Source organism: Marinomonas primoryensis (genome assembly GCF_013372285.1).
In the GTDB taxonomy this organism is placed as follows: domain Bacteria; phylum Pseudomonadota; class Gammaproteobacteria; order Pseudomonadales; family Marinomonadaceae; genus Marinomonas; species Marinomonas primoryensis.
This window is the reverse complement of sequence record NZ_CP054301.1, coordinates 1,515,760-1,573,430: the sequence shown is the minus strand read 5'-3', so window position 1 is coordinate 1,573,430 and position 57,671 is coordinate 1,515,760. Positions and strand designations below refer to the sequence as shown.

Below are 57,671 nucleotides of genomic sequence, written 5' to 3'. Positions count from 1 at the left end.
CCTTCAGCAATACCAAGCAAAATCAGAGCGACGTCATCGAAGTCGCCATGCCGGTTGGACTGTATTCCGAATTTGATGTTATGGCGCCTTGTGGCTTGTGTTCTGAATCTGGCATTGTTGGATTTTTAGACAGCCCAGACACTTACCTTTCTCCTGATCGCATGCGCGCTAGCCTATTATGGTTTACCAAAGGCTACGTGGAATACCAGTTCCCGAACAATGCACGCATTGTAGGAAAAACAGTAAAAGAGCTTGAATTGGTGATGGAACTGTCGTCTGAAGTACCCGGAACGTCTGAAAATTGGCCGTCTGATATTCATATTTCAATCAATGGACAAACCGCCGCTATTTGGACTGCTCCCGGTGATTATGGCGACCATCGGGGTAAATACACACCAGATTGGTGGAAGCTGGCAGGCAGTCAATACGGCCATTTGAAAAGTTTCCGCGTCACGGTAGACGGCACCTTTGTTGATGGCATACGTGTTTCTGATGTCTCTTTAAAGGATCTGGCTCTGGAAGACCACAGATCCATTCGCGTACGCATTTCTGTGCCGGATAATGCTAAACACCCAGGTGGCATTAATATTTTTGGGAAACAATTTGGCAATTACGATCAGGACATTATTTTACGCCTGCAAGCCTAGCCCAAAAGACACGATTCGATTTTTGGATAATCTAAAAAATTGTTTGTATTCAATGCCGTAGTTTTTTGAAACCGACTCAAGACTCTTCCTCTATTCTTTTACTTCTGTTAAATCATTCTTTTTTCGTGTTTTTGAGCAAAAAATAATCGATTCATTGATTGACCTTTGACCGTTTATCCTCTTAATATCCAATAATCAGATAAGAAACATAAAATCAGATATAAACTTCTTAAAAATATAAATACAAAAATGAAAAAGGAGAACACAATGCGCGCCACTGTTACCGCACATAAAGATTATGTGATCGCAAAGATAGATCCTCGCCTTTACGGCTCTTTTATCGAACACTTAGGACGAGCTGTTTACAGTGGTATTTACGAACCAGACCATGCAACAGCAGACGAACACGGCTTTCGCCAAGATGTTATCGAGTTAATTAAAGACATCGATGTTCCCGTCACTCGCTACCCTGGCGGTAATTTTGTTTCTGCTTACAACTGGGAAGATGGCATTGGACCAAAAGAAGACCGCCCAACTCGTCTCGACCTTGCTTGGCACACATCAGAAAGCAACGAAGTTGGCATTCACGAATTCGCTGAATGGGCAGAACAAGCTGGCACAGAAATGATGTTAGCGGTAAACCTTGGCTCACGAGGCCTAGACGAAGCACGCGCTTTTCTTGAATACGTGAATCATCCTGGTGGCTCTTATTGGTCTGACCTTCGCAAGCAAAACGGCCGAGAAGAACCTTGGGACGTAAAGCTCTGGTGCCTTGGCAATGAAATGGACGGCCCTTGGCAAATCGGACAAAAAACCGCCGCCGAATACGGTCGAGTGGCGTTTGAAACTGCCAAAGCCATGCGCGCCTTTGATAAGAATATTGAGCTGGTCGTTTGTGGTTCTTCTTCCCCTAAAATGCCAACTTACCCAGAATGGGAAGGCACGGTTCTCGATTACACCTACGACACAATCGACTACATTTCACTGCACATGTATTTTGACAACCATGAGAAAAACACCGCCAACTATCTTGCGAAAGCCTGCTTACTTGATAACTACATCGATACCGTTGCCGCTGTCATAAAAACCACCAAAGCCAAAAAGCGCTCGAATCACGATGTGTACATTTCCTTCGATGAATGGAATGTCTGGTACCACTCTAACGAACAAGATAAAGACCTTCTCGGCGGCAATGACGGTTGGCCACATGCTCCAGCGTTATTAGAAGACATTTACGATTTCGCCGATACACTGCAAGTTGGTTGTATTCTGAATACCTTTATTCGTCACTGTGACGTGGTCAAAATTGGTTGCTTGGCACAACTGGTCAACGTTATTGCGCCCATCATGACGGTCAAAGGCGGCCCAGCTTGGCGTCAGTCAACTTACTATCCGTATTTGTACGCATCCCAATATGGACGCGGCACAGCACTGAACCTTGCAGTGCAATGCCAAGGCTACGATACCGAGTTCGCCAGCGATGTGTCTTATTTGGATATTTCTGCTGTGGAGTCGGATAAAGATGGCGCGCTCACCTTCTTCATTGTTAACCGTCACCCAGACGAAAATATTGAATTGGATCTTTCTCTACAAGGATTCTCAGATCCGTCTCTAAAAGAGCAGCCACACCAGACAATCATTATGGATAAAGTCATGGCGGGTCACGCCCTAGACACGAAAAATGGCCCAAATGCAGAACAAGTTGCACCGAAAGACGGCCAAGGCGCAGCCATCAAACAGCAAATACTAACGGCAAGCATTGCTCCAATGAGCTATCGCATGATTCGACTTGGGGCGTAATTCCCCACAATCTTCCGTTTAACCTTTGCTGAGAGAGGAAACCATGTCTGCATCTATCTCGATAAAAAATATAACAAAGCGATATGACGACGTTACCGTATTAGACGACATCAACTTGCACATTGAAGACGGTGAGTTTGTTGTATTCCTTGGCCCGTCTGGCTGTGGGAAATCCACCTTATTACGGATGATTGCGGGGCTAGAATCCATTACAGAAGGTTCCATAGACATTGGCGACAAACGCATTGATACCTTACCTCCGGGTCAACGTGGCGTCGCCATGGTGTTTCAATCCTACGCGCTCTATCCTCATATGACGACTCGCCAAAACATGGCGTTTGGCCTCGAAAATGTGAACGTCGCGCAAGACGAAATTGATCGTCGAGTGAATGACGCCGCGACAATACTCGAAATAGATCACTTGCTAGATCGTAAACCGGGACGATTATCCGGCGGCCAACGCCAACGCGTCGCCATCGGACGCGCCATTGTCAAAGAACCAAAAGCCTTTCTCTTCGATGAACCTTTGTCGAATTTAGACGCGGCGTTACGCGGTAGAACACGATTAGAGCTCGCGCAACTCCACCAGCGCTTAGGTTCTACCATGATCTTTGTCACCCACGATCAAGTAGAAGCCATGACGCTCGCGGATCGCATTGTCATCATGCACGAGCAAAAAATAGAACAAATCGGCACACCCATGGAAATTTACCAACATCCAGTGAGTCGCTTTGTCGCGGAGTTTGTTGGCTCGCCACCCATGTCGATGCTGCCGATTAATCATATTGAAGGCACACCCGAAGGTGTGACAGTCGAAGTCAGTGGCGCTGGTAAGGTGGCCACTGCAATTGTATTGCCAGAAAACTTTAAAACCACGGGCGCGGTAATCGGCATTCGCGCCGAAGATACTTCGGTCGTGTCTCCGGAAGACGACGGCCTTGATCTGACAATAAAGGTGGTCGAACGTTTAGGCGATCGCACGCTACTTTATGGCTGCTTAATCGATGGCACAGACCTAATCGTCGAAGATTCTGGACGATCCACCGTGAAAGCCGGCCATATTGTAAGAGTCGCTCTTTCGTCCCATGCAGCACACATTTTTGACGGTGATGGCCTTGCTCATCACAGTCAACAGGAGGTATAGCATGGCGGAAAGTTATCGTCGCTCCCGTTGGTCAAATGGTTTGTTTGTCGTGCCTTATCTCAGTGTTTTTTTAACCTTGTTGGTATTTCCGCTTGGTTGGGGTATTTGGCTGTCCCTTAATAAAGTTGATTTGTTTGGTGGTGAACGCTTCATCGGGTTAAAAAATTACGCGCGCGTTTTGAGCGACCCAATTTTTGGTCAAGCCGTAAAAAACACGCTTATCTTCGTTGGTGTATCCGTTCCGACCTTGGTCATTCTGGGGCTGTTTTTGGCATTAGCCTTAAACAAAACTACCAAAGGGTCGGCTTTCTTACGCGGTGTGTTTTTTGCCTCGTCCATTTTGTCTGTCACCATTGTTACGCTCATTTGGCGAATCGTCTTCATTCCCAATGACGGTTTGATGTCGTTGATTTTTGAGTTTTTCGGCTGGCAACCGATTGGCTTTCTGTCCACGAAAGGCTGGTCGCTCTTCTCCGTTGGTGTCGCTACCGTGTGGTGGTGTATTGGCTTGCCCATGATGCTTTTCTTGGCCGCTTTACAACAAATTCCGAAAGACCTTTATGAAGCCGCTGCCCTCGACAACGCCTCTCGCTGGCGCGTACTTACTCGCATTACGCTGCCATCCATTAAATCCACCATTATGTTGGTCGCGATTATTCAAGTGGTGATGCAGTTCCAGTTGTTTGGTCAGGCACAACTCATGACCAACGGCGGCCCAGCAGGGTCATCACGACCGATTGTTATGTACATTTATGAAATTGGTTTCTTGCGTTGGGACATCGGGATGGGCGCCGCGGCGTCGCAAATTCTGTTCTTAATCATTCTGTGTGCCGCCATGCTTCAGTATTGGGTCAGCACGCGTAAAGAGGAGACAGACACATGAAAACAATGAATTACTCTCCCGACCATTTAACCTCGAACCGTCGTCTTTTTTGGGTTGCTGCCCTACTCGGCTTGATCATGATGGCGCCTGTGGCTTGGATTATTGGTCTTTCGCTAAAAGACAACGCAGAATTGCTAAAAGGCACCGAAGCCGTATTCTCCATGCCTTACACCTTGATGAACTACGCCAATATTCTAAAGTCTTCCAGTGTTTTTGGTTGGTTTATGAATTCCATGATCGTGGCGGTCGGTCAAACGTTCGGCGTCTTATTGCTTTCTTCGCTGGCAGGTTACGCTTTCGCGAGACTGGAATTCCCCTTCCGCAAAACGCTGTTCATCATTGTGCTATTTGGCTTAGCGGTACCAGAACAAGCGGTGATCATCGCTCGTCATCAAATGTTCAACTGGTTTGACTTGCATAACACGCACATTGGTTTGATCTTGCCTAACTTGTCTTCGGCGTTCGGTGTTTTTCTGATGACGCAGTTCTTTCGAGCCATTCCAAAAGAAATTGACGAAGCGGCCATGCTCGACAACGCCTCAACCTTTCGAATTTTCTGGAAAGTCCTGCTACCACTTACGTTGCCAGCACAAGCAACGCTCGGCATTTTTACTTTCTTACAAGCTTGGAATGATTACTGGTGGCCGCTTATCTCTGCTACAAAATCCGACATGTACACACTCACCATCGGCATAGCCTCGTCGCAAACAAACTTTGCGCAATCGGAAGGCTTAGGATTTTTAGGCGCACAAGCCATCTTTGCCTCCTTACCAGTGGTGCTCGTGTACATATTCTTCCAACGTCACATAGTCACCGCGGTATCAGGAGGCGCCGTGAAATAACGTTCGCTGTAACGGCTAAGAAATAGAATTGAGATAAAACGTAATATAAGAAAAATTGAAGTAATAAATAGGAAAACAACAATAACAATGACCTAGGAGAAAAAGACAATGAATAAGCTTCTTATCGGAACCACCACTGTCAGCATGCTGATGCTTTCATCATGGGCAACGGCCAACACCACCATTGAACTACAACGTTTTTTTGGTGCCTGTGAAGCGGAATATGGAAAAGCGACGGACGTCTCCGCGGCAGTTGGTGAATGTGGCATTATCACCACATTAGTCAATAAATTCGACGCCGATAATCCAGACATTGACGTCAAAGTCACCACGGTAGAATGGCCGGGATACGATCAGTTAAATGCCCAGTTAGCGTCTCGATCTGCGCCCGACGTCGTTTCCATGCATTATTCGGCCATGTCAGATTACCAATCCCGTGGACTTTTAGTGCCTCTAGACGCATTACTAAAAGACCAAAAAATCAAAGCAACCGACTTCACTGATGCCGCCATTTCCAGTGTCACAAAAGAAGGTAAGATCTACGCCTTACCGTTTGATAACTGGACCATGCTATTTCATGTTAATAATAATTTGATGGAAAAAGCGGGCTTAATGAAAGCCGACGGCAAGCCCATTTTACCCACCAGCCGTGATGAGCTTTTCACTCAAGGCAAACAGTTCTATGACGCAACGGGCAAGCCTTATCTCGTTCAAATATTGGCCAACGAAACCGCCACGTATGCGCGTATTTTTTATACGCTAATGATGCAACAAGACAGTCCGTTCTTTGCCGATCCAAGCCACATTGATTTAAGCGGTAAAGACGCCAAAACCGCACTGAGTTTCATGAAAGACATCATGGACAAAGGGCTCAGCACCACGGACATGGATTACCCTGCCGCCGTGTCTGGCTTTGCAAACGGCGATGGTGGTATCGCGGTAAATGGCACTTGGTTAATTGGTTCCTACTACGATCAATCAACAAAAGCCGATAACGCGCTATCTAACGGTTACAGCGTGTTCCCTGTGCCACAATTTTTCAAACAAAAAGACGCCACCTACGCCGATGGACATGGCTGGGTAGTGCCTCGTGGTAATCGCAGCGATGAAAAAATGGCCGCCATCGGTAAGTTGTTTAAATTCTTATACGATAACGATTTCGAATGGTCGCGAACCGGTCACTTGCCTACCGTGAAAAAAGTGATTGCAAGCAATGAATTCAAATCGCTGCCTCATCGTAGTGATATCGCTAAAATCGCCAAAACAGGACAAGCCCTTCCCGCCGGCGTATTACGCCAATTTGCCATTCAAGATATTCTTGGGGAAGAATTAGGTTCTGCCGTAAATGGCGATAAATCAATAGACGATGCCTTAGAAACAGCGCAGTATCGTATTAACGACTTATTAGAAAATATCTAATTAATCTACCTATAATTTATCTATCATAACGGGAGCTTCGGCTCCTGTTTCTTACAATAAGAGAGCGTTTTTATCATGAACTTAGCGCCAGATCTCAGTCAAGTTAAGCGCATCACACTGACCAATGCACAACTCAAGGTGACTATTTTAACCTTAGGCGCTAGCATTCAATCGGTTTACCTTAATGGTTACGAGCACTCATTGGTACTTGGTTCGTCGAAATTAGCAGACTACCTAGGCTCGGCAAAATACTTTGGTGCGGTTGTTGGAAGAGTGGCGAATCGTATCGACAAAGGTCACGCTGTGATCGATGGAAAAATCTATCAGTTACCGCCAACCTTACCAGAAGAACACCATTTACACGGTGGCCCAGCTGGAACCGGCAGCAGAAACTGGTCGATCATCGAACAAACAGACGACATGGTTCAACTGCAAACAAAGCTTGCTGATGGTGAAATGGGGTATCCGGGTAACATGGTCGTCGATGTATTTTATCGATTGCTTGATAGCACGTTAGAGATGGAAATAAAGGCCACCACCGACAAACTGACGATTTGTAATTTTGCGGGACACAGTTACCTAAACCTCGATGGAACAGGCTCTATTTTAGATCACCAACTTTGCATCAAGGCTGACCACTACTTACCCGTCGATGCGGGATTGATCCCTACTGGCGAAGTGACGCCGACTGCTGGGGGCGTGTTTGATTTTAATCAGCTACGCACGATAGGCCGAGATGACTACCCAGCACTCGACACTAACTTTTGCCTTGCTCTTGGTCATCGCACTGTGCAAACCGTTGCAACACTCAAAGCGCCGATCACGGGCCTCACATTGAATTACCAAACGACCGAGCCAGGATTGCAAGTATACGATGGACGCCACATACATCTGGACGCTGACTCTAATATTAATACAGGCGAACTGAACGCATACGCAGGACTTGCTCTAGAGGCACAACATTGGCCAGATGCCATCAATCAATCGCACTTTCCGCCGATTTTACTCGCGCCAGAAGATACCTATCAGCAAGTCACTCGTTACGTGTTTGCTTGATCCAGAAAATTTGCTTGATCAAAAAAATAGGAAAGAGCATAAAAAAAGGGCGGGGTTCTATGTTTAATAATAGAAACTCGCCCCTTTATACTCTTTGAGTGGGTATTATTTATTCAGTACGAAAGCGCACGACCATCGAACGTAGCTCTTTACTCAGTTGATCTTGCTTCTGGCAAAGCGTCGCAACGTCTCCTGATATTCCCGAAACACGATACGCAGATTCACTGATGGTGTTGATGTTTTCATTAATGCCTTCCGTTACTGCACGTTGCTCTTCGGCAGACGTGGCCGTTTGCAACGTCATATCACGCATTTGCTTCACAACTTGTTCGATTTGTTCGAAGGAGTCCAACGCTTGATCGGACAAACTGATGGCACTTTCAGATTCTGCCAAACTCGTCACCATAGAATCCGAAGCTTGCTTGGTTCTATTGGCAAGCAGCCCTAATATGCGATTAATCTGCTCGGTCGACTCTTGCGTACGTCCCGCCAATGTCCGTACTTCATCGGCCACTACCGCAAACCCTCGACCTTGCTCTCCAGCACGAGCGGCTTCTATCGCTGCGTTCAATGCCAACAAATTAGTCTGTTCTGCAATACCCTGAATCGTCGATAGAATCTGATTAATATCGGCAGTTTCTTTTTGCAGCTCAATAATAATCTGATTAGATTCTTTTAATCGTGTCCCTAAACGGTTCACCCCTTCTGAGCTTTTCATAAGAAGGCTTTTCCCCGCAATGGTTGTCTCTAAGCCTTTCTCAGAAAATTCCGCAGAATGACTGCAGCTTTCCGCGGCTTCGTTAGAAGCAATCACCATTTGCTGTCCTGCCTCGGCAATCAACTCAATAGACTGCAATTGCTGAGTGGTTGACAGTGCCACTTCATTTGCTTTCACGGCAGTTTCAGCAGCAATTTTATCGATTTGTATACCTGACTCTTTGATACCAAGAATTAACTTGCGAGTAGACTCAATAAATTGATTAAACCAATTAGACAGTGTGCCTGTTTCATCATTAGTGTGAATGTCAATTTTGGACGTGAGGTCTCCCTCTCCTTCAGCCAATGTGCGCAAGTGATTGGAAACCGACTGAATTGGAGTGATTAGGCTTTTCGCCATCAAATAAGCAACAATACCAAACACAATAAGCAGCAACACACACACAATGGCGGTCGTCTTAATCAATTCATTTGTGCTGGAATAAATTTCAGACGCGGGCATTAAACCAATAAATTTCCACTTAAGATTTGGAGAGGTATACACATTAGCGTAGTAATCAACACCATCAAGTTGAAAGTTCGTAACACCTTCAGACGTACTCGCAATTTTTTGATAGGCGTCAATGTCAGCTATGTTTTTAAAATTATTATCAGGATGAAGCGCATCGACTAAAATAGTCCCCGTCTTCTCGATGACCATTAGACTGCCCAGCTCACCCAACTTCGTTTTGTTTGCCATTTCTGTTAACGTTTTGATCGATACATCAACCGCAACGACACCGCCAATATCATTGCCTTTTTTATACGTTCGAACGGCAGAAACATAAACTGCGTCATCGGGTTCCCAGTAATAGGCATCACGTATAACGACCTTGCCTGAGTTTTCCACCGCTTTAGAGTACCAACCTTTCTGCTTAGGATTCCATTCTGCGTATTCATACGTTCCAGGCCATTCTAAATAACCGTCGCTTTCATCGCCCATATAAACGTAAACAAAATTCGGATTGTTCTTACCTATTGCTTCAAACATATTAAAAGTAGCGGCTTCACGACCACCATTCTGTTCGGCTATTTTACTCGGCGCTTTTCCTTGTTTTTCATGATAGGTTGTTAATGGTTTGGCGTCTGACGCAGTGACTGGTTCACTCTCAGAAATAAAAGCAACAACATATTTGATATCACTCATAAATTGATCAAATGTTTCCTCAACAGCACCTAAGGTTTGTCCGCTGTTTTTAGAAAAACTTTTTAGTGCCTGATCTGAAGCAAGAAAAGCGGTAATTGAACTGACCACTAAGACGGGTAATACGGTGGCGATTGAAAATGCAATCAACAGCTTCGTTTTTATTTTCATAAAATTTATCCAATTATTGAAAACATTCACTGACTTATTATCAGCAATATCAAGTAGCCATTAAAACATACTTACTGATATGACAGTTCATCGTCAGTATTTTTTAATGTTATTTAAACGATTTCTATTTGATATTTGTATTCCCTGCCTACTACTTTGTTTTCCATACATACACATACATAAAATACGGCATTACAAACGTATAAACCATAACCACACTACAAAATGTAACGAATATAAATGGACTAATAAGTCCAATAATTTTGGTCATGATATTTTCAGAAAGGAATTTTTATTCATGAGAATAGATATAAGTAATAAAATCCGATAGGAACTTATTACTTATATCTGACTAAGAATTAGCATTTACTACGAGGTCATATTAAAAAACACTAGGTCATGTTTCAAAAGAGGAAGGACTTAGCACAGTGTACTTTATTAGTAATGCACGTCCTAACTAAAAACCGCCATAACACTAGACACTTCAGGTAAGACAGTCGTGTTGTCTTTTTGCATTTCGGTGCAAAGATCTTTTACGAAGGGAGTTTGCTCTGGATAAGCTCGTAACCAAGACAATACTGTCGCCTGCACTTCGAGCAAGCTTTGATCTTGAGTGACAGGGGCGCCAAGAGCGATAAGCTTTTCTTTAAAATCGACCTCGTCGATCAAGTCTACAATCATCATATTACATACCTATAAACAGACAATCTGTTCAATCAATAACCAGCAGGACAAACAGCTTATACCTAAACGACCGCTTAGCGTACCACTTTCTCTTCTAATAAAAGGTCAAAGATGGCATGCGCTTTTTCAGAGGACGTTTCGTTTTTCATTACTTTACCACCACCGCCAACTGGCTTCGCTGTCGCTGCCTTCATTCGATCCGCCGCGGTTTTTGCTTTGACCACTTTTAAACGCTTAGGCCGAGGCTTAGCCACGCTAAGCTGCCATTGGCTCGCTACTGCATCTACGACACTGTCTACATCGACTATTTTTAACTCTGCTCTTAGTCCTGGACCAAACGCAGTTTGCCGAGCTTCTTGGGCAGCATTGTCCACACTGGCAATAAAGGGCAGTTTAACGGTTAGCGCTCGACGTTGACCTCGAGGCAAAGCCAATAACACTTCGGCTTCCCCTTCATTGATACTAAGAATGTCGGCAACACGAGGCACTAAAGGCCAGCCTAATTGCTCAGCTAATAAATACGGCAACATACCAGATGACTCGCCGTTTTCTGCACGAACTCCGGTTAAAACAAGGCTCGCCTCATTTTCTTGTAAAAATGCAACCAACACAGGTAAAGCATCACAATCACTCTTTTGTGCTAATACCGTCAGAGATGGCAAGCCCATCCCCGCGTATTGTCGTAACACTGGCTCTTCAGCATTTCCCGCATGCACCACGGTTAATGCTTTGTTTGCGAGTTTTAAGCCTAACTCAACGGCTCGACCATCTTGATCCGCACGACGAGATCGACCTGACTGAGGATGGCGGCCTACCGACACCAAAGACACTACGTTGGTATTAAGCGGCATCGCTCTTCTCCTCTTGTCTTTTAGATAACGCATATTGTTGCGCAAGTTTCGCCAGCTCTTCCAATATCGCCTCACTGTCGGCTATCACCGCCAAATCAGCGCGCTTTACCATGTCACAACCAGCATCGGTGTTGATCGCAACCACCTTGTCACATTGCCCAATACCCTGCATGTGCTGAATGGCACCAGAAATACCCACTGCCAAATACACTCGAGCGGTCACCCAAGTGCCGGACGCGCCTACTTGGCGAGATCGTGGCATAAAACCATCGTCCACGGCCACACGGCTGGCGCCTTCTGTTGCACCTAAAGCCTCTGCTGTGGCATGGAACTGATCCCAATTATGAATACCGTTACCTGCCGAGAGAATAAATTCCGCTTCCGCTAACGGCACCGCGTTTGAATCCACGGCGATCTGTCCTTTATCCAACAATCGACAATCTATTTGAGCCATTGATTCCAATGACAAAGACAAAGGCAATGCCTGATGGCGTGTTTCATCAACCGCCTCAGCGCACTCTTCCATCAACGTTAAGATGCGTGGCGTGTCACGCAGAATATCCTGACTACCAGACGCACAACGACTAACAGTTTGCGTCCCTTTAACTTGCCATGCCTGTGCAGCAAGACGTTCACCCAAGCGCGCCGCCAAACGACAAGCGAGATCCGTGCCGCCATGAATACTGTCAGGAAACAGCCAATGTTTCGGCTGATATTGAGCTTCTACCTGCTCTAACGCAGCCAATCTGTTTTCTGGCGAGAAACCTTCAAACGCTTCGCCTGCCAGATGAATAATGCGATCCACACCCGCCAAATCGAATTGTGTTTCTTTGCTTTCACCAAAACACACCAGCACGACAGCACAGCTCTGTTTCTCTGGCAAGGGTTCCGCTACAAGCTGATGAGCCAGCCCTAAAATATCTTTATCATGACTGGTCAAACGACCACCTACCATGTCTGCCACGACCATAATGTAGAAATCTGGATTTTCAACAATATGCAAAGGCAACTGAACGCTTTGCACCTCTGAAGTACGTTTTTTACCGGTTGTCGCACCAGAAACAGCATTTATTCTGTCTATACGTTTAATGCCATTCGGCCCAATAAATCCGACCAAATGAGGATTCTTACGAAGCAAACCTGACGGGCCACGAACCTCGGCATTTCCGGCTAACAGCGTATCTTTATGTAAAGGATGCAGGCGATTACGAGCAATCCATTCCGCTCTTGGGTCTCGTCGCAACTCATTCCCTGAAGAAAAATCACTCATTAGTGCATCTCCTCTTTGAGCTGTCCGGCTAAAATTTCAGCAATGTCTTTTACTACTGGTCGAGGTTCCACAACACCCTCAAGCATCGCAGTACATTGCTGACATCCCACTGCAACCAACTCTGCTCCTGTGCTCGTCACATCTTCCATACGCATGTCAGCAATACGACGTTCACCTGGAATATCGGTAACCGGTGCGCCACCGCCACCGCCACAACAACGTGAACGATAACCCGATCTTTCCATTTCCGCGATATCAATACCCAAGCTAGCAAGCAGTTCTCGTGGTGCTTCGTATTCGCCATTATAACGACCAAGATAACAAGGGTCGTGATACGTCACCTTGCCGCCGCTAAATGGATTTAAATTGAAGCGACCTTCTTTAACTAAGCGATTCAAAAACGTCGTATGGTGTAAAACCTCTACGTCTTTTAAAGCATCCGATCCAAAATCACCGTATTCATTTTTCAAACAATGGAATGCATGAGGGTCTGTGGTCACTATTTTGTTAAAGCGATATTTCGACAGCGTGGCGAGATTGCGCTTCGCCAAATTCTGGAAAGTCGCATCATCGCCTAAGCGTCTGGCAACATCGCCACTGTCCAGCTCTTCATCTCCCAAAATAGCCACGTCCACATTGGCCGCCTTGAGCAATTTTACGAAAGCACGAAGAATCCGCTGACTGCGCATATCAAACGCACCATCGGACACCCAAAACAACACATCAGTTTGTTTTACGTCTTTCATTACATTCAAATTTTGATCCGCTGCCCAGTGTGTTCGGCTCGCTGGAGAATAACCATTTGGATTATCCGTCGCGATAATATTCTCTAGTACTTGTGCACCCTTATTTGGTGTATTGCCTTTTTCCAGCGTTAAAAAACGACGCATATCGACAATCGCATCCACGTGCTCAATCATCATCGGGCATTCTTCAACACAAGCACGACAGGTCGTGCAAGACCAAAGCGTATCGGGATGAATCAAGCCTTCAGTAATAATTTGGTTCGCGCCACCGGTGGCGTTACCAACGTCTACGCCTGGGTAAGGACTGCCTGCGTATTTTTCATCCGTACCACCCGCAAAACCGACGACCATGTCTTGAATGAGTTTTTTGGGATTTAACGGCTGACCTGCTGCAAATGCAGGGCACACGGCTTCGCATCGACCACACTGAACGCACGCATCAAAGCCTAATAATTGGTTCCATTTAAAGTCCGATGGTGTCGCCACGCCATGAACCTCGCCACCCAGTACCGCTGACTTTAACCCCGTAGAACGACCACCACCAAAACGCTCTGGACGACGATGAAAAGCAAGATGTAAAGCGCCAGCAAAAGCGTGTTTCATCGGTCCACCCCACGTCATGCCAAACAACATTTCGCCAAGGCTCATTAAAATCAAAACGGACAACACTAAAGTAAGCAACCAACCACCAAAACCTTCTGGTAACACACCAGCAGCCGGCAAAGTCAGTACAAAAAAGGTAATCGAAAAAGTCAGCAAGCTTTTTGGTAAACGCATCCACGGGCCTTTTGACAGGCGCGAAGGCGGATTTAATCGACGCTTAGCCACAAATAATGCACCGCAAAACATCACTATTAACGCCGCCAATAATGCCCAAGCCAAGACTTTACTGTCGACGCCAAACAGGTGAATCAATACTACCAACGCCATAGCGAGCACAAAACCACCGCCCGTTGCTACGTGGGTACGAGACATGTATTTGTCACGCTCCACCACATGATGAAGATCGTGCAAATAACGCTTTGGCATGGCGAGCAAACCCGCCAACAAGTCTACTTTTTCAGCTTGGCCTGCGCGCCATAGATTGACGCGACGAACCGCACCAATCCCAGCAAGCACCAGCAGAACACCAATCAGTGTTGGAGGTAACCAATCAAGAATCATCTTAAACCCTCAGCCGAATTAGAGGTCTTTGCACAATCGCAAAGCATCATACATCGCCGCATGAACATTACGCTGCGACACACAATCCCCCAACCGCCACAGAATCATGCCGCTTTCGTCCTCTAATAGGACGGGTTGAGGCTTGATATCAAACAAGGCGTCATTATCTATTTGGCCTTTGTTTCGTGAGCTTGGTTTCAAGGCGTAATACAAGTCTTCGTTTGGACGCGTGCCATTTTCAACCACGACCTGATCCACGACACGCTCTTCTTTTTGCGCGGTGTATTCGTTCTCAAGCACGGCGACTAAACTGTTGCCTTCACGATAGACTTTATCGAGCAACATGTCCGACGTCATGATGACTTCCTTTTCGTACAAAGAACGGTAATACGTTGGGAAAGTCGTTCCACCAATGCCGACACCGGGTTTAATATCGTCGGTCACTAACTCTACTAACGAGCCTTTGGACGCCAAATAATCCGCTGCCGACATACCAGAGAACTCACAAATGGTGTCGTACACCAAAACGTTCTTTCCTGGTTCAACCTTACCGCTGAGAATATCCCAAGTGGATACCACCAAACCTTCTGCCGCACCCCATTCTGGATTTTGTTCCAAGAACGGACGACCACCGGTGGCCAACACGCACACATCAGGGTTGAGTTCTTTAATCATAGCTTCGTCAGCCGCCGTACCTAAACGCACATCCACACCTAAACGCTCTACTTCCATCACTAACCAACGTGTAATACCGGCGATTTGGTCGCGCTGCGGCGCCTTTGAAGCAAAAACCAATTGCCCACCGAGTTCATCGGCTTTATCAATCAGTGTCACTTTATGACCGCGCTCGGCCGCCACTCTAGCCGCTTCCAGCCCACCAGGACCACCGCCAACCACAACGACATTGCGTACCTGTCCAGTGGTTTTTTCAATGATGTGTGGCAAGCCCATGTATTCCCGCGACGTTGCCGCATTCTGAATACACAACACATCCAAACCTTGATACTGACGATCGATACAATAGTTAGCACCAACACATTGACGAATTTGATCCACCTGATCCATTTTGATCTTGGCGATAAAATGCGGGTCAGCAATATGCGCACGTGTCATACCGACAAAATCAACATAACCCGCTTCAATAATACGTTTCGCTTGATTCGGGTCTTTGATATTTTGTGCGTGAATGACCGGCACTTTAACAACTTCTTTAATGCCTGCCGCTAAATACAAGAAAGGCTCAGGCGGGTAACTCATATTCGGAATGACGTTTGCTAAAGTATTGTGCGTATCACAGCCAGAACCCACGACACCGAAATAATCCACCATGTCCGTCGCATCATAATATTGAGCGATCTTCTTCATCTCTTCGTGACCCAAGCCATCAGGATGAAACTCATCACCTGTGATGCGCATGCCCACAGCAAAATCTGGACCGACTTCGGCACGAACGGCTTTCAGCACTTCCATACCAAACTTCATACGGCCTTCAAACGTGCCACCCCATTCGTCGGTACGTTTGTTAACACGTGGTGACCAAAACTGATCGATCAAGTGTTGGTGAACGGCGGACAATTCCACGCCATCTAAACCGCCCTCTTTCGCTCGACGAGCCGCCTGAGCGAAATCGCCAATGATGCGCCACATTTCTTCGACTTCGATCGTTTTACAGGTCGCACGGTGAACCGGCTCACGAATGCCCGAAGGCGACATCAAGTTAGGCCAATTTTCACCATCCCAACGAGAACGACGTCCCATGTGGGTAATTTGAATCATGATCTTGCCGCCGTGTTTATGCACGGCGTCGGCAAGATTTTGAAAATGCGGAATAATACGATCCGTCGATAGGTTTACCGAACTCCACCAACTTTGTGGGCTGTCGATAGACACTACGCTGGAACCACCACAAATACACAAACCACAACCGCCTTTGGCTTTTTCTTCGTAATACTTCACATAACGGTCGGTCGTCATACCACCATCGGTCGCATACACTTCTGCGTGCGCCGTACTGACGATACGATTTCGTATGGTTAACTTATTAATGTTGAGTGGTTCGAACAACGCATCATACTGGGACATAACATCCTGCCTTATTGAAAACGACTTTTAACTTCTCGAATATAATTTCAGCCATCACCTGCCCGTGATGGCCTTGTGTTTTAGGTTGGTATAAAAATTACAGAGGTGCTACTTCAAAATAACCAACATCACAGCCTTCTTCGGCGGCGCTTTGAGTTTGTTCTGCTTTAGTACGAATGGACAAACCTTGGCTTTCTGCAATTTGATCTAACGCACCAGCAAACCAACCGGTAAACATATAATCGATCTTGCGATTCACCTTGCAGCCATGTTCTTTAAAGTAATGATAAACAAAGGCTGAGTTTTCTAAGCGTACTTTTGCGGTACCTTTTTCAACATCCAACGACTCGGTAATAAAAAACCCCCAGCCGCGTTGAGAAAGGCGCTTCAAATAGTGATGCCAAACTTCGTCACCCGTAAAATCGTGCAACTCAGCTTCTTTTTCACACCAGTGGTACGCTGATTTATAGCCCGCTTTATAAAGAATAGCGGCGTAACGCTCGGCGCCAATCTCTTCTTCAATACCCATGTGGTTATTAACAAAAAAGTGGCGTGGCACATACAGCATTGGCAAAGCATCGGTATTCCAAACACCGGTTTCGTCATCTACACTGATCGGCATTTCTGGTGCATGAGTTCCCATTTTACTTCCTCAAAAATCATTCTGAATTGTTTACATTTCAAAAATTAAATCTTTCTAAAAATCAATTAAAAGCGTCGCAAGCGATCACGCTGAACCGTCGCTTTACTACTCGCCCCAGACTTCACGTAACAGATTAACCCAATTCTCGCCCATGATTTTGCAGACTTGACGTTCACTAAAGCCATGTTTTAACAAGGCTTCGGTCAAATTTGGGAAATCGCCAACGGTTCGCATACCGAGCGGGTTGATGATCTCGCCAAAGCGAGTCAAACGGCGTGCGTAGCCTTTATCGTGAGTTAAGTACTCGAAGAAGTCATAGCCATGACCTTGAGTAAAGTCAGTGCCAATACCAATCGCGTCTTCACCAACGATGTTGTAGATGTATTGAATGGCTTCTACATAATCGTCAATGGTCGCGTTAATACCGGCTTTTAAGAAAGGAGCAAACATGGTGACACCGACAAAACCGCCGTTGTCAGCAATAAACTTAAGTTCTTCGTCACTGCGGTTACGTGGGTGTTCTTTCAAACCAGAAGGCAAACAATGGGAATAAGCAACAGGCTTTTTCGATTCGATAATAACTTCTTTCGCGGTATTCGGACCAACATGAGACAAATCACACAACATACCAACACGGTTCATTTCAGCGACAATCTCTCGACCATAGCCAGACAAACCGCCATCACGCTCATAACAACCAGTACCGACTAAGTTTTGCGTGTTGTAGCACATCTGCACAATGCCAACGCCAAGATCTTTAAATATTTGCACATAACCGATTTGATCTTCGAACGCATGAGCGTTTTGAAAGCCCATCATCACGCCGGTTTTGCCTTCCGCTTTCGCGCGGTAGATATCTTTGGTGGTGTAAACCTTGAGAAGCAAGTCGCTATTGGCGTCGATCAACTGGTTCATCTCAACCACGTTTCGTACCGTGCCTTCGAAATTCTCCCAAAACGACACCGTACAATTCGCGGCGGTTAACTTGCCCTTCGACATGTCTTCAAATAACTCGCGATTCCACTTCGCACAAATTAGACCGTCAATCACAATCGCTTTGTCGTGTATCTCTGCTGCGTTCATTGCTCTTCCTTACCCATCGAGTCTGGGCTTTTTAAATGAGTAATCATCAATGAACTCAGTGTAATTTTTCGGGAAGAAAGGAAGCAGGCTGTAAACGACTAGAGGAACACTAAAAGCGACTTTTATAAATGCTGAAACAAAGGCGTGGTTTAGACCTTTCCCCTTATTGCAAGGGGAAGGCGGAGGATGGGGTTATTTCTTTACTAATAAGTCTTCTAACTTCAATCCTGTGGCTTTATGAATGTTGCGCCACAGATAATAAAATACGCCCAACATCATGATCATCGATGGAATAGCGATCATTGGGTAACTGTACAGCGTCATCTGACCCAGCTCTTCATTAAAGGCTTCCGTTCCAGCAGGACTGGTGACGATCCATTTGGCGAGTATGTAATTCATCGTGGCCGAAAAGGCAAATGAGCCTGCTATAAAATACGTCGCCTTCATCAAGGTCTTTTCAAACGCGGCAGTACTGTGGTTCTCTTCTAGCTTTTGCTTAATAGTATCGACATCCATTATTGCCGCGTTAAATAACAACGCTCGGATCAACGGATACGGTGTAAAGGTAGACACCAACACAGCAATGCCTATTATCGCAGGAATCGACGCTTCCTTGATTGCCAACCATTTATTGTCCAGCTCGAACAAACCAATGCTGCCCGTCAATAAAACGCTTACCAACCCCAACAAAGCAATGAAGTTAAACTTCTTGTATTTGATTAACTCAAAAAGCCCCCAACCAAGGGGAAACGCTAACGCCGCGATCAAACCGCCGCTAACGCCTAACTTATCCTCACCACTTAACTTCATTAAAATTAAAGACGGTAAAACGACACTAACGATCAGATCCACCATCGGACGTGGTTTGTGTGTAGAAGGGTTATTCATAATGTTATGGGTTCCAATTAAAGTTCAAATACTAATAGCGACTATCATAAAGGAAAAAGTGCACTGAGTGACATAGACAATGCTTTTAGTGAGAAGTGCCAAGGTGTTTTGTGGGTTTTACCCAAGCTCTGTCAATCTCGAGAGCCAGCTTTACTTGACCACTATCCCCTCCCCTTTGTCTTCCAAGGGGAGGGTTAGCGAGGGGTTATTTTTTGGATTCTATAGAAGTAAAATCATCTGCAAAGTTCGAAAAGTTGTATTTTAATAACCAGTTAAGGTTTAGCAACCTCTGGGAAGCCCAGTGATACCTATATTTCAAGTCAATTGAGCTCTCATGGCCATGCAAATATGGCCTTTAAAGCTAAGAACCTCCACGCCTTTTTTTGAGTTTGATTGCTACTTATTGCTGAAAAAAAATTAAGTGCAATCAATCAATCAATCAACTTATTATTTTCATCAAAAAAGGGAAACGGCCCAACCACGTCATCTTTCGATATGATGTAACTTATATGACCTGTAACACTATCCGGTTTGAGTTTGAATAGTTGAATAGCTGGTGGCTCTAGAGAAAAGCTTGATGGCGCATTAGGGTTTAAATCTAAAGTCACAGCATGGCTATGAGACGGTCCGACCCAAACAGGCAAGCCATGCCATGTTGCGCAAATAGAACGATGTAAATGTCCTGCAACAAGGCCTGTGACCTGCGTATGATGTTTGACAACTTGCCATAACACCTCATCGTTTAGAAGTTTTTGTACATCCATATGATCTATCCCCACTTCCATAGGCGGGTGATGAAGAAAAATAAGCGTCGGTAACTCAGTATGAGCCAAAAGCTGCTCTGACAACCAAAGTAAAGACTCAGGCGCTAACTGTCCATAAGGTTTTCCAAGTACTGATGTATCCAAACCAAGAAGGTGATAGCCCTCGGAAATTTGTGAAAAATGACAAAATTCTGAGTGATCAAAACTCGCTAACCCATCAAAAGCAACACGAAGATGGTCTCTATGGTCATGGTTACCTGGCACAACTTTGATTCGAGCCTTCAGCTTTTTCAGCTCTGGGACTAACACGTCGTATTCCTCAGGTGTACCAAAATCCCCTAAATCGCCCGTAATAATAACCCAATCTGGTTGAGGTGATAGGCGATTAATATGAGCAACCGCATTTTTTAGACACTGCAAGGTATCGACTTTTTGATACGCGATTTTACCCTGTTTCTTTATATGTAAATCTGTTAGCTGTGCAATTAACATATAGCACTCTCACGTTGTTGAGTTGGTAATAACACAAGACGAGTAGATGGAATAATCAGCCCCACCCGATCACCTTTGGCGTAGCGTTTTCGTTCAAAACAGTCCACATGAATTAAATTATTCTGCCCTTCTACTTCAACTAACACTCGGGTTCTGTCTCCCAAAAAAACACTTTGAGATACGGCACCTTTTACACTGGCATCTTCAAACGTCATTAAACGAATATCTTCTGGGCGTGACATGCAACGAAGTCGCTCTCCTTCTGAATACGGTTCATAAAGCGCTGCAGACAAAGGGAGAAAATGCGTCCCAAACGACAAATTCCGACCTTGTAATTGACCATCAAAATGGTTCATCTGACCAATAAAATTCGCCACAAATTCACTTTTTGGAGACAAGTAAATATCTTCGGCCGTACCAATTTGAACAATTTCACCATGATCTAATAAGGCGATACGATCACCCATTGCCATTGCCTCTTCCTGGTCGTGAGTCACGTACACAGCGGTAATACCTAAACGCTTTAACAAAGCGTTTATGTCCGTACGCAAGCGTTTTTTCAACAAAGCATCTAAGGCAGATAAAGGCTCATCAAGCAACAAGACCTCAGGCTCGGTAATAATTGCGCGAGCCAATGCTACACGCTGGCGCTGACCACCAGATAATTGGTCAATACTGCGATGGGCATAAGCTTGCAAATCGAACATATCGAGCATCTCTTGGACTTTTTTGTCTTTGTTCACTTTGCTTTCACCACGCACTCGCAAGCCATAAGCAATGTTGTCGCTGACATTCATATTGGGAAACAGTGCGTAGGATTGAAAGACCATACCGACTCTACGCTGCTCAATAGCAATTTGTGTCACATCACGTTCGCCAAAGTGAATTTCACCACCTTGGTCGCAAAATTCTAAGCCCGCAATCAAACGTAAAGTGGTCGTTTTACCGCAGCCAGATGGTCCAAGTAGCACCAAAATCTCACCTTTCTCGATATGTAAATCAAGAGGCTTAAGTGCCAATGTGCCATCCGAAAAAGTCTTCTGTACCTGCTTTAAGGTAATTTCCACACTCGTCGATACATTTTTCATGTTAGTGCCTATCTTATTCATTTATAGATGCCCTTAGTCCGAACTAAGCCGGACGCTTAGGTTTGCGATTAAGCCATTGTGCAGCGATCAGTAAAGGCAAAATCATGCCCAGGAAAATCAATGTATATGCTGAGCTCACTTCCAAACGCATTGAGGCATAAGAGTCCGCTAAACCAACCGGTAAAGTTTTAGTAATCGGAGTATGTAGCATCCACGTCAAATTAAATTCTCCCGCAGATAGCGTCAGCGTCATTAAGATGCCGCTAACAATGCCCGTTTTACAATTTGGCACAATCACATGAAAAAAACGTTGCCAAAAACTTGCCCCTAAACTGGCAGCACCTTCTTCCAACAACCGAAAGTTGATGCTTTGCAACACAGCCAGCACCGACTTAACCATAAAAGGTAAGGTAAAAATCACATGACCCACCAAGATAAATAACCAGCTCATACGAAAATCACTAAAACCGCCATATACCGAAATCAGACCAAGAGCAATCGCCATGCCCGGAATGGCAATCGGTAAGGTCAAACATTCATCCAAAAACGCGGAGAACTTACTTCGGGTTCGCGCAAGATAATAAGCACAAGGCACGCCCACACAGAGGTTAATTAAAGTAGTTACCAAGGCTATTTTCATAGTCAACCAAATCGTATCTGAGTAGAGGCCCCAAACCTGAATAATCCAGCGAAAAGTAAAACCGCTCTTAATACCCACAAAATAGTTGTTGGTAAACCCAGCCGTAATAGACATAAAAACAGGCACAATCAAAAACGCACAAACTAGTAGGGTAAAAGCAAGTTGCAGATAAAAATACATCCCCCTTTTCATATTAACCTCCCATTCCCAACGACGAACCACCTTGGCGACGAGCGATGGTCAAACAAAGCCAGGTGATAAATCCAAGAATCAAACTCAATGCAGCCGCCATGGCAAAATTCGCATTGAGCGTAAATTCGGTATAGATCGTCATTGGTAACACATTAAGATTCGTCGCTAAGGTAAAAGCCGTACCGAAGGCCCCCATGGAGGTGGCAAAACAAATAGAGCCAGAAGAAATTAAGCCCGGAGTTAGCGCCGGCAACGTCACATCTCGCAGCAATTGCCAACGATTTGCCCCTAAAGAACGGCCTGCTTCAATCAGGTTATAATCTAACTTTTCCGCCGCCCCCATGACAGTCAGCACCACGCGAGGAATAGAGAAATATAAATAGCCAATAAAGAGGCCAGAAATGGAATAAGCCAGGGTCCAGCGCTCGCCAACAAGAGCGAGCCCCAGTTCGGCAAATAAACCTTGTCGCCCTGCCAACATGATCACAAAAAAACCAATCACTACGCCCGGAAACACCAAAGGGAAACTCAACATAGCAACCAATAACGATTTGCCTTTAAACTCATAACGCGTCAAAAATAAACCCACAATCGTGGCGATAACTAAACTGGCGACAGTCACAACAAAAGATAATAAAAACGTCGATAAAAGACTTTTTAGGTACATGGGTTTCGTTAAAATATACCAATAACTGATGCCATTCTGTTCCGACAATGACAGCCACAACAACTTAACCATTGGCAGTAAAAAAAAGGCTACACAGATAATCACAACAGGGATGATTAATAGATAATATTGCTTGCTTTGCTTCATATTCTCTTCGCCACAAAATCTTTTTGATAAGACTTTTTATTCGTTAGGTCCCTCATAAGACAAAGAACAAAATCTCGCTCTTTGCCTTATGATCCCTCGTTAATTAACGAACTTCATTCAAATAACGCTGAGCAAAACCACTTTGTGCTTCAGCCATCTTGGCAAAGTCGACCGTTTTTGCTCGCTGGTAATCTGACGCTGGCAAGAATTTCGCTTCAATCTCAGGCGTCATAGCAGAGGAGATGACAGGTCGAAGATAGGCTTCTGCCCATACGGCTTGACCTTTATCCGACAGGACAAAATCTAATACCTTGTGGCCATTTTTAGGATTTGGTGAATTCTTCACCGCGCTCATCACGTAAGGCACAACAACAGAACCTTCTTTAGGAATCACAAAAGCAACGTTAACATCATCTTTGTATTTGGCGCGGTAAGCATTGAAATCGTAATCGAGAAGAATGGGGATTTCACCCGAGATGACACGAGCGTAAGCCGTTTGCTTAGGCACGATTGGGCGATTCTCAGCCAGTTTTTTAAAGTAATTAATGGCTGGCGTGAAATCATTCATATCGCCACCAAACGATTGGTTAATCGCTACCGCACCAGCGTAACCAACAAATGCGCTAGTCGGATCAAGATAGGCTACCATTCCCTTGTATTCCGGTTTTAAAAGGTCATCCCATGATTGCGGTACTGGGCGGCCATCAAGCGCATCTTTATTGACAAAAAAACCAATGGTGCCAGAGTGAATCGCAAACCATTTACCATCAGGGTCTTTCAGACCTACTGGGATTTTATCCCAGTTTTTCGGTTTATAAGCGTCTACCACACCTATCTCAGCGGCCTTAATACCGAAAGAAACACCGTAATACGCAACATCGGCTACAGGGCTATTTTTTTCAGCCACCAGCTGAGACAAGGTTTGACCTGAATTTTTATTATCCATCGGAATAGAAATACCTAAGTCTTTTTTAATTAACTCAAGCTGCCCACCCCAATTCGCCCACTCTGGCGGACAGTTATAACAAATCGCATCCGCTGCGTAAGACGCTCCTGCGCTGAGCCCTAGCGATAGAACGGCCAGCTTAGTTACCTTTTTAAAGACACTCATTAAACTCTCTCCTGCTATTTATAAAGAACACGTCGCATTGTTGGCGGCTGACACTCAGCCATGGTTCCCACAAAGTGGGGTTGATAATCTAACTGCTTAGTTAAAGGCAGCGTTGTTTTGTGCTTGCTGTTGAATAATAAATCCACCGCATACAACCCCATGGTGTGATGAGGAACTTGAATCGTAGCAAGAGGTGGGTAAAGAATTTGTCCGAGCGCCATGCCATCAAAGCCGACGACTGATACCATTTCTGGAATAGCGATGCCTTGCGCTTTAAGGTGATTCACCAGCTTCAAGGCCAGCAAGTCATTACTGCAAAACCATGCTGTTGGCGCTAAAAGCGAATCAAAGAAAGAGCCTTGAGTTTGGTCAAATGGTGTGAGCGCATACTGATCAACTTCAACCAACTGCATAGGAGGCAAGAGTGTTTCTTGTTTGAGACGGTCGGTAAAACCTAAGTAACGCTGCTTAGCTCTATCGGAAGACTGAAAACGTCCTGCAACCATGCCAGTTTTTTGATGGCCTAAAGCCAGTAATTGATCAGCGACATCCCACCCCGCTTGATAGTTGTCCACATACACACACGGCTCATCTGGGGATTGGTTATGAACAAGACAAAAAGGAAAACGGAATTCACGCAGTAAGGATAAGGCCTCATTGTTTTCTACAGAGGCAGTGGTGAGAATAACGCCCACGACACGTTGTCGAATCAGATCAATAATCGCTTGCCTCTCTCGGCTGAGCTCGTATTGGGTGTCTACCACAATCACAGAGTAGCCAAAGTGACGAGCTCGCTGTTGAATACCGGCAACAATTTCTGAAAAAACGGGGTTAAGCAGACTCGGAATCATCACGCCAATAGTAGGGTTATGATTCCAGTCCACTTGTTTAGAAGCTTTATTGACATCGTAACCTGTCAAGTCAATGACTTTTTCAATACGAGTTCGTGTTTCGCTACTCAATGGCCCTGTATTATTCAAGCATCTTGAGACTGTCGCAGGAGAAACGCCTGCTAACGCCGCTACATCTTTAATATTCATGACCGCTAACCTTCCGATACCACCCTCAGATGCAGCGAAGTATAGAAAAATCACGTGACGAATTTATGACAGTTAAAAGCAATTAGCAGCAAGATAGAAGAAAATGATGGTCATTTATCGAATAAATGTTGAATTTTAACCTCTGAAACGTAATTGTTTCATACGAAAATCAAACAATAAAAAAAAGCAAAAAAAATACTGAAATGTCTATAACGGTGAGGCCATACCAGAAACTCATGAATATTTAGACTGAAGACCCATATCTGTGTGGACGCAAAAAAAGGAAATGGGAGCCCTTAGTAAAAAACAGTTATATGAATAAAATACGTAAAGCCAACCTTCGCACAAATATAGAGTACTCATTTAGAGTCGATCAGATGAACTGAATCACAAAGTATTCAGCGACTAAAAAATAATAGAACAACGCCAAATCAACGTGTATCACCATGAGATGCATCTCAGGGCCTCTTTCTTTGGCTTTATTCTTCGTTGAGCTGGCCGCTTCAATAATAGTCGCGTCCACAATAGTGCCTACTTTGAGGTAAATGCCTGTGTCAGACAGCCATTTTTTCACTTCTTTAAAAAGCTGGCGCGAGAGTTTGTGTTTTTCTAATAAGTGCCTGAAGTTCATGATGGTGGTGTGATCAACTATCTAAATAAGTAATAGGACTATCTAACGATAAGTCAGCACACAAGCACATAGAAGTGATCTCATACAAAGCATCCTCCATCGCTGGATCACTCATGTTGTACCAATGTTGCATGCAGTGAATATGGAACATGGTAGGCAGCGGATAAGGACGTCTGCCATTTCCCGATTTAGGATAAAACGGCTCAATAACCGCTTCTAGTTGATCCCAAGGCATCAACTCATTCATACAAGAAAGGAATAGTTTTTTACGGATTTTACGGCGTTTGTTGTTGAATTCGCTGTCGGCAAAGGTGAGTTGATGTGACATTTTTGAGGCTCAAAGACTTAAAACGCGATTGCCTCATGAGAGGGACTTATTCGCATGTTGCCTAGATAACAGCTCTGATGCCAAGACAGGTTTAATTGGTAATAATGTAACGGGCAATACCGTAAATATACAACACAGAAAAAATAATATTAATGTATTTAAGCTGACGTTCAGTGTGCAGCCAAGCGCAGTAAATCCATATTAAACAAAAGGGTAGACTGATAAACATAGTGTAAGGATACCAATCTTGTACTGTCGCAATCGTACTCATTATCCCTAATACTAGCGCAAACCACTTCAAGTTTTGTTCTTGGCTCGCCAGTCTTTGTATCGACAACTTAATTCTCACACTCACTCCTGATTTATACCTATCGAAAAAAAATCCTCTCTATTAAATATAAATGCAATTAATCAAAATTCGATTTCATATAAAATGACATTATCACCCAATGAAAAATCGAGCAATATATTCAACTATGATTAACGCCTAGGGTTGAGGTTGAGAAAGCCAAAGCATCATGTACATGAACTCCGCTTCTAAGTTTGACTCGTTTACTTATAACGCTGAAAGAATCCTGTGATGTCGTCGATGATCGGTGCTTTGCTTTTAAAGAACCAAATGAAACCAGACAACATGCCGACATGGTCGACTCCCGCATAGACATTACTTTCTACTACGCCTTGCTCAGTTTCAATTTTAGCAATCAATTTATCCATGTTACTTTTCCCCACGATGGTGTCGTCTACTCCCCAAAGCAACAGCATGGGCGGCTCTTTGCCATCAATAAAGGTCGTAACTTGCATGTTTGGGTAATTTTCAGGTGGGCCAAACATGTCGATGTAATCTTCCTCATAAGGGACAAAATCGTATGGACCAGATAAACCAGCAAACGCCTTTATGATTGAGGGAGTTTCACCTTCTGCTTGTAAGTAATGTTTGTCGGCGGTGACTAAGGCGCCAATGTGTGCGCCAGCAGAATGTCCTGAAACAAAGAGCCTATCTGGATTACCCTTGTATTCGGCAATGTGTCGGTACGTCCAAGCAACCGCTTTGGCGCCATCTTCAACAAAGGTCGGAAACTTAACGTGTGGATACTTACGGTAATCGGCAATCACGGTGATATAGCCCTGTTTAGCAAAGATTTCCCCCACAAATGGATACATGTCTTTTGAGCCATCTTTCCAACTACCGCCGTAGAAGAAAACCACCACAGGAAGCGATTCAGTCGAAGAATGCGCAGGCACATACACATCCAATTTTTGCCAAGGCTCAGAGCCATAAACAATGTCTTTGATTGTTTTCGTATCGCTGAACGCATTGGGTAAATTTGCGATCTCCAATCCAGCTTTAGTACAGGCGACAAGTAACAAGGAACTCAATGCAACAAACACTTTTTTCATTATCAATATTGGCCTCTGAATAGCTATAAAATAAGTTTATAAGAAGGTATACGCCATTAATCCATAAATGGACCAGATGATCTTATTGTCGCCGTTTCGTACCATTTCTCTTGCACTCTACGATTTATCCTATTTTCCTACAAAGACAAACAAACCAATTCATCACCGTATTTGACGTAATTATGACCCTTTTTAAATGGTGTTCAGACACTTTGTATTAATGTGTTTATGTTATTATGCTGTCATATGAAGTGCTGAGAATCATTGTATTGAGCCTCTTTCCTATAATAAAAATAAGGCTCCTTGCTGATTGAATCGGTCAATTCAATCGTCATTGAACGACTGTCATACGTTATTTTTCAAGGTGATTTCTAAATGAAGTTAATACAATTTTCTTATAAAGCCACACTCGCTGCGGCACTGGTTATTCTTATTGGCTGTAGCTCATCACCGACGGGACGTAAGCAGTTTGCGGTGTTGCCTGACAGCCAGATGGATCAAATGGGGGTTCAGTCTTTCACAGAAATGAAGAAGGAAACGCCTGCGTCATCGAATGCTAAGTTACGTGAGCAGGTGCAATGTGTCGCAGATACGATTATTGCGGTGTTGCCGGATAAATACCGTAATCAAGATTGGGAAATCGTTTTGTTTGACGACGAACAGGTCAATGCGTTTGCCTTGCCGGGTTATAAAGTGGGTGTTTATACGGGCCTATTAAAAGTGGCTGAAAATCAATCCCAGTTGGCGGCAGTGGTTGGTCATGAGTTAGCGCATGTGATTGCGCGACACGGTAATGAGCGTGTATCTACTCAGTTGGCAACCAGCCAAGCTTTGGCGCTAGGTTATCAGCTGAGTGGTGAGGAATCGCCGGAGAAAATAGTGATTTTCCAAGCATTGGGCATTGGAGCGCAAATAGGCATTATTTTGCCTTTCAGCCGTTCTCATGAATCAGAAGCGGACTTACTTGGCTTAGAGTACATGGCGAAAGCGGGCTTTGATCCACGAGAAAGTGTTCAGCTATGGCGTAATATGAGCGAGGGTGGTAACAGTAAAACGCCTGAACTCCTGTCAACACATCCTTCTCATTCCACTCGGATTGAAGACTTACAGTCCAATATGCAACCGAATTTTGCTGTTTATAATGCTTTAGTCGCACAGAACAAACAGTCTCAGTGTTATTGATTTTTAAATTGAATTAATATTATAGAAATACAGAGAAACAAGTAAAAATAGAATGACCATTTAAAATTGTTTCTCTGTATGTTTAAAATGGAATAGCCTTATTTTTCAAAAAATTTTTCCTGTCGTACTACGATTTTTTACAACCGTCCACTATACGTAAAACCCAGAATATTTAAGATTCCTTAAAGCTGTCTCAGTAACATTTAAACACATTTATATGAAAATATTTATGATACTATCCCGCGAATTTCATAAGGTCCGTTGATAAACCCTCGGCTTTTAGCTCTTATTAAAGACAAATAAACCAATATATTGCATGTTTCGTTACTTATAACGTTTTTTTAACGAACACTGCCAGGCTCGATATTTCTAATTCATATAAAGATGAGAAAAGGATGACACTTATCAATCAGAAAAAAGCGATGCCGTTGTGGTTAGGGGTAATATTGATATGTACTTTGAATTTTGCTCATGCAGGCACGCCTCTTACTGACTACTTCAAAGATACTTGGTCTACTCAGGAAGGTTTGCCACACAACAGTATCAATGCCATCGCGCAGACCTCCGACGGTTATTTATGGTTTGCTACTTGGGAAGGTGTTGCACGCTACAATGGTCGTGATTTTCGATTTTTCGAGCGTTCGACAAAAACGGGGATTCTTGACTCTGGTACGAGAACACTCATATCAGACGATAACAACGGCTTATGGATTGCCGGCGCTAGAGGTGGAATTACTTATCACCAAGATAATCAATGGCAGCCTCAACTTACAGCTCAAGGCATGGTAAATCATTTACTCAAAGACAGTTCTGGTGATACATGGGTTGCCGTTGAGGGGTTAGGCGTTTTTTATCGACCTAAGCCAAGTGCTGTTGGAGGTTCTACTGAGGACATTTGGGTATTACAAAATCTGAGTGCCTATCGATTACTTGAAGACACTAAAGGTCGAGTTTGGGCGGCAACGGACAAAGGTTTATTTCAGCTTAATGGGCAAAATAAACAGGAAGTATTAGCACCATATGGCCTGTCAAAATTACATGTTTATTCCATTCTAGAAATGCACGATAAAAGCTTATTGGTGGCAACCGATCGAGGCGCTTACACAATAAAAGATAACCAAGCCACGTTGCTACACCCAAATCTAGCGGGTGAAGCCATTACTACCCTAATGCAAGATAGCGAAAGTAATCTATGGCTAGGTACTATTAGCAAAGGTATTTTGAGATTCAGTAAAGGCCATATCGAAACCTTAAATACTCAGTCAGGCTTGCCTAATAATAGAGTATTGTCGATATTGCAAGATTTAGAAGGCAGCATCTGGATTGGTACTAATGGTGGCTTAATGCGACTGCGTAAGGCACCTTTTACGACCTGGACAAAAAAACGCAATCTAGTGGGCAATTATATTCGCAGTGTTATCGACGTGGATTCCGAGTCGGTATTGGTTGGTTCAAGCGAAGGGCTTAGCCTCATCACTAATAACGTCGCCCTTGATGCACGCCTCAATTCTGGTCGTCCTGTTTCAGTTCTTAGTTTTGCCAAACGCCGTGAAGGCGGCATTTGGGTTGGCACTTATCTTAACGGCCTAATGCTGTGGAAAGATAAGCGATTATTGCATCATCTTGATCATGACAATGGATTGCCCAGCGATGAAGTAAGAGCCATCTTAGAAGACAGTCATAATAACTTATGGATTGGCACGACAGATGGACTAGTACGACAGGATGCCTCTGGACAGCAACGGATTTTTACTCGTGATGATGGTCTGCCCGGCAATTATATTATGGCGTTAACAGAAGATGATCGAGGCCAGATTTGGGTTGGAACCGGCGTTGGCGTTGCCAAATTAACGTCGAATGGCTTTGAAATTGTCCCTATTAATAGCCAAGAAGGGGCAGAGTATGCTTTTGGCTTCTGGGTCGAACCTGGCTATGTCTGGATCGCCACAGACCGAGGCTTAGTACGATATAACCAAAAAAGCGAAGAATTAAGCTTAGTAGGTCGCCGCTCTGGACTGCCTATTGATAAGTTTTTTCAAGTCATTTACGACGGAACAAATGGCCTTTGGCTAACCAGTAATCGTGGCATATGGCGAGTCGATTACCATGCGGCTCATGCTGTCGCAGATGGACGTCAAAGTGAGATCGCGTTTGAGCATTTTTCAGAAAGTGATGGTTTAGCAAGCGCTCAAGCAAATGGTGGCTCCAACCCTGCCGCAGTGGCGATGGACAATGGCAAATTATGGTTTGCAACTGCCAAAGGCGTTGCCATGATTGATAGCTCAACTATCTCGCAAAAAAACACCGCTCTTTTGCCTCTTACCATTGAATCAATATCAGCCGATGGACGTGATGTATCTGCGAATCAAAAAAGTGTCTTACCGGCGGGTACTAATCGGGTAGTGTTCACTTATGCTGGGCTAGGATATGTTATGTCGTCGCGTATTGAATATCGAACCTGTCTTGTCGGTTTTGAAGATACTTGGGCTTCTAGAGGCAAAAACACCATCGCTGAATACACCAATTTAGCACCGGGTGAATATCAGTTTCTCGTCAGTGCTCGCTATCCATACAGTGATTGGAATACTGCCGATCGGGTTTATAAATTCACTATTTTACCCCATTTCTGGCAACGCTTAGAGGTGCAGATTGGCGTGGCATTATTGATTCTGGTCATTTTAGCTGGCAGCCTACGCTGGCGATTCCAACAACTGCAAAAAAATGAATTAAGGCTGAAAGCCTTAGTTGAAAAGCAAACGTATGATTTACGACAACAATCTGAAGATTTCCAACGTCAAGCAAATGAAGATGAATTAACAGGTCTACCAAACCGGCGCGCTTTTGATCTATGGCTAAGCGAGGGCTTTGTACAAGCCAAGCAACAACAAACCTCACTCATTTTGGTCATTATGGACATCGATCATTTTAAGAAAATCAATGATCATTATTCCCATCTTATTGGGGACCAAGCGATAAAATCTTTAGCCGCACAATTGCAACTCATCGCCAGCAATCAGGTACATGTGGCTCGTTGGGGTGGTGAAGAATTTACGTTAGTGATTGAAGGCGTTGATGATATTGATATTGCCGCTTATTGTGACAACATTCGCCAGTCCATTGAAACATTCGACTACAGTGATATCGCTACCGACTTAAAGATGACGGTCAGTATGGGCGTGGCGTTTGTTAACAATGTAGAAAGCTATCAAGACTTACTTCGACTCGCCGACCAAGCGCTATATCGAGCCAAAGAACGAGGTCGTAATCGAATAGAAATTTGGTAGCAATAACCACAAACTAATACAAAGCATAAAGCCGAAATGTCATTTTAAAATGATGTTTCGGCTTTTTATTTTTTTTTATCAAAGTGTCCCGTTATATTGGACCAGCACAGGTGCCACCGGCAAAGTTCAAAGAAATGTATTTTTTAGAAACTACTACTGTCTAAGACAATCTAGGTCTAAGACAGTCTAGCTCACCTTACCCCACTTCCAATAACCTCTTCAAATAACCACTGACGAAACGCTTGTAACTTTGATAAACCTGAACATTCTCGACGATACACGACATAATAGGCAAGTGTAGAAACAAATTTGATCTCTGGAAACAGGCGCACCAGCCGCCCAGCCGCTAAGTCGTCGTGTGCCATCACACTGCGCGCAAGAGCAATTCCGCTTCCGTCGATGGCGGCTTGAAGTACTGCAGCTGAGTTGTTGATTTGCATACCATTGCGTTTCTCTATATCTGTCACTCCCGCTTTTTTTAGCCACGCTGTCCATGATGGAAAGCCAGTCTGATAATCCATCGAACGATCATGAATCAGCATTTCGCGTGTCAGGTCTTCGGGTTTACGCAGCCGTAAATCGTCGCGCAATAATCTAGGTGAGCAAACGGGATAAACCTCTTCTTCCATTAGCTTTTCAGACATTAATCCAGGCCAGTTACCCAGTCCATAACGCACGCCAATGTCCACTTTTTGCACCGCAAAATCGACGGCTTTTAGGTTAGTATCAAGTCGCACACTAGTGTCTGGCCAAGCACTTTGAAACGTATCAATACGAGGCAATAACCACTTCGCAGCGAATGCAGGACTAACTGCCACGGTGATTATGCCGCTATTCGCCCCTTCTTTTAATCGCTCTAGCCCCAGTGTCAACCTGTCGAAGCCTGCACGAATATCCGGCAGAGCCAACTCAGCGGCTTCCGTCGGGATAAGCCGCATTTTACCGCTGGTGCCACGATGAAACAGTGGTGTTCCCAGCCATTCTTCTAGGGTGCGAACCAGTTGGCCAACCGCTGCAGGCGTAACATTAAGTTTCTCTGCCGCAGCAGAAAAGCTTTGATAGCGTGCGCTGGCTTCAAAGGCACGTAACGCATTTAAATAGATAGGTGCTTTCATACCGATAAACTTTTTCTTTCAAGACGATGAACATTATCTCGTTTGTTAGTCTCTGTAAATCAGCAAATAATAGAAAAATATCGAAAATAGCTGAATTAATGTTCGAAATAACGCCATGTAATTTGTTGTGTTGATTTTAATCAATAGTTTTTCTTTTATCTTTTCTTCGATACCAAGCGGTTGAGACGACATAAGTATTGGGTAATTCCTAGTTTTTGACCCGACCTTACTCAATTTAACGGCAAGCTATTTACACTTGCTGAATAACAAACAGAGAGAACTAACTATGAGCAATCAATTTAAAGGTAAAAAATTATTAGTTGTTGGCGGCACCAGTGGCATGGGATTGGCGACGGCTAAAATCATCCTTGCCGAAGGTGGCAGCGCGGTTATCGTTGGTAATCGTATTGAAAAAGCCGAAGAAGCTCGTAAAGAGTTATCTGCTTTTGGTCAAGTTACCGTATTGACTGCAAACCTTACTAGCGAAGCGGGTTTAGCATCTTTGTTGAATGCTATTGATGAGCAACATACTGACATCGACCTGTTGGTCAATGCGGCGGGGGTATTTTTTCCTAAGCCGTTCCTAGAACATCAAGATGCAGATTACGATCAATACATGTCGTTGAACAAAGCACTCTTTTTTATCACCCAGAAAGTGGCGGCCAATCTGGTTGCAAGAGGTCGTGCTGGCGCGATAGTCAACGTAGGCTCAATGTGGGGTAAACAAGCCATTGCAGCCACACCGTCTTCGGCTTATTCCATGGCAAAAGCAGGCTTGCATGCATTGACTCAACATTTGGGTATGGAATTGGCCGCTAGCAATATCCGTGTAAATGCGGTATCCCCAGCGGTAGTTGCAACACCAATTTACGAAGGTTTTATCCCTAAAGAAGACGTTCATGACGCACTACAAAGTTTTAATGCTTTCCATCCAATTGGTCGTGTTGGTACGCCACAAGATGTGGCCGAAGTGATTAGCTTCCTATTGTCAGATAAAGCAAATTGGGTAACTGGCGCAACGTGGGATGTAGACGGCGGAGTCATGGCGGGACGCAACTAATCCTCCCCTCTTATATTTTTTAACCATAAAAAGGCCATCAGCTTACTGATGGCCTCATCAAGCTAATTTTGTACAAGTTTAGCTAATTTTGTACACGTTTATCTAAGTCAGTAGTCAATCTTATATATATTGAAACAATGATTATGATGCAAGATTGGAATAGCCAGCGTGATTCACTTTTAGCTCAAGTGCGCGATTATGCCAAGCAAACACCTGACGTATTGCGAAAGCTAATGACTATTGACTATTGAAGACGCCACTATAAAAATCAACCAGCTAGAGCCAAAATAAAACCTCTTTTTAAGGTTGCTGGGTACATTTTCCGACAGGAAAACACCCCGTATTCATTGCAGATAAGCAAGGTTCTACCTAGTATTAAAAGACGGGCCAGTTAGGTATCACAATAATGGAGAGCACATCATCAATACAGCACGCATTGCCATCGTGGGTGGAGGTTTAAGCGGACTCTACGCCGCGTACTTACTAGAAAAAAAGGGCATTGATTATGTACTGCTGGAAGCGCGACATAGGATTGGAGGTCGTATTCAGTCTGTCGCGTCTAATGGCAGCAAGCCGTTATTGGGAATGAAAACCTCGGTCGATCGTTTTGATCTCGGTCCATCTTGGTTTTGGCCTGATTTTCAACAACAGCTGAGTCAATTAGTTGAAGAGCTCGAACTTGAGCGTTTTGCTCAATTTGAAGACGGCGACATGATGGTTGAGCGATCAGCGAATGAAGCACCGATACGTACTCGAAGCTACGTTAACTCGCCCACTTCAATGCGGTTACTCGGTGGTATGAGCGCATTGACCGACGCCCTTTATCAGCGCTTGGATCCCAAACGGGTTTTAACGGGTCATAAGGTTCGTCAACTACGAAAAACAGAGCAGGCTATTGAACTGAATATTGAATTGAATTCTGAACTGGATTTTGAAGCTAATAATCAAGACGATAGCAAAGAAACGACATGGAGTGCATCGCATGTGCTATTAGCCATGCCGCCACGTTTAGTTGAATACAACCTAGAATTTATTCCTGCGTTACCACAAGATTTGGTAAAAAAATGGCGCGCAACAGCAACGTGGATGGCGCCTCATGCTAAATATTTTGCCGTATATGATACGCCATTTTGGCGTAAACAAGGCCTTTCAGGATCAGCCAACAGCGCCCGTGGCCCACTCACTGAAATCCATGATGCTTCTGCCCCCGGCGGTCATGCTGCATTATTTGGTTTCTTTGGGGTTCCGCCCCATGTGCGTCAAAGTGTGACAGTGGACGAATTGAAACGGCATTGTCGTGCGCAATTAGTTCGATTGTTTGGCGTTCAGGCAGAAACGCCAGTGGCCGATTTTTTTAAGGACTGGTCACAAGACCCATTCACCGCAACCACTATTGATGCAAAAAGTGACGGTCAACACGCAACGACACCGCCCTCTAAAGCCACGACAGGGCTTTGGCAAGATCACCTCGTTGGCATTACCAGTGAATGGTCTCGCCAGTTTCCGGGCTATGTAGCTGGCGCCATTGAAGCTGCAAGCCTAGGCGTACAGGCACTAACAGAAGAGATAACAAAATGACTGACCGCAACGATAGCAACTAAGTAAGCCACTGAACACAGTGATAAGTTTATAAGTAGGCTCCATATCAGAACTCCTTTTGTATACTGGAGTTAATTTAGCCGATTATGGCTAAAAATATAAAATTAGCCATTTAAGGCTAAACAAAAACCTGCCTAGTTCTAATCAATCTAATTAATCACGTCTTTTACAAGTAACGCCCTTCCAAATATTTTCTAAAATGCACGGCGCCCTAGGCTTCGCCAGTCACTCAACCATTGTAAAATCGGGCTTAGATCGACACTTTAAATGGCCAATTTCGTCGATGCTCGTAGCTGGTTCTTGTGAACGGATCTTCACCGTATAAAAATGCACGGCGCACGCATCGAGTAACACAATGATGATAAGAGGTATCGTCTAAGCAAACTTGCTGACTTCTGGGCATTGAACTAATCCTCTTCCTTAAGAAAACAAAGATTAACTATAGAAAAGTTACGCAAAACAAAGAGCTGGAAGCCCTATTCTTATTGGCTTTTACGCATGCCTGTCTTAGATGCTGTTAAATGAACGGTGTCACCTATCATTAAAACCCCGTAAAATTCCGTTTTTAGTACGTGTGTGCTGTTAAGTGCAATGATATCAATAAAAGAGACTATAGAATGACCGAACAAATTCAAGTAATCGCAACGCACAATGGCAACTTTCACGCAGACGACGTGTTTGCAGTAGCGGCACTTAAAAGCATTTTTCCATCTGTAGAATTAATACGCACACGTGACTTAGACGTGATAGCCAAAGCCGACATAGTGTTAGACGTAGGCGGAATATACGACGCTGAAAAAGACCGTTTTGATCATCACCAAAAAGGCGGCGCAGGCGCACGAGAAAATGGTATCCCGTTTTCATCATTTGGGTTAATTTGGCAAAAGTACGGCCTAGAAATATGCGCGGGTAATAAAGAAGTCGCCAACGCATTGGACAAAAATTTAGTCTCCGCCATAGACGCAATAGATTGCGGACACGTAGAAGGCGTACAGACAGGCATCAGCCTGAGTCAAACCATCTCAATGTTTAACCCTACATGGCAAGAAGAAGGCGATTTTGACGCCTGTTTTGATGAAGCTGTTGCCTTTGCATCACGCATATTAGCTCGATTCATTGCTGCGGCAAGTGGTGGCGTAAACGCAAAAACCATCGTCGCCAACGCCATAGAAAAAGCCGCAGACCCAAGAGTCATCGTGTTAGAACAATACACACCATGGAAAACCACTGTACTTAGGTTATCGCAAGACGCTTTGTTTATGGTGTACCCATCCCAAACAGGACAATGGCGCATACAAACCGTGCCAGTCGAACTAGGCTCATTTGAAGATCGTAAAAAACTACCCGCGCCATGGGCAGGATTGTCAGATAAAGAACTACAAGACGTAACCGGTTTAGAAGATGCCATGTTCTGTCATAACGGCTTGTTTATCGCAGGCTGTGCATCGTTTGAAAATACAATGAAAATGGCAAAAATGGCGTTGGATTATTAGAGATTTGAAATAGAAAAAGACCGATGTGGCTTTCATATCGGTCTTTTTTTGTCTTGTCATAGCGACATTGAGCACGCTACCTGTCGCATGGTTTATCTGCACATCGGGAAAATGAAGCGAAGCTTTTGACTGGTAATTGGAAGATTAGATTTAAGTAATCACTTTGGATTTAATTTTACTCTGCCCCAATTATCCAAAAAAGCAGATGCTGATTGTCAGTATCTGCTTTTTTTGTTTTGCGAACTCGTCGAGTAGAAACAGAACAGCAATGATAATAAAGGCTGTCTTTACTTAATCAGCAACCCGCTTTCGCGTTAGCGCTATCCCCAACATTATTAATAACATGGCCGCTAGGCTTTGCCATTCAATGGCTTCGCCCAAAAGAAGCACGCCAGTAAAGTACGCCACGATAGGAATCATGTAATTAATGTACGAAAGAAACGTAGGGCCTGCCGTGGCGATAACGGCAAACAAGAGAATGGTGCCAAACGCAGTTGGACCGACACCTAACCACAACATGGATAATGTGGCTTTTAAAGAATAGCTTTGTTGCCACGGTAAATCTTGCCACAGCCACAATGGCACGATAACGATGCTGGAAATAATCATCACGCCTGCCGCTGTTACAACCGGGTTATAGGAAGGCAATCGCCTCACCAAAATGGCATTTATCGCATAACTAAACGTGGCGAGTAAAATTAACAGACCACTCAGTAAGTTACTATGAGCGCCTACTAACGACGGCCAAAGCACAATCACCACGCCAGTAATACCTAGCACAAAACCGAAGACTTTAAAGCGATTAAGGCTTTCTCCTAACACAAAATAATGCGCCAAAATCATTGTCGCCAGCGGCATAAATGCCATCAGCAATCCCGTAATGCCCGAGCTAATATCCTTCTGACCTGTGGAGATCAGAAAAAATGGCAACAAGTTACCCATAATACCCAGCAGCAAAAATACCGCCCAAGCCAACGGGTCTACAGGCAAACGCCAACCCTTGGCATACATAAAGAGCGTTAGAATAATCGCTGCAATCAAGACTCTAAGAGAGACTATCGCTACAGGGCTAAAGCTTTCCAGTGAGACAGCGGTAAACATAAATGACGTCCCCCACAGCAGAATGAGCAACAGCAGAGAAAGCCAGTTTTTAAAAGTAGGTGTGTAGTTTTGAGCCATGTGTTTGATCCAGTTAGCATTATTACCGCATACATAAAGAGAGAGAGAGTTTAACCGACAAGCTCCCACTTGTTTGATGTTTTTTGAGTACTGAAAATAAACCGTGAACGAAGATAGACAAAAGAACACTCAACCCGAGCTATTTCAGCCGCTTTAGATAATCTTTAGGTAATGCCCTACTCAGCCATAACGGCTTGTTTATCGCAGGTTGTGCATCGTTTGAAAATACAATGAAAATGGCAAAAATGGCGTTGGATTATTAGAGATTTGAAATAGAAAAAGACCGATGTGATTTTCATATCGGTCTTTTTTTTCTTGTCATAGCGACATTGAGCACGCTACCTGTCGCACGGTTTATCTGCGCATCGGGAAAATGAAGCGAAGCTTTTGACTTCTGAGTGGTTGGCCTTGTTATACTTTATTTGTTTAGTGATGATGTTTCGTTCCATTATTATCGGGCGTGCTGTAACCACGTAGTTGATCGTACATATAAATCTGGTGTTTAGTGAGCAATGCTTTTTGATCAAGGTGGGCATTCAAATGCACATGCCGTATGTTGGCCTGAAGTGCACCGATATCGGATAAGAGTATTTTAAGGGAATTAGCATTTATTGCTCCACTGGAGAACTGCCTGTCAAGTTCCCGCTCTTTTTCAACAAATTGATTACCCAACATAGTCGCTTTTGATTTCATAGAGTCAAAAATTTCTTGAGTACGCTTTGTTTGTTCTTCGGTAAGATTAAGTTCTTTGGCTACCTTGAGAACATGACTTGGACCAGGAAACTGATTAAGCTCGGCTGCTTTGGCGAATTCTAAACCTTTACCATTTAGGTAGCCCTCAATTTCTTGTTGGGACAACGCCTTAATTTTACGTGACTCCTGACCTACATATGGCGACTCTGTATTGGCAAATACAGAAAAAGATAATGCACTCACAATTACTCCAACAATAAGATTCTTCATTTTATCTCCTTTAAGGTATAACGCCGCGCACAAGCGCCGGAACGGAGGTCCAGCCCGCTTGCGGGCGAGCCTGATGCGCCTTGCTAGTTGTTCTTTCAAACATTACTCTGCTTCCCATGGAGAACAGATATCTATTAAACAACCATTTGGATCTTTAGCTAGAAACCTACGCTGACCGTAAAATTCATTACGAGGCGTCTCTACAATAGTAACCTTCATTTTTAGTGCCCTTTCGTAGACCATATCAACATCGTCAACTACAAAAGTTACATACATACCCGTTGGTGCATTTTGATACTCCTTAGGTACTAAATCGTGATTCCGCTGGATAATTCCATACTCAATTTCTGAATCATCTGGAGAACAAAGCTGAACATACCAGTCACTATCATACTTAACTTTAAAATCGAGAAGCTCTACATAAAAGTCTTTGCTTTTTTGGAGGTCATTCGAGCATATATTTGTAAGTATTCTCATCGCTTCCTCTTTTCTACAGCTAACGCCCTGTTAAGGGGCAAATTGTAGTTGGCTAAAATGTGAAGCGGAGCGGAACCAGCCAACTGTTATTTGTCCGACTTGAAAACCCTTGTTATGTGTTTAGTACGCAACCTTGTTCTTTTAGCACGCGTTTAGTTGATGCTGGATTATTTTTTAATGCTGCAATAGGCCTTATTGGTCTGCTAACAAAATTACCACCACAATTAGGACATTGATTATTCAAAACTCCCTTAACACAACTTGTACAAAAGGTACATTCAAATGTACAGATAAGTGCCTCTGTAGATTCTGGCGGTAAATCCTTATCACAACATTCGCAATTTGGTCTCAACTCTAACATTTAAAACTCCAGTTTAGAGAAACAAAATAATTGAAATAATTGGGGTCAGAGTAAAATTAAGTCATGAAATAAAAAGAAAAGGATTATCGAGAGTTAACCATCCACTAGTCACTTTTTTTCATTCTATCGTGAAGTCAATGTAGCGTGAGTTGATTTGGATTTCCAGAATCTATTTAAGCTATAGCGGTGTCGCCCTGAAGGACGACCTACCAAAGAAATGATTAAGTATAGAAAAGCGAACGCCAAGAGCGAGGTCAAACGATAGTGTCGAGCGGTGGCGTTTGGTTTGCTACATTTACTAATGCGCTAGAAAGACAAAGTGCTAGAACCCCATCCTAGCCTTCCCCTTAATAAGGGGAAGGTACAGTTCGTGGTTTTCCTTGAGTCAATCTTTTACAAATACCGCCCTTCTAGATGCTTTCTAAAATGTACGGCATTTAGTGTTTCGCCTGTCGCGCGTTTTATTAGTTCATCGGTGGTGTGAAGCGAAGCTTGTGACCAGATGTTGTCGCTGAGCCATTGGAATATTGGAGACAGGTCACCGCTTTGAATGGCGGCGTCGATGTCGACGGTTTGTATCATGGTGGCTTTGTATTGGGCGGCGTACATAGCACCTAGAGTATAGGAAGGAAAGTAACCGAACGAGCCACCAGTCCAATGGATATCTTGCATGCAGCCATTTTTGTAATTGTCTTTGGTTAAAATCCCAAGTGAGGCTTTCATTTTTTCATCCCAAATCGCAGGGACATCGGTGTGTTCAATCACGCCATTAATCAAGTCACGTTCGATTTCGTAGCGCACAATAACGTGCGCTGGGTACGTGAGTTCGTCTGCATCGACTCGAATAAAGCCTTTTTTCACCTGTGTGTAGATTTTGTAGAGGTTTTCTTCGGCAAACACAGGATCTTTGTGCGCGTTAAAGGCGTCGGCAGAAAGGCGCGACAAGTGGGAAATAAAGGGTTTACAGCGGCCTATCTGCATTTCAAAAAAGAGCGATTGTGATTCATGAACTCCCATGGAACGCGCCTCACCGACTGGTAAACCGGCAAAGGCACTTGGTAAGCCTTGTTCGTAACGAGCGTGACCTGTTTCGTGAACAATACCCATTAAGGCTTGTACGAAATTTTTTTCATCGTAACGGGTCGTAATACGCACATCAGACGGAACGCCACCGCAGAACGGGTGAACACTTTGGTCTAATCGACCGCGATCAAAGTCGAATTTCAACAACTTCATAACTTCTAGACCGAGCGCTTTTTGCGAGGCGGTAGAAAAAGTGCCTGATGGCAATACGATGGATTCAGACTTCTGCTTTTCCAGTACTTTTTCAATCAGTTCTGGCAACCAAGTTTTCACGTCGGTAAATAACGTATCGAGCGACGCGGTTGTGGTGCCCGGTTCGAACTTGTCGAGCATGGCGTCGTAGCGAGTGAGACCTAGCGCTTCGCCGCGGATTTTCGCTTCTTCACGAGACAAAGTGACGACTTCTTTCCAGTTCTTCTCAAACCCTACCCAATCGTTTTCTTGACGTTGTGTACGCCAAGCGTGTTCACACTTTGAGCTCGCAATGGATTGTGCCTGAACCAAGTCTTCCGGTACGACCGTCGCTTGTTGCCACTTACGTTTCATCTCTCGCAGGCTCGCCTTCTGTTCCGTGCTTAGAGGCTCTTTTTCCGCGTTGCCGAACCATTCTTCAAGTTGTGGCTGAGTGGATAATCGATGGATATGAACCGACAATTCAGCCATGGCTTTTGAGCGCGCATTGCTGCCACCTGACGGCATGTTCGCCGCGGCATCACAACCGAGCATAGACTCGGCATGATTAAAATGATGAATCGTTTGGTAGTGTGACGTTAATTGGTCGTAGTTGGACATAATCTGGCTCTCTTTACGTTGTTCACGTATTGTCTATATTTTAGCCATCTTATTACATCGCTTTGCTTTAAAATAGATAAATAATGGGTCTTATTTTCTACAATAATATAGGGGGAAAAATGCACTTTTTTATTCGAAAATAAAAAAACCGAGACATAACATCTCGGTTTTTTTCACGTTCAATACGAGTTATTTACAGCCGCAGCCGTTTTGACCATCAGTATGTTCATGCCAACTTTTCAGTTTACTGGTGCCGCCAATTCCTGAGTTGAAGCTGTTGGTTGGGTCGGTTTTTTGGTAGAACTCGCGCAATGCGGGCTTCGCCAAATATTCATGACCCACGTTGTGCTCGGCCGGGTATTCCGCACCACGTACGTCGTAGCTGGCGAGAATTTGCTTTTTCACCGCTTTGCCATCAACGCCTTTTTTCATGATGTAGTTTTGGTGCATGACATGGCAAAAGAAGTGTCCGTAGTACATTTTCACGGCAATTTTATCGTCGATCTCTTGTGGCAATACTTCGAACCAGTCCAGTTCATTTCGCGGAAACGCCACGTCAATCGTCATGATGGAACCAAGGTCTTTGCCATTCATAATGTGATAACGCGTCAACGCGCCGCCCGTCACAAAGCGATGCAGAATCGCTTGGTCCGCTTCGCGGTCGGTACAAGCAAAGTAATCGCCTTCGTTGTCTTTAAAGAAGGTGTCTAAATACGCTTGTGCTTCGGCCACGCCGTCATTGCTGGTTTCGACGATCCAATGATGGTCGTATTTTGCACGAAAATCTTCCATGCGTTTTGGTAAGTGGTTCGGGAACATCTGACTCATGTATTGCATGATGCGATCCGAAAATTTGTTCGGCATGAAGCTAAATTTTTCCGCCCAACGATCCACAGTACGCTTGATGGAAAACATTTTAGGAATGTATTTGGTGCCCAGTTTGTCGATCACCAAGTAGCTGTCTTTGCCGTATTTTTTGCTGATGTCGTAGCTACTTTTATGCAGGTATTCGCCAGACACAGGCAAATTGGTAAAAGTTGACAACATGTCACGACGCATCTGTTCCATTACGGCGGGATCGTTCGTGCCGATGTAGAACACCTGATGTTTTTCAGGGATGGGAAAGGTGTCGATGCGAACCGCAAAAACCGCCAATTTACCGGCACAACCAGACGATTCATACAAACGACGCGGGTCATTGTTAAAGCGGGATGGAGTTTCTGCGTCGACGTCACGAATACGCTCATGGTATTCATTGTCGGAACCGCGTTTATCGGGAAATTGTACGTCGGTTTCTTGGTAAGTTTGGTTCTGTAAATTGGCGAGAATCTCTTCTGGGTCGCTGCCCAAATCGATGCCTAGGTTGTTCACCAGCTGCAATTCGCCATTTTCAGTGACTTGTGCGAACAAGGACATTTCTGTGTAAGCAGGACCACGTTGAACCAGTGCGCCACCAGAATTATTACACACACCACCGACGATAGACGCGCCAATACAAGAAGAGCCAATCACTGAATGTGGCTCGCGACCGTAAGGTTTTAGTCGTTCTTCCAAACCAAATAACGTGCTGCCTGCCAAACCAACAATCTGTTTGCCTTGATCAATCAGCTGAATATCGCTGATTCGCATGGTACTGACAATCACAATCGGGCGGTCATAGTCCGCGCCATTTGGCGTGGAACCACCAGTCAAGCCGGTATTGGCGGCTTGCATAATGACAATAACATCTGCTTCAACACAGGCTTGAAGCACTTTCCAGATTTCAACCAAACTACTAGGACGAACCACGGCGTAAGCCTCACCGCCGCCTAATCGAATACCATTGCTGTAGGGTTTCTTCTTATCGGCGTCCGTTAAGGTGTACTGGCTTCCTACTATGGCCTTTAATTTTTCGGCCAGATCTAAGCTAAAACGGGTTGCTGTCATAAAAAATACTTCGCGACGTGTTGAGTGAAAGCAGTGAGTATACTCGACTTACCCGTCGGTAAAAAACACTCATAATCACACACACTAAAATATTACGTGGTCGCTCTCACGATAGGCGATTTTATCATCTTTAAATATCTAACAAATTCCATATTCTATAAAAAGCAAAAAACCGCTCCCCCGAACGGCTTTTTACTTTTACTCTTTATGTATTTTCAGCTTGTTCTTTTACTTAAAAAAAGACGTTACCCACCAAACACAACCGTGCGTTTGCCATTTAAAAAGACGCGTTTTTCAACGTGATATTTCACAGCATTAAACAAGGTGACACGTTCGATGTCTTGTCCTTTTGCCACAAGATCTTCTGGGAAATGCGCATGGTTTACCGTTTGAATGCCTTGAGTGATGATCGGCCCCTCGTCCAAGTCATTGTTAACATAGTGGGCTGTTGCGCCGACCATTTTGACGCCTTTTTCCCACGCTTGATGATAAGGGCGAGCGCCTTTAAATCCTGGCAATAAAGAATGATGGATATTAATGGCTCGGCCGTCTAGGTATTCACACATGCTTGGTGACAGTACTTGCATGTAACGCGCTAAGACAACCAATTCAGTATCGTATTGCTCGATCAGCTCTCGTACCTTCGCTTCTTGTTCTAGCTTGGTCTCTGCGGTGATAGGCAAGTGGTAATACGGAATGCCGTGCCATTTCGCAAGTTCTTCTAGATCAGGGTGATTTGAAATAATAACCGTCACATCAATATTCAGCTGACCGGTACGGAAACGATAGAGTAAATCGTTCAAGCAATGGTCGTATTTCGACACCATGATAGCCACTTTTGGCTTATGATTTGGCGCCGTCAATTCCCACGTCATATCAAACTCTGCCGCGCGGGAAGAAAACTTTTCAGTGAACGTAGCGTCACTAAAGCCATCATTTGGAGGGAAAAACTCAATACGAATGAAAAACAAACCCGATTCTCTGTCATCAAAAGAGTGAATTTCGTCTATGTAGTTTTCCGCTTCTGCCATGTATCGAGTCACAACATCAACGGTACCAATAAGGCTCGGGCAGCTGGCAGTAAAAATCCAAGGTAAGGTTTTCGATTTCATACGCTATCTCTTAATGTCTGTCACGAAAAAGGCTGACCACACAAAGTGGCCAACCAAAACCGTGAACTAAAAGGAATGGATTTGAAACAATGATTCTTTAATGATTAGGTCGCTTTAACGACTAAGCCGTATTCACGACTGGCGTCTTGAATCCATAACCAAAGATAATCGGCGAAACTACGACGAACCACTAACTCAAAATGGTTGTCACCGAGCCGACAAATAATTGCGCCACTCTTAGCAAAAATAGTCGATACTACTTTTCCTACGGGGAATTCACGGATATGCAAATCCACAGGAATCGACTTTTTCAGCATATCAACAACATGATCGCCAGAAACATCAAATACCGTCGAACCACCACTGATATTTACTAAAGAAAAATGACCACTTAGTGTTTCAAAAAAGCGAGTTTCGATATCAAAAGCTTGTTCACCGGGAACAATGATTAACCATTCGTCCGGACCAACCCAACGCACAGAAATGTCACCGTTGACGACTGACGTCAACGGCTTCATTGGTAGAACGACACCCAGCAAAGCGGTAATCTCGCTTTGCTGTTCTGATGAGGGCGTGCAACGCAGGGTTAGCAACCCTAAGAGCTTATGCTCACAAAAATGCACGCCGCCTACTTGTGGACCTTGCGTAGCAATGCTGTCTAAATCCGCATGGTGTAAAGGACTTTCACCGACAATATTTGGCTCTGATGGTAAAGGCCGCTGATGCGTAACCAGTTTTGGTAATTGCTCAGGTGTTTCTAACGTAATATCAGACATGTTGACGCTCCCCTTTTGGATCTAAGAACACAGGGCTACAAATTTCAGCTTCTATCACTCGGCCATCGACCAATGGATAAAAGACTTTCTCACCCATTTTTTCCAACCCACCTTTGACAAAACCCATCGCAACCGAGCGATTCAAGTTTGCACTCCAGTAGCTGGACGTAACATGCCCAACCATCGGCATTGGAATTGGCGCCTTCGGATCCAGTACACCTTGTGAACCTTCTGGTAAAACAACATTTGGATCAATCGTTTTTAATCCCACCAGCTGTTTACGTTCAGCACGCACACAATCCTCACGTTGCATACCGCGTTTACCAATGAAGCTAAAAGGCTTCTGCATAGACACGGCCCAAGACATGCCTAAATCGAACGGATGCACAGAACCATCGGTATCTTGTCCCGCAATAATGAAGCCTTTCTCGGCCCGCAATATATGCATGGTCTCTGTGCCGTACGGCGTTAGATTGAATTCTGCGCCCATTTCGAACAAGGCTTTCCAAACATGCAAACCGTAGTTAGCTTGTACGTTGATCTCGAATGACAACTCTCCAGTGAAGGAAATGCGGAAGACACGAGCAGGAACACCTGCGACCGTCATTGGTTTCCAATCCATGAACGTCATGTTTTCTTTCGATACATCGTAGTCGGTCAATTTCTCCAACAACTTGCGGCTGTTCGGGCCGGAAATCGTCATCGTAGACCAATGATCTGTAACCGAGGTGAAATACACTTCCATCTCTGGCCATTCGGTTTGATGATAAATTTCCAACCACTCTAAAACATGCGCCGCACCGCCTGTCGTTGTCGTCATTAAGAAATGATTCTCCGCCAAGCAAGACGTCACACCGTCATCGAATACCATGCCATCTTCGCCGCACATCAAGCCGTAGCGACATTTTCCGACCGCTAGTTTTGCCCATGCGTTGCTGTAAACACGACCTAAAAATTCACGCGCGTCTTTGCCCTGAATATCAATTTTACCCAAGGTTGAAGCATCCAAAATACCGACGGATTCGCGTGTCGCTACACATTCGCGGTTCAAGGCGTCTTGCATAGTTTCGTTGCCTTGTGGGTAATACCAAGGGCGTTTCCATAAACCGACGTCTTCAAACTTTGCGCCATGCGCTACATGCCAAGAATGCATGGCGGTATAACGTTCTGGATCAAATAATGCACCACAATCACGTCCCGCAATCGCGCCGAACGTCACTGGCGTGTAGTTAGGACGGAAGATCGTCGTACCTGTTTGTGGAATGGTTTTATTAAGCGTTTTTGCCGCAATTGCCATACCATTGATATTGCCAAGTTTACCTTGGTCCGTTCCAAAACCCATCGCCGTGTAGCGTTTCACATGTTCAATCGACTCAAAACCTTCTCGACACGCCAGCTCAATACCTGCGGCGGTAACGTCATTTTGGTAATCGACAAACTGTTTAGGCGCTTTTGATGTTGGCTTAGTGTGCGGGATATGGAACAAGGCCATTGATACGCCTTCTTCAATCACATCCGCTTCTGGCAAGTCGACTTTCGATGTCGCTAATCCCAAATGAGACAACGCATCGAGGCCGGCCTTTAATCCTTCAGACAATGCTTTTGAGGTCGTGAATGTGCCATTAATCGCACCCGCTGTGAGTTGTTTCTGTACTGTTGCACCCGGCGTAAAACCAAGAATTTCGTCATTCCAAACAGGACGAGCACCAGTGTGACATGACAAATGAATAACCGGACTCCAGCCGCCAGAAGTGGCAACCGTATCGGCTTTCATTTTTACAATGGCACCGACAACAGCGTCACCAGCCTCATTCAATGGCGCAATCGATACACCGGTAACACGCTTGGTGCCATGCGCTTCAATAACACCAGAACTCACCATAATGTTGATACCACGTGCTCGAGCGGCTTCAACAAAGGTACCTTGTGGGTTCTTACGAGAATCCACTATTGCGACGACATTACGACCCGCATCGTACCAATCTAACGCAGTACGATAGGCATTGTCGTTTGAGGTCATCAGTACCAAGTCATTCCCTGGAACGACGCCGTAGCGATTAATATAGGTCGATACGGCATTTGCCACCATACAACCTGGAACATCATTGTTGCCATACACTAAGGGACGCTCATGAGCGCCTGTTGCCAAGATTACCCATTTTGCCCGTACACGATGCAAGCGCTGAGCAACTTGACCATTTGGTGCGCGGTCTGCGAATTGATCGGTACAATGTTGCTGGATGGTTAAAAAGTTGTGGTCGTGATAACCATTGACTTGCGAGTTTGGCAACATCATTACATCGTCAAACGTCGAAAGCTCTTTAACCACATCTGCAACCCATTCCGCAGCGGGTTTTCCGTCTAGCGTTTCAGTGCTGCTTAATAAGCTGCCACCAAATTCATTTTGTTCATCCGCTATGATCACTCTTGCGCCAGCACGTGCAGCCACCAATGCGGCTGCTAATCCGGCAGGACCCGCACCCGCTATCATGACGTCGCAATGCTGATTCACCTTGTCATAAATGTCTGGGTCGGTTTCTTTTGGCGCACGACCAAGACCAGCTGCTTTACGAATATAAGATTCGTAAGTACCCCACAAGGACTGCGGGAACATGAAGGTTTTGTAGTAGAAACCCGGTGGCATCATTTTCCCACCGATTTTACCCACGTATTCCATTAAATCAGTTTCGACGCTTGGCCAGCCGTTTGTTGTACCCGCGACTAGACCGTCGTATAAGGACTGCTGTGTGGCACGTACATTGGGAATTTGCGTCGCTTCGGTCGCACCGATTTGCATAATGGCATTAGGCTCTTCCGCACCCGCAGCAACAATGCCGCGAGGTCGGCTGTATTTAAAGCTTCGACCAACGATGTCGACACTATTGGCCAATAAGGCAGACGCTAACGTGTCGCCTTCGTAACCCTTATACTGTTTTCCGTTATACGTGAAGGTTAGCGCTTTGGAGCGATCAATTCGGCCGCCATTTTGAAGACGATTTTTCTGAGTCATAGTGTCGCTCCTGGCTTACTTTTTGGCGGCGCTTTATGGTTCTGAGACTCAGAGCTTACAGCGATATTTGCCACAACAGATGGCTGCTCACCAATTTTGTAGACTTCTTTAATTTCGTACGTTTGAGTGTCACGTGTGATGTTGAAAAACTTACGACACCCCGCCGCATGGACCCAAAGTTCATGATGGATTCCACGTGGGTTCTTACGAAAATAAATGTATTCGCCCCACTCTTTGTCGGTGCAAGCATCAGGATCCAAAGGGCGCGGAAGGTGTGCCTGCCCTGCGGCATGAAACTCTTCTTCCTCGCGGTGTTCACAACAATGCGGGCAATAAATATAAAACATGGTATTTCTCTCCTTAGTCGGCCTCAGCCCGCTTAATGCGCTACACCAGCGGCGCCGTGTTCATCCACCAGCGCGCCATTATGGAAACGGAACATAGAGAAAGGCTTGGCTAATGGGTGCATTTCACCTTTTGCCAACGACGCGGCAAAAACATGACCTGAACCCGGTGTTGCTTTAAAGCCACCCGTTCCCCAACCACAGTTGAAATACAAGTTCTTCACTGGTGTTTCAGTAATAAGCGGACACGCATCAGGACAAGTATCAACAATACCGCCCCACTGACGGTTCATTCGAACTCGACTGAACACAGGAAACATTTCGAGAATCGCTTGAATAGTATGTTCGACGGTGGCATAAGAGCCACGCTGACCATAGCCATTGTAGCCATCAATTCCTGCACCGATGACCAAGTCACCTTTATCAGACTGGCTCGCATAACCGTGTACATGATTGGACATAACGACCGTATCCAGAATAGGTTTGATCGGCTCAGACACTAAGGCTTGCAGCGGATGCGACTCTAGTGGCAGTTCAAAACCGCCCATCTTCGCTAAAAGGCTAGAATTTCCCGCCACCACACAACCGACTTTATCAGCACGAATTTCTCCGTATTGCGCGGTACGAACACCAACAACTGTACCGTCTTCAATAATCAGATCTTCCACTTCGGTTTGCTGGATCAAATCCACACCGTGTGCATCAGCACCACGAGCAAAACCCCACGCCACCGCATCATGACGTGCCACGCCTGCACGCGGCTGCCAAGACGCACCAAGAATCGGGTAACGTACATTGTCAGAGCAATCTAAAACGGGAACGATTTCTTTAATTTGCTGAGCGTCTAACACCTCGCCATCAATACCGTTTAAACGGTTTGCATTGACGCGACGCTCGATGTCTCGCATGTCTTGTAAAGTATGGCCAAGATTCAAACAACCACGCTGTGAAAACATCACGTTGTAATTCAAATCCTGAGAAAGACCTTCCCAAAGTTTCATAGAATGCTCGTAAAGATGAGCCGCCTCGTCCCATAAGTAGTTGGAACGAACGATGGTTGTGTTACGCGCTGTATTGCCGCCACCTAAAAAGCCTTTTTCGATTACCGCAACGTTAGTCACACCAAACTCTTTGGCTAAATAATAGGCCGTCGCCAACCCATGGCCACCGCCACCAACAATGATCACATCGTATTTCTTTTTAGGGGTTGGATTGCGCCACACCCGTTGCCAGTTTTCGTGATGGCTAAAACTGTGCTTTAACAACCCAAAGCCTGAATAATGCTGCATCAGATCAGCTCCCTTACATAAAACAATCGACTTAAGCGATTATCGTGGTGTGATTAAAATGGTTGCGACGCCCCAGCTAACTGAAGACGCCATAGAGTGAGCTTTCACCGTGATAATAGAGATAAAAAATGTCGATCTTATGCTTGGGAGCGTCCAGCGGATGACAATTTACGACAGAGGGAAAATGACGCTTTTGGAGAAGGCTAAAAATAACAAAGAGAGAGAAGATAAAACGCCTTGTTTACGCGCTTTTTACGCAAGAAGAAGGCGTTCAAAATAAGAATATTGTATGCCATCGTTTTCACTAAATTAGCGCCTGATGATTCATATGAATACTTTTTATCTTATTAGTTCATTTGATTTATTAATCCCATTAGCCACTTACAAAAAGCAGAGACTCTCGGGTCTTGGCTTGGATCCTCTAAGGTAAGTAAGGCGTAATCATAGCCGGTGGACTGCAAACCTAATGGTGCAATGAGTCTCTGTGTTTTTAGATCGTCAGACACCAATGGTACTGAACCAATGGCAACCCCAAGTCTATCTTGAGCGGCTTGCAAGCTGTAAAAAAAGTGATCAAAGTGCTGCTCACTTTTCGGGATGATTCTTTCCAAACCGTAAGCCGCTTTCCAATCATCCCATGCATTAGGTCGAGTTCGACTGTGTAACCAATTGGCGTTACTTAAGTCTTGAGCAATATGGTCATTCCAATAAGCGGTTGTACACACTGGGCCTGCCAATTCAGAGCAAAGCGTTGTGATCTGATAATCGTCGTTCACGCCGAAGTCCATCCGTCGGATAGCAATGTCACAACTTTCTGACAGTAGATCAATTGGCCCACCCGCCATGCGCAAATCAACGTTTAACTCTGGACAGAGCGTTCGGAATTCACCTAATCGAGGCATTAACCAGCGCATTGCTAAGCTTGGCTCACAGGAAACTGTTAAAAAAGGCGAGCCACTGTCGTGCCGGTGTATTTCTTCTACAGTGAGACTCAAAGCATCTAAGGTTTCGGTGGCCGTTTTCTTTAGCCGCTGACCAGCGGCAGTTAAGTAAACGCGACGATTGCGTCGTACAAATAAACCCACACCGAGACGCGCTTCAATTTGTGCGACCGCACGACTGATTGCACCATGGGTTAGGTTGAGCTCTTGCGCCGCACGAGAAAAATTTTGATGTCGAGCGGCGGCTTCAAAAGCGGTCAATGCGCCCAACGGCGGAAGTCTTCTTTTTATGTGACTATTACTCACAAAAATCACCATTAATTATCGATTTTATTTGGAAACCTACTCACTTAGACTCTTATTATTCACAGATTAGAGTATCTTGCCATGTTAAATATTGATCAATTTGAATTGTATTCCGTTGCTATTATTACTTTATTGGCCGTCATTAGCCCTGGGCCAGATTTTGCGATGGTGTCGAAGGTCTCGTTATTAAAAGGACGGACGAATGGCATTTTATGTGCCTTAGGGATAAGCGTCGCCATTAGTGTGCATCTGGTTTATACGCTTCTGGGACTAGGGGTTGTGTTTGCTAACAACATTTGGGTTCTGAATACACTGCGTTATCTTGGCGCCATGTACCTTATTTGGTTAGGTGTTTCTGCTTTATGGCCGGACATCAAAAAAATCTTTTTTAGAGCAAGGTTTCAGCAGACATTTGAACCATTGAAAAGTGAAAACTCATCTCAAAACAAACTGACTGGTAGTGGGTCAGCTTTTTGGTCTGGGTTTGCTTGTAACGCACTCAATCCCAAAACCATGCTGTTTATCGTGTCTTTGTTTAGCCAAGTCATTTCAACAGATACATCTTTACTGATGGAACTTAGCTATGGTGTTTATATTTCTTTAGTGCATTTTATTTGGTTTGGCCTAGTCGCTTGCCTACTAACGTCAGCGACAATTCAAAAGAAAGTATTGGTCTTTAAAATATGGATAGAACGCATTACTGGCTTGCTGATGACATCACTCGGTTTGCGGCTATTGATTAGCTGATTTTAATGCAAGAAGGCAAAGAGGGTCAGTTTAGGGCAAATACAAATCCCCCGGTTGTCGTGAAATACCCGGGGGTTGAGCTGTTAGAAATGAACGATGTTTACACTATTTTATTTCCACAGGCGCGGATCGTAGGCCCAACGTAACGATAATGGCTGCGGCCAAAAGAATAATGGCAGCGATGGTGAAAACACCAAGTGCACCACTGACATCAAAAACAAGTCCACCCGCCGCGGCACCAGCTCCAATACCAACCTGAATGGCGGCGACCAGAAGCCCACCACCACTTTCAGCTTCGTCAGGAACGCTACGTGTGATCCAAGTCGACCAAGCCACTGGCACTCCACCAAACGCCATCCCCCAGATTGCTACCAGTACGGCGGTGGACGCAATATCACCTTGGACGCTGACCATACCAATTCCAGCCAAACCAATAATCAGTGGCATAAGGGTCAGAGTCAGGCGCAACGATCGCGCAATCAAGACGCCAGCAATATGAGTTCCAATGAAATTGGCAATACCAAAGCCTAGCAAAATTCCCGAAACACCTGCGGTTGCTACACCAGTAACGTTTTCAAGAAACGGCCGAACATAGGTAAACAAGGCAAAATGACCAGTGAAAATGAGTACTAACATAAACAAACCGAACTTCATTCGAGGTCGATTCATCACCGCGATCAGAGTGCGTAATGTTGCTCTTCCTTGGGGCTGCATTCTAGGCAAAGTGAAAAACTGGACAAAGAGAGCCAGAACACCAAGCAAGGACGCCAGTAGGAAAACATTACGCCAGCCGATTACGCCACCAAGATAGCTGCCGAGCGGCGCTGCAAAAATAGTCGCTGCCGAAACGCCGCTAAACAAAATAGCCAGAGCGCGTGGAACACTTTTGTCAGGCACCAGTCGCATAACGGTGGCTGCCGCCATAGTCCAAAAGCCACCAAGGGCAATACCCAGCAATACACGTCCAGCTAGCAGCAAGAGAAAATTTGGCGCAAGAGCAACCAAAATATTCGAGATAATTAAAAGTACTGAAAAAACCAGCAAAACATAACGACGATCCATCCTACGGGTGACAGTAGCGGTCAAAAGACTCGTGATTACCGCAAGAATAGCGGTAGCCGAAACGGCTTGACCAGCCATACCTTCCGTTATTGAAAGATCAAAAGCCATTGGTGTCAGAAGGCTGGCGGGCAAAAACTCCGCTGTCACCAACCCGAAAACACCTAACGTCATGGCTATCACTGCACCCCAAGCGGGTACCTCTTGTGCCTGATGGGCCGGAGACACATTTACGGTATTCGTCATCGAAAGTCCTCTTAAATGAATGTTTTTACACTGCATCCAGAATAATATGGACAGACCAGACGATATATACCAATATGTCTTAAATTCATACCATATCGTCCGGATCACTATGCCACTTTCTCCGCCAAACAATCTAATCAATAAAACCCAACACGATATGATGAACGAGCTTTTGTCTGGTGTCCGCCTTAAAGGCCTTGAGTACAGAAGAGTAGATATTTCTGCGCCATTTGGCCTACGCTTTGGAGAAGAGTCGGATAAAAGGTTGGCGTATTTTCATTTCATCGGACAGGGTTCAGCATTTTTGCGAACCCGAAGTGGCACGGTACACCAGCTTGCATGCGGTGATGCCGTCTTGATGCCTTGCGCCGGAACCCATGATCTTTATAGCGAAGACGGTGCGCCACTGATCAGCATTAATGCCTTTGAGAAAGTGCAATTATGTGATGCCACGTCGGAAATTAGCGCTTGTGACACTGGAATATGCAGATCAAAGGACAATCTAATTTTCAGTTGTGCCATGGAATTCGACTTGGGCTGGCTTCATCCATTAGCGCATTTAAAACCCGAAGTAATGCATATAGAAACAGTACCCGATTATGATCCACAAATACCCGCCATCCTTGATGTGATGACCAAGGAATTAAAGGCTAAGCGACCAGGGTATAGTGTAATTTTGACACGACTTGCCGATGTAGTGGCAGCGGCCATTTTGCGTCGTTGGGTAGAAATCGGGTGCAACGTGTGCGGTTGGGTTGAAGCAATGCGCGATCCGAAACTAGCTCAGGTTTTATCCGCCCTACATCATGACCCGGGACGACAATGGTCAGTGGCGGATATGGCCTTTGAAATGGGAACATCACGATCTGTCTTTGCTGAACGGTTTGCCGAATTAACCCATTCCACACCACAACAATACTTGGGTAACCTGCGCATGCGACTCGCAAGCCAGTGGATTAGCCGAGATAATCTGTCCCTTGACGACATCGCCGATCGACTTGGCTATAGTTCTGCTGCTTCATTCAGTAGAGCATTTAAACGAACGACGGGAATATCACCCGGCGCAGTAAGAAGTGGCGTTCTTCCAGAACTATAAAGAACTTTAAAATCTTGCCAGTTTACTTTGTTAGCATTTTAAAAAGTGTGTCGTGAAAGAATTAATTTAGATATTTAATTTAAGATGCTAAAAATGCACATTAGTGTGGATGATAAACGGTTCGATAGAGTTGAACATAAACGGCTGATAAACTTGCCTGATTTGATATCAACAAGGCTTAAATTATATGTCTACCTCCATAAAATCTAGTTTTAAAGCAACCAAGGTTGCAGTCTTTAGCGCACTATTAATGACAATCTTTTTAGTGGGTTGCAGTGAACCACCCAAACTTGAAAGCGTTGAAGGTTATGCCCAAGGCACCACATATCAAATCAGTTTTTGGTCTGAAGATGCCGTTCCTGTGACAGAAATACAAACGGCGTTTAACGATACGCTTACACAAATAGATAAAGAGCTTTCCACTTATCGCCCTGATTCCTTCATTTCCGAGTTTAACCGTAGCCTTTCTGTTGCTTGGCAACCCACCTCTCAAGACTTTGTCGATCTGGTTAAAATCGCCCAAGACATACATGCAAAATCGGAAGGTTGTTACGATCCGACAATTGGTCCTTTGTTCGATTTGTGGGGTTTTAAAACCGACAAACTTCATGTGCCAACACCGGAAGAACTCACAGCGCTTAAGTCAGAGCTTGGAATCGATAAAATAGAGATAGACGAAGAAAATTTGCGTGTACGCAAAACTCGCCCTTTTTTACAGCTTGATTTTTCCTCTATGGGCGAAGGCTATACCATTGGAAAGTTAAGCGATGTGTTGGAGACCAAAGGCTACGATAACTACATGGTGCAATTTGGTGGCGACATGAAGATCAAGGGCCACAAGCCAAATGGCGACAAATGGCGAGTGGCCATTCAAAGTCCAATTCCTTCAGCTGACGGTGCTCCAAAAGTCTATCAAGCCATGACGGTTGTCGACGAAAATGGCGTGACGCTGGACACATCCGGCACGTATAACCGCCATTTTGATGACAATGGTGTAGAGTATTCTCACATCATCAACCCAAGTACTGGCAAGCCCATTACTCACGATCTTGTGTCAGCGTCTGTGCTTGGCACCGACCCGAGAATAAGTGATGCATGGGCAACGACTATGTTGTGCCTAGGCCCTTTAGAAGGCGCGAAAATCGCTAAAAATGAAAACCTAGAAGTCTTCTTTATTGAAAGAAAAAACGACAAATTGGTTAACGCTAGCAGTGCTGCCTTACTTAAAACAAACAGAATGAAATTCGATTAATACACTATTTGGCTGAAAAAAATGCCTTCTGACCCATATCGGTACAGAAGGCATTTTACATTCAAGCTTAGTAACTCTTTAGATTTGGTAATTCGCTAGATTAAAGCGTGCTTTTCAAGCCAAGTTCTAAACCACGAACTTCTGCTAAGCCTTTCATTCGGCCGAGTTTAGAGTAACCCGGTTTCGAGTTTTTATCCAAGTCATTCAGAATTTGATGGCCATGGTCTGGTCGCATTGGTATCAGGCTTGGTCCTTTACCACCATTAGAAAGATTGTCGTGACGCTTTTTCTCTTCAACAAGAAGCGCACGAACCACGCCGACCATGTCTACATCGCCGCCAAGGTGAGACGCTTCATGGAAACTGCCCGCTACTTCTTCACGCTTGGTTGATCTTAAATGCGTAAAGAAGATGCTAGAGCCAAAGCGTTGCACCATATCGACCAAGTCGTTGTCGGCGCGAACGCCATAAGACCCAGTACAAAGGGTAATACCGTTTGCCGGACTTGGCACTGCCTTGAGTATCCATTCTATGTCATCTTTTATCGAGACAACTCGAGGAAGGCCTAAGATTGGACGTGGTGGATCATCTGGGTGAATCGCCAAACGCAAACCACCTTGTTCTGCGGAGGGAACGATCGCTTCTAAGAAAAGCTTTAGATTTTCACGCAGTGTGTCTTTATCAATGTGATCGTATTCTTCAAGTTTCGAGCGAAACTGTTCCAAGGTGTAGCTTTCTTCTGATCCGGGAAGACCGGCGATGATATTAGCGACTAAGCGGTGTTTGTCTTCTTCTTTTAGATTCTCAAGGAAGATTTTAGCTTGTGCTTTTTCTTCGTCGCTGTAGTCAGATTCTGCGCCTTTGCGCTCTAGAATGTATAATTCAAACGCAGCAAAAGCCGTTTGGTCAAAGCGCAATGCACGTGATCCGTCTGGCAATTCATAATCCAAATCCGTACGTGTCCAATCCAACACTGGCATGAAGTTGTAGCACACAGTATCGATGCCACATTCCGCTAAGTTAAGCAGCGTCTGCTGATAGCTCTTAATGTACTCTTTATAGTTACCAGTGCGTTTTTTGATGTCTTCATGTACAGGCACACTTTCGACCACTGACCAGCGAAGTGTGTGCGCTTCTATCATGGCTTTACGTGCTTTAATGGCTTCTACTGGCCACACCTCACCATTCGGAATCTCATGTAATGCG

General features: G+C 44.7%; 48 protein-coding genes and 1 pseudogene (2 of these 49 only partly in view). 15 read left to right on the top strand and 34 right to left on the bottom strand.

Translation table 11 applies throughout. The features are described 5' to 3' along the window. The 7 genes from MP3633_RS07145 to MP3633_RS07115 form a co-directional block, all read left to right on the top strand. Positions 1-647: the 3' portion of an ArsR/SmtB family transcription factor gene (locus MP3633_RS07145; RefSeq protein ID WP_176335033.1), read on the top strand. Its footprint begins 274 nt before the window's first position; only the last 647 of its 921 coding nucleotides appear in the window; its start codon lies beyond the left edge, outside the window; its stop codon occupies positions 645-647. Between the two features lie 267 nt (positions 648-914). Then, the gene (gene arfA / locus MP3633_RS07140; protein WP_176335032.1) at positions 915-2,447 is read left to right on the top strand and encodes an arabinosylfuranosidase ArfA; all 1,533 of its coding nucleotides are present in this window, start codon (positions 915-917) and stop codon (positions 2,445-2,447) included. Between the two features lie 43 nt (positions 2,448-2,490). Beyond that, complete coding sequence (locus MP3633_RS07135; protein ID WP_176335031.1) at positions 2,491-3,591, top strand: ABC transporter ATP-binding protein; 1,101 nt, start codon at positions 2,491-2,493, stop codon at positions 3,589-3,591. A gap of 1 nt (position 3,592) precedes the next feature. Further along, on the top strand, positions 3,593-4,474 hold the full coding sequence (locus MP3633_RS07130) for a carbohydrate ABC transporter permease (protein WP_176335030.1): 882 nt from the start codon (positions 3,593-3,595) through the stop codon (positions 4,472-4,474). Beyond that, positions 4,471-5,316 carry a carbohydrate ABC transporter permease gene (locus MP3633_RS07125; protein WP_176335029.1) on the top strand — a complete coding sequence of 282 codons (846 nt, stop codon included), beginning with the start codon at positions 4,471-4,473 and terminating at the stop codon, positions 5,314-5,316. The genes MP3633_RS07130 and MP3633_RS07125 overlap by 4 nt, the downstream gene beginning before the upstream one ends. A 108-nt stretch (positions 5,317-5,424) precedes the next feature. Then, positions 5,425-6,735, top strand: coding sequence for an extracellular solute-binding protein (locus MP3633_RS07120; RefSeq protein ID WP_176335028.1), 1,311 nt, complete (start codon positions 5,425-5,427; stop codon positions 6,733-6,735). 75 nt (positions 6,736-6,810) lie between these two features. After that, positions 6,811-7,791: an aldose epimerase family protein gene (locus MP3633_RS07115; protein ID WP_176335027.1), complete on the top strand. Its 981-nt coding sequence runs from the start codon at positions 6,811-6,813 to the stop codon at positions 7,789-7,791. A 109-nt stretch (positions 7,792-7,900) separates the two neighbouring features. On the opposite strand, the gene MP3633_RS07110 is transcribed toward MP3633_RS07115, so the two are convergent. The 18 genes and pseudogenes from MP3633_RS07110 to MP3633_RS07025 form a co-directional block, all read right to left on the bottom strand. After that, positions 7,901-9,862: a methyl-accepting chemotaxis protein gene (locus MP3633_RS07110; RefSeq protein ID WP_176335026.1), complete on the bottom strand. Its 1,962-nt coding sequence runs from the start codon at positions 9,860-9,862 to the stop codon at positions 7,901-7,903. Between the two features lie 453 nt (positions 9,863-10,315). Further along, entirely contained in the window at positions 10,316-10,546 is a 231-nt protein-coding gene (locus MP3633_RS07105; RefSeq protein WP_112139585.1) for a hypothetical protein, read from the bottom strand. Positions 10,547-10,620: 74 nt separating this feature from the next. Next, positions 10,621-11,397: an electron transfer flavoprotein subunit beta gene (etfB, locus tag MP3633_RS07100; protein ID WP_176335025.1), complete on the bottom strand. Its 777-nt coding sequence runs from the start codon at positions 11,395-11,397 to the stop codon at positions 10,621-10,623. Continuing rightward, positions 11,387-12,667 (bottom strand): electron transfer flavoprotein subunit alpha, encoded by a 1,281-nt coding sequence (gene etfA / locus MP3633_RS07095; protein ID WP_176335024.1) that lies wholly within the window; start codon positions 12,665-12,667, stop codon positions 11,387-11,389. The genes etfB and etfA overlap by 11 nt, the downstream gene beginning before the upstream one ends. Continuing rightward, entirely contained in the window at positions 12,667-14,577 is a 1,911-nt protein-coding gene (locus tag MP3633_RS07090) for a (Fe-S)-binding protein (protein ID WP_176335023.1), read from the bottom strand. Before MP3633_RS07090 ends, etfA begins: the two co-directional genes overlap by 1 nt. An 18-nt stretch (positions 14,578-14,595) precedes the next feature. Then, a complete protein-coding gene (gene dgcA / locus MP3633_RS07085) occupies positions 14,596-16,659 on the bottom strand; it encodes a dimethylglycine demethylation protein DgcA (RefSeq protein ID WP_176335022.1) in 2,064 nt (687 codons plus the stop codon). 97 nt (positions 16,660-16,756) lie between these two features. After that, positions 16,757-17,302, bottom strand: coding sequence for a DUF5943 domain-containing protein (locus tag MP3633_RS07080; protein WP_112139592.1), 546 nt, complete (start codon positions 17,300-17,302; stop codon positions 16,757-16,759). Between the two features lie 105 nt (positions 17,303-17,407). Further along, positions 17,408-18,385 carry a dipeptidase gene (locus MP3633_RS07075; RefSeq protein WP_112139594.1) on the bottom strand — a complete coding sequence of 326 codons (978 nt, stop codon included), beginning with the start codon at positions 18,383-18,385 and terminating at the stop codon, positions 17,408-17,410. A gap of 192 nt (positions 18,386-18,577) precedes the next feature. Further along, on the bottom strand, positions 18,578-19,273 hold the full coding sequence (locus MP3633_RS07070) for a VC0807 family protein (RefSeq protein ID WP_176335021.1): 696 nt from the start codon (positions 19,271-19,273) through the stop codon (positions 18,578-18,580). Positions 19,274-19,704: 431 nt separating this feature from the next. After that, a complete protein-coding gene (locus MP3633_RS07065; RefSeq protein WP_176335020.1) occupies positions 19,705-20,529 on the bottom strand; it encodes a phosphodiesterase in 825 nt (274 codons plus the stop codon). Beyond that, a complete protein-coding gene (locus tag MP3633_RS07060; RefSeq protein ID WP_176335019.1) occupies positions 20,523-21,617 on the bottom strand; it encodes an ABC transporter ATP-binding protein in 1,095 nt (364 codons plus the stop codon). The genes MP3633_RS07065 and MP3633_RS07060 overlap by 7 nt, the downstream gene beginning before the upstream one ends. Before the next feature lie 43 nt (positions 21,618-21,660). Then, positions 21,661-22,449 carry an ABC transporter permease gene (locus MP3633_RS07055; RefSeq protein WP_176335018.1) on the bottom strand — a complete coding sequence of 263 codons (789 nt, stop codon included), beginning with the start codon at positions 22,447-22,449 and terminating at the stop codon, positions 21,661-21,663. A gap of 1 nt (position 22,450) precedes the next feature. Further along, positions 22,451-23,263, bottom strand: coding sequence for an ABC transporter permease (locus tag MP3633_RS07050; RefSeq protein ID WP_176335017.1), 813 nt, complete (start codon positions 23,261-23,263; stop codon positions 22,451-22,453). A 103-nt stretch (positions 23,264-23,366) separates the two neighbouring features. Further along, on the bottom strand, positions 23,367-24,374 hold the full coding sequence (locus MP3633_RS07045) for an ABC transporter substrate-binding protein (protein ID WP_176335016.1): 1,008 nt from the start codon (positions 24,372-24,374) through the stop codon (positions 23,367-23,369). Between the two features lie 14 nt (positions 24,375-24,388). Then, positions 24,389-25,414, bottom strand: a complete 1,026-nt coding sequence (locus MP3633_RS07040; RefSeq protein WP_176335015.1) for a substrate-binding domain-containing protein — start codon at positions 25,412-25,414, stop codon at positions 24,389-24,391. Positions 25,415-25,865: 451 nt separating this feature from the next. Continuing rightward, positions 25,866-26,373, bottom strand: a pseudogene (locus MP3633_RS07035) (transposase); the annotation flags it as partial. Positions 26,374-26,464: 91 nt separating this feature from the next. Beyond that, positions 26,465-26,722: a hypothetical protein gene (locus MP3633_RS07030; protein WP_204359615.1), complete on the bottom strand. Its 258-nt coding sequence runs from the start codon at positions 26,720-26,722 to the stop codon at positions 26,465-26,467. 203 nt (positions 26,723-26,925) lie between these two features. Further along, on the bottom strand, positions 26,926-27,774 hold the full coding sequence (locus tag MP3633_RS07025; RefSeq protein WP_176335014.1) for an alpha/beta hydrolase: 849 nt from the start codon (positions 27,772-27,774) through the stop codon (positions 26,926-26,928). 375 nt (positions 27,775-28,149) lie between these two features. On the opposite strand from MP3633_RS07025, the gene MP3633_RS07020 reads away from it, so the two are divergent. Together MP3633_RS07020 and MP3633_RS07015 are read left to right on the top strand one after the other, a co-directional pair. Beyond that, entirely contained in the window at positions 28,150-28,956 is an 807-nt protein-coding gene (locus tag MP3633_RS07020) for a M48 family metallopeptidase (RefSeq protein WP_176335013.1), read from the top strand. Between the two features lie 395 nt (positions 28,957-29,351). Further along, positions 29,352-32,240 carry a ligand-binding sensor domain-containing diguanylate cyclase gene (locus tag MP3633_RS07015; protein WP_176335012.1) on the top strand — a complete coding sequence of 963 codons (2,889 nt, stop codon included), beginning with the start codon at positions 29,352-29,354 and terminating at the stop codon, positions 32,238-32,240. 191 nt (positions 32,241-32,431) lie between these two features. Here MP3633_RS07015 and gcvA read toward each other — a convergent pair whose 3' ends face one another. Next, positions 32,432-33,355, bottom strand: coding sequence for a transcriptional regulator GcvA (gcvA, locus tag MP3633_RS07010; RefSeq protein WP_176335011.1), 924 nt, complete (start codon positions 33,353-33,355; stop codon positions 32,432-32,434). A gap of 286 nt (positions 33,356-33,641) precedes the next feature. On the opposite strand from gcvA, the gene MP3633_RS07005 reads away from it, so the two are divergent. Both MP3633_RS07005 and MP3633_RS07000 read left to right on the top strand, forming a co-directional pair. Continuing rightward, positions 33,642-34,415: an SDR family NAD(P)-dependent oxidoreductase gene (locus MP3633_RS07005; protein ID WP_176335010.1), complete on the top strand. Its 774-nt coding sequence runs from the start codon at positions 33,642-33,644 to the stop codon at positions 34,413-34,415. 444 nt (positions 34,416-34,859) lie between these two features. Further along, a complete protein-coding gene (locus tag MP3633_RS07000) occupies positions 34,860-35,993 on the top strand; it encodes a flavin monoamine oxidase family protein (RefSeq protein ID WP_244959893.1) in 1,134 nt (377 codons plus the stop codon). 271 nt (positions 35,994-36,264) lie between these two features. Here MP3633_RS07000 and MP3633_RS06995 read toward each other — a convergent pair whose 3' ends face one another. After that, on the bottom strand, positions 36,265-36,417 hold the full coding sequence (locus MP3633_RS06995) for a hypothetical protein (RefSeq protein WP_176335009.1): 153 nt from the start codon (positions 36,415-36,417) through the stop codon (positions 36,265-36,267). 214 nt (positions 36,418-36,631) lie between these two features. Here MP3633_RS06995 and MP3633_RS06990 point away from each other — a divergent pair, with 214 nt between their 5' ends. After that, complete coding sequence (locus tag MP3633_RS06990) at positions 36,632-37,507, top strand: MYG1 family protein (protein ID WP_112139609.1); 876 nt, start codon at positions 36,632-36,634, stop codon at positions 37,505-37,507. 291 nt (positions 37,508-37,798) lie between these two features. Here the strand turns inward: MP3633_RS06990 and MP3633_RS06985 are convergent, their stop codons facing one another. From MP3633_RS06985 to MP3633_RS06930, 12 genes are all read right to left on the bottom strand, one after another. Then, positions 37,799-38,686, bottom strand: a complete 888-nt coding sequence (locus tag MP3633_RS06985) for a DMT family transporter (protein ID WP_176335008.1) — start codon at positions 38,684-38,686, stop codon at positions 37,799-37,801. A gap of 426 nt (positions 38,687-39,112) precedes the next feature. Beyond that, a complete protein-coding gene (locus MP3633_RS06980; protein WP_176335007.1) occupies positions 39,113-39,649 on the bottom strand; it encodes a Spy/CpxP family protein refolding chaperone in 537 nt (178 codons plus the stop codon). Positions 39,650-39,751: 102 nt separating this feature from the next. Next, complete coding sequence (locus tag MP3633_RS06975) at positions 39,752-40,126, bottom strand: VOC family protein (RefSeq protein ID WP_176335006.1); 375 nt, start codon at positions 40,124-40,126, stop codon at positions 39,752-39,754. 112 nt (positions 40,127-40,238) lie between these two features. Further along, on the bottom strand, positions 40,239-40,487 hold the full coding sequence (locus MP3633_RS06970) for a DUF1272 domain-containing protein (RefSeq protein WP_176335005.1): 249 nt from the start codon (positions 40,485-40,487) through the stop codon (positions 40,239-40,241). 393 nt (positions 40,488-40,880) lie between these two features. After that, entirely contained in the window at positions 40,881-42,362 is a 1,482-nt protein-coding gene (locus MP3633_RS06965; RefSeq protein ID WP_176335004.1) for a carboxypeptidase M32, read from the bottom strand. Positions 42,363-42,551: 189 nt separating this feature from the next. Further along, positions 42,552-44,288 carry a D-lactate dehydrogenase gene (gene dld, locus MP3633_RS06960; RefSeq protein WP_176335003.1) on the bottom strand — a complete coding sequence of 579 codons (1,737 nt, stop codon included), beginning with the start codon at positions 44,286-44,288 and terminating at the stop codon, positions 42,552-42,554. Positions 44,289-44,533: 245 nt separating this feature from the next. Further along, on the bottom strand, positions 44,534-45,400 hold the full coding sequence (purU, locus tag MP3633_RS06955; protein ID WP_112139625.1) for a formyltetrahydrofolate deformylase: 867 nt from the start codon (positions 45,398-45,400) through the stop codon (positions 44,534-44,536). A 104-nt stretch (positions 45,401-45,504) separates the two neighbouring features. Then, entirely contained in the window at positions 45,505-46,176 is a 672-nt protein-coding gene (locus MP3633_RS06950; protein WP_176335002.1) for a sarcosine oxidase subunit gamma, read from the bottom strand. Beyond that, the gene (locus MP3633_RS06945) at positions 46,169-49,186 is read right to left on the bottom strand and encodes a sarcosine oxidase subunit alpha family protein (RefSeq protein WP_176335001.1); all 3,018 of its coding nucleotides are present in this window, start codon (positions 49,184-49,186) and stop codon (positions 46,169-46,171) included. Before MP3633_RS06945 ends, MP3633_RS06950 begins: the two co-directional genes overlap by 8 nt. Further along, entirely contained in the window at positions 49,183-49,533 is a 351-nt protein-coding gene (locus tag MP3633_RS06940) for a sarcosine oxidase subunit delta (RefSeq protein WP_112139630.1), read from the bottom strand. The genes MP3633_RS06945 and MP3633_RS06940 overlap by 4 nt, the downstream gene beginning before the upstream one ends. 32 nt (positions 49,534-49,565) lie before the next feature. Next, positions 49,566-50,819, bottom strand: coding sequence for a sarcosine oxidase subunit beta family protein (locus MP3633_RS06935; RefSeq protein ID WP_112139632.1), 1,254 nt, complete (start codon positions 50,817-50,819; stop codon positions 49,566-49,568). A gap of 347 nt (positions 50,820-51,166) precedes the next feature. Then, positions 51,167-52,066, bottom strand: coding sequence for a LysR substrate-binding domain-containing protein (locus MP3633_RS06930; protein WP_176335000.1), 900 nt, complete (start codon positions 52,064-52,066; stop codon positions 51,167-51,169). 81 nt (positions 52,067-52,147) lie between these two features. On the opposite strand from MP3633_RS06930, the gene MP3633_RS06925 reads away from it, so the two are divergent. Further along, the gene (locus MP3633_RS06925) at positions 52,148-52,813 is read left to right on the top strand and encodes a LysE family translocator (RefSeq protein ID WP_176334999.1); all 666 of its coding nucleotides are present in this window, start codon (positions 52,148-52,150) and stop codon (positions 52,811-52,813) included. A gap of 105 nt (positions 52,814-52,918) precedes the next feature. On the opposite strand, the gene MP3633_RS06920 is transcribed toward MP3633_RS06925, so the two are convergent. Beyond that, positions 52,919-54,118: an MFS transporter gene (locus MP3633_RS06920; RefSeq protein ID WP_176334998.1), complete on the bottom strand. Its 1,200-nt coding sequence runs from the start codon at positions 54,116-54,118 to the stop codon at positions 52,919-52,921. A 109-nt stretch (positions 54,119-54,227) separates the two neighbouring features. Here MP3633_RS06920 and MP3633_RS06915 point away from each other — a divergent pair, with 109 nt between their 5' ends. Both MP3633_RS06915 and MP3633_RS06910 read left to right on the top strand, forming a co-directional pair. After that, complete coding sequence (locus tag MP3633_RS06915) at positions 54,228-55,214, top strand: AraC family transcriptional regulator (protein ID WP_176334997.1); 987 nt, start codon at positions 54,228-54,230, stop codon at positions 55,212-55,214. Positions 55,215-55,401: 187 nt separating this feature from the next. After that, the gene (locus MP3633_RS06910; protein ID WP_176334996.1) at positions 55,402-56,466 is read left to right on the top strand and encodes an FAD:protein FMN transferase; all 1,065 of its coding nucleotides are present in this window, start codon (positions 55,402-55,404) and stop codon (positions 56,464-56,466) included. A gap of 100 nt (positions 56,467-56,566) precedes the next feature. Here the strand turns inward: MP3633_RS06910 and uxuA are convergent, their stop codons facing one another. Then, positions 56,567-57,671 carry the 3' portion of a mannonate dehydratase gene (gene uxuA / locus MP3633_RS06905; RefSeq protein ID WP_176334995.1) on the bottom strand. The gene runs 86 nt beyond the window's last position, so only the last 1,105 of its 1,191 coding nucleotides appear in the window; its start codon lies off the right edge, out of view; it ends in the stop codon at positions 56,567-56,569.

What these genes read in the sequence shown, in the direction of transcription:
- MP3633_RS07120 (WP_176335028.1), top strand. Translation starts at nt 5,425, where the DNA reads ATGAATAAGCTTCTTATCGGAACCACCACTGTCAGCATGCTGATGCTT.
- MP3633_RS06950 (WP_176335002.1), bottom strand. Translation starts at nt 46,176, where the DNA reads ATGTCTGATATTACGTTAGAAACACCTGAGCAATTACCAAAACTGGTT.
- dgcA (WP_176335022.1), bottom strand. Translation starts at nt 16,659, where the DNA reads ATGTCCCAGTATGATGCGTTGTTCGAACCACTCAACATTAATAAGTTA.
- MP3633_RS06970 (WP_176335005.1), bottom strand. Translation starts at nt 40,487, where the DNA reads ATGTTAGAGTTGAGACCAAATTGCGAATGTTGTGATAAGGATTTACCG.
- MP3633_RS07015 (WP_176335012.1), top strand. Translation starts at nt 29,352, where the DNA reads ATGACACTTATCAATCAGAAAAAAGCGATGCCGTTGTGGTTAGGGGTA.
- MP3633_RS06940 (WP_112139630.1), bottom strand. Translation starts at nt 49,533, where the DNA reads ATGTTTTATATTTATTGCCCGCATTGTTGTGAACACCGCGAGGAAGAA.
- etfA (WP_176335024.1), bottom strand. Translation starts at nt 12,667, where the DNA reads ATGAGTGATTTTTCTTCAGGGAATGAGTTGCGACGAGACCCAAGAGCG.
- gcvA (WP_176335011.1), bottom strand. Translation starts at nt 33,355, where the DNA reads ATGAAAGCACCTATCTATTTAAATGCGTTACGTGCCTTTGAAGCCAGC.
- MP3633_RS06985 (WP_176335008.1), bottom strand. Translation starts at nt 38,686, where the DNA reads ATGGCTCAAAACTACACACCTACTTTTAAAAACTGGCTTTCTCTGCTG.
- MP3633_RS07135 (WP_176335031.1), top strand. Translation starts at nt 2,491, where the DNA reads ATGTCTGCATCTATCTCGATAAAAAATATAACAAAGCGATATGACGAC.
- MP3633_RS07115 (WP_176335027.1), top strand. Translation starts at nt 6,811, where the DNA reads ATGAACTTAGCGCCAGATCTCAGTCAAGTTAAGCGCATCACACTGACC.
- MP3633_RS07090 (WP_176335023.1), bottom strand. Translation starts at nt 14,577, where the DNA reads ATGATTCTTGATTGGTTACCTCCAACACTGATTGGTGTTCTGCTGGTG.
- MP3633_RS07130 (WP_176335030.1), top strand. Translation starts at nt 3,593, where the DNA reads ATGGCGGAAAGTTATCGTCGCTCCCGTTGGTCAAATGGTTTGTTTGTC.
- MP3633_RS07005 (WP_176335010.1), top strand. Translation starts at nt 33,642, where the DNA reads ATGAGCAATCAATTTAAAGGTAAAAAATTATTAGTTGTTGGCGGCACC.
- MP3633_RS07080 (WP_112139592.1), bottom strand. Translation starts at nt 17,302, where the DNA reads ATGGGAACTCATGCACCAGAAATGCCGATCAGTGTAGATGACGAAACC.
- arfA (WP_176335032.1), top strand. Translation starts at nt 915, where the DNA reads ATGCGCGCCACTGTTACCGCACATAAAGATTATGTGATCGCAAAGATA.
- MP3633_RS07105 (WP_112139585.1), bottom strand. Translation starts at nt 10,546, where the DNA reads ATGATGATTGTAGACTTGATCGACGAGGTCGATTTTAAAGAAAAGCTT.
- MP3633_RS07065 (WP_176335020.1), bottom strand. Translation starts at nt 20,529, where the DNA reads ATGTTAATTGCACAGCTAACAGATTTACATATAAAGAAACAGGGTAAA.
- MP3633_RS07060 (WP_176335019.1), bottom strand. Translation starts at nt 21,617, where the DNA reads ATGAAAAATGTATCGACGAGTGTGGAAATTACCTTAAAGCAGGTACAG.
- MP3633_RS06975 (WP_176335006.1), bottom strand. Translation starts at nt 40,126, where the DNA reads ATGAGAATACTTACAAATATATGCTCGAATGACCTCCAAAAAAGCAAA.
- MP3633_RS07020 (WP_176335013.1), top strand. Translation starts at nt 28,150, where the DNA reads ATGAAGTTAATACAATTTTCTTATAAAGCCACACTCGCTGCGGCACTG.
- MP3633_RS07045 (WP_176335016.1), bottom strand. Translation starts at nt 24,374, where the DNA reads ATGAGTGTCTTTAAAAAGGTAACTAAGCTGGCCGTTCTATCGCTAGGG.
- purU (WP_112139625.1), bottom strand. Translation starts at nt 45,400, where the DNA reads ATGAAATCGAAAACCTTACCTTGGATTTTTACTGCCAGCTGCCCGAGC.
- etfB (WP_176335025.1), bottom strand. Translation starts at nt 11,397, where the DNA reads ATGCCGCTTAATACCAACGTAGTGTCTTTGGTGTCGGTAGGCCGCCAT.
- MP3633_RS06945 (WP_176335001.1), bottom strand. Translation starts at nt 49,186, where the DNA reads ATGACTCAGAAAAATCGTCTTCAAAATGGCGGCCGAATTGATCGCTCC.
- MP3633_RS07050 (WP_176335017.1), bottom strand. Translation starts at nt 23,263, where the DNA reads ATGAAGCAAAGCAAGCAATATTATCTATTAATCATCCCTGTTGTGATT.
- dld (WP_176335003.1), bottom strand. Translation starts at nt 44,288, where the DNA reads ATGACAGCAACCCGTTTTAGCTTAGATCTGGCCGAAAAATTAAAGGCC.
- MP3633_RS06925 (WP_176334999.1), top strand. Translation starts at nt 52,148, where the DNA reads ATGTTAAATATTGATCAATTTGAATTGTATTCCGTTGCTATTATTACT.
- MP3633_RS07125 (WP_176335029.1), top strand. Translation starts at nt 4,471, where the DNA reads ATGAAAACAATGAATTACTCTCCCGACCATTTAACCTCGAACCGTCGT.
- MP3633_RS06965 (WP_176335004.1), bottom strand. Translation starts at nt 42,362, where the DNA reads ATGTCCAACTACGACCAATTAACGTCACACTACCAAACGATTCATCAT.
- MP3633_RS06915 (WP_176334997.1), top strand. Translation starts at nt 54,228, where the DNA reads ATGCCACTTTCTCCGCCAAACAATCTAATCAATAAAACCCAACACGAT.
- MP3633_RS07040 (WP_176335015.1), bottom strand. Translation starts at nt 25,414, where the DNA reads ATGAATATTAAAGATGTAGCGGCGTTAGCAGGCGTTTCTCCTGCGACA.
- MP3633_RS06935 (WP_112139632.1), bottom strand. Translation starts at nt 50,819, where the DNA reads ATGCAGCATTATTCAGGCTTTGGGTTGTTAAAGCACAGTTTTAGCCAT.
- MP3633_RS07075 (WP_112139594.1), bottom strand. Translation starts at nt 18,385, where the DNA reads ATGAACGCAGCAGAGATACACGACAAAGCGATTGTGATTGACGGTCTA.
- MP3633_RS06990 (WP_112139609.1), top strand. Translation starts at nt 36,632, where the DNA reads ATGACCGAACAAATTCAAGTAATCGCAACGCACAATGGCAACTTTCAC.
- MP3633_RS07025 (WP_176335014.1), bottom strand. Translation starts at nt 27,774, where the DNA reads ATGAAAAAAGTGTTTGTTGCATTGAGTTCCTTGTTACTTGTCGCCTGT.
- MP3633_RS06920 (WP_176334998.1), bottom strand. Translation starts at nt 54,118, where the DNA reads ATGACGAATACCGTAAATGTGTCTCCGGCCCATCAGGCACAAGAGGTA.
- MP3633_RS06980 (WP_176335007.1), bottom strand. Translation starts at nt 39,649, where the DNA reads ATGAAGAATCTTATTGTTGGAGTAATTGTGAGTGCATTATCTTTTTCT.
- MP3633_RS06995 (WP_176335009.1), bottom strand. Translation starts at nt 36,417, where the DNA reads ATGCCCAGAAGTCAGCAAGTTTGCTTAGACGATACCTCTTATCATCAT.
- MP3633_RS07055 (WP_176335018.1), bottom strand. Translation starts at nt 22,449, where the DNA reads ATGAAAAGGGGGATGTATTTTTATCTGCAACTTGCTTTTACCCTACTA.
- MP3633_RS06910 (WP_176334996.1), top strand. Translation starts at nt 55,402, where the DNA reads ATGTCTACCTCCATAAAATCTAGTTTTAAAGCAACCAAGGTTGCAGTC.
- MP3633_RS07110 (WP_176335026.1), bottom strand. Translation starts at nt 9,862, where the DNA reads ATGAAAATAAAAACGAAGCTGTTGATTGCATTTTCAATCGCCACCGTA.
- MP3633_RS07070 (WP_176335021.1), bottom strand. Translation starts at nt 19,273, where the DNA reads ATGAATAACCCTTCTACACACAAACCACGTCCGATGGTGGATCTGATC.